The 57,671-nt window shown below is 42.1% G+C and carries 50 protein-coding genes, 1 tRNA gene and 1 riboswitch (1 of these 52 only partly in view); of the genes, 20 read left to right on the forward strand and 31 right to left on the reverse strand.

All coding sequences use genetic code 11. The features are described 5' to 3' along the window. The first annotated feature begins 34 nt into the window (after positions 1-34). The 3 genes from E2P86_RS16870 to pfkA all read left to right on the forward strand — a co-directional run bounded on the left by E2P86_RS16870 (position 35) and on the right by pfkA (position 3,277). Positions 35-487, forward strand: a complete 453-nt coding sequence (locus E2P86_RS16870; RefSeq protein ID WP_085473677.1) for a protein-disulfide reductase DsbD domain-containing protein — start codon at positions 35-37, stop codon at positions 485-487. Between the two features lie 77 nt (positions 488-564). Continuing rightward, the gene (locus E2P86_RS16875) at positions 565-2,277 is read left to right on the forward strand and encodes a protein-disulfide reductase DsbD family protein (protein WP_240775534.1); all 1,713 of its coding nucleotides are present in this window, start codon (positions 565-567) and stop codon (positions 2,275-2,277) included. A 25-nt stretch (positions 2,278-2,302) separates the two neighbouring features. Then, positions 2,303-3,277: a 6-phosphofructokinase gene (gene pfkA / locus E2P86_RS16880; protein ID WP_085473675.1), complete on the forward strand. Its 975-nt coding sequence runs from the start codon at positions 2,303-2,305 to the stop codon at positions 3,275-3,277. Between the two features lie 67 nt (positions 3,278-3,344). Here the strand turns inward: pfkA and E2P86_RS16885 are convergent, their stop codons facing one another. The 4 genes from E2P86_RS16885 to E2P86_RS16900 all read right to left on the reverse strand — a co-directional run bounded on the left by E2P86_RS16885 (position 3,345) and on the right by E2P86_RS16900 (position 6,596). After that, entirely contained in the window at positions 3,345-4,484 is a 1,140-nt protein-coding gene (locus tag E2P86_RS16885) for a TlpA disulfide reductase family protein (RefSeq protein WP_085473674.1), read from the reverse strand. Between the two features lie 60 nt (positions 4,485-4,544). Beyond that, positions 4,545-5,309 carry a TPM domain-containing protein gene (locus tag E2P86_RS16890; protein WP_166785215.1) on the reverse strand — a complete coding sequence of 255 codons (765 nt, stop codon included), beginning with the start codon at positions 5,307-5,309 and terminating at the stop codon, positions 4,545-4,547. Between the two features lie 71 nt (positions 5,310-5,380). Continuing rightward, complete coding sequence (locus E2P86_RS16895; protein ID WP_134433825.1) at positions 5,381-5,815, reverse strand: TPM domain-containing protein; 435 nt, start codon at positions 5,813-5,815, stop codon at positions 5,381-5,383. A 202-nt stretch (positions 5,816-6,017) separates the two neighbouring features. Further along, a complete protein-coding gene (locus E2P86_RS16900; protein WP_085473671.1) occupies positions 6,018-6,596 on the reverse strand; it encodes a LemA family protein in 579 nt (192 codons plus the stop codon). A gap of 208 nt (positions 6,597-6,804) precedes the next feature. Between E2P86_RS16900 and E2P86_RS16905 the strand changes: the two genes are divergently transcribed. From E2P86_RS16905 to E2P86_RS16915, 3 genes are all read left to right on the forward strand, one after another. Continuing rightward, complete coding sequence (locus tag E2P86_RS16905; RefSeq protein WP_085473670.1) at positions 6,805-8,346, forward strand: NAD(P)/FAD-dependent oxidoreductase; 1,542 nt, start codon at positions 6,805-6,807, stop codon at positions 8,344-8,346. 94 nt (positions 8,347-8,440) lie between these two features. After that, a tRNA-Gly gene (locus E2P86_RS16910) sits at positions 8,441-8,513 on the forward strand. A gap of 46 nt (positions 8,514-8,559) precedes the next feature. After that, a complete protein-coding gene (locus tag E2P86_RS16915) occupies positions 8,560-9,006 on the forward strand; it encodes a PH domain-containing protein (protein ID WP_134433826.1) in 447 nt (148 codons plus the stop codon). Positions 9,007-9,102: 96 nt separating this feature from the next. On the opposite strand, the gene sufD is transcribed toward E2P86_RS16915, so the two are convergent. The 3 genes from sufD to sufB are packed head-to-tail and all read right to left on the reverse strand — an operon-like array spanning position 9,103 to position 12,689. Continuing rightward, positions 9,103-10,407 carry a Fe-S cluster assembly protein SufD gene (gene sufD / locus E2P86_RS16920; protein ID WP_234991254.1) on the reverse strand — a complete coding sequence of 435 codons (1,305 nt, stop codon included), beginning with the start codon at positions 10,405-10,407 and terminating at the stop codon, positions 9,103-9,105. A 47-nt stretch (positions 10,408-10,454) separates the two neighbouring features. Further along, positions 10,455-11,213 (reverse strand): Fe-S cluster assembly ATPase SufC, encoded by a 759-nt coding sequence (sufC, locus tag E2P86_RS16925; protein WP_085473667.1) that lies wholly within the window; start codon positions 11,211-11,213, stop codon positions 10,455-10,457. Positions 11,214-11,237: 24 nt separating this feature from the next. Continuing rightward, the gene (gene sufB / locus E2P86_RS16930; protein WP_085473666.1) at positions 11,238-12,689 is read right to left on the reverse strand and encodes a Fe-S cluster assembly protein SufB; all 1,452 of its coding nucleotides are present in this window, start codon (positions 12,687-12,689) and stop codon (positions 11,238-11,240) included. 319 nt (positions 12,690-13,008) lie between these two features. Between sufB and E2P86_RS16935 the strand changes: the two genes are divergently transcribed. Next, positions 13,009-13,479, forward strand: a complete 471-nt coding sequence (locus E2P86_RS16935) for an Lrp/AsnC family transcriptional regulator (RefSeq protein WP_085473665.1) — start codon at positions 13,009-13,011, stop codon at positions 13,477-13,479. Positions 13,480-13,497: 18 nt separating this feature from the next. Continuing rightward, positions 13,498-14,577, forward strand: coding sequence for a DUF6695 family protein (locus tag E2P86_RS16940; protein ID WP_085473664.1), 1,080 nt, complete (start codon positions 13,498-13,500; stop codon positions 14,575-14,577). A 170-nt stretch (positions 14,578-14,747) separates the two neighbouring features. Here the strand turns inward: E2P86_RS16940 and ung are convergent, their stop codons facing one another. Beyond that, positions 14,748-15,428, reverse strand: a complete 681-nt coding sequence (ung, locus tag E2P86_RS16945; protein ID WP_134433827.1) for a uracil-DNA glycosylase — start codon at positions 15,426-15,428, stop codon at positions 14,748-14,750. 208 nt (positions 15,429-15,636) lie between these two features. On the opposite strand from ung, the gene E2P86_RS16950 reads away from it, so the two are divergent. Next, a complete protein-coding gene (locus E2P86_RS16950) occupies positions 15,637-16,176 on the forward strand; it encodes a tetratricopeptide repeat protein (RefSeq protein WP_085473662.1) in 540 nt (179 codons plus the stop codon). Between the two features lie 17 nt (positions 16,177-16,193). Here the strand turns inward: E2P86_RS16950 and E2P86_RS16955 are convergent, their stop codons facing one another. After that, positions 16,194-16,652 carry a hypothetical protein gene (locus tag E2P86_RS16955; protein WP_240775535.1) on the reverse strand — a complete coding sequence of 153 codons (459 nt, stop codon included), beginning with the start codon at positions 16,650-16,652 and terminating at the stop codon, positions 16,194-16,196. Positions 16,653-16,655: 3 nt separating this feature from the next. Further along, complete coding sequence (locus E2P86_RS16960) at positions 16,656-17,129, reverse strand: DUF4293 domain-containing protein (protein WP_085473660.1); 474 nt, start codon at positions 17,127-17,129, stop codon at positions 16,656-16,658. Between the two features lie 146 nt (positions 17,130-17,275). Between E2P86_RS16960 and truA the strand changes: the two genes are divergently transcribed. Further along, a complete protein-coding gene (gene truA, locus E2P86_RS16965) occupies positions 17,276-18,079 on the forward strand; it encodes a tRNA pseudouridine(38-40) synthase TruA (RefSeq protein WP_200811811.1) in 804 nt (267 codons plus the stop codon). Positions 18,080-18,129: 50 nt separating this feature from the next. After that, positions 18,130-19,839, forward strand: coding sequence for an ABC transporter ATP-binding protein (locus E2P86_RS16970; protein WP_206368033.1), 1,710 nt, complete (start codon positions 18,130-18,132; stop codon positions 19,837-19,839). A gap of 73 nt (positions 19,840-19,912) precedes the next feature. Here the strand turns inward: E2P86_RS16970 and E2P86_RS16975 are convergent, their stop codons facing one another. After that, positions 19,913-20,230, reverse strand: coding sequence for a hypothetical protein (locus E2P86_RS16975; RefSeq protein ID WP_085473658.1), 318 nt, complete (start codon positions 20,228-20,230; stop codon positions 19,913-19,915). A 103-nt stretch (positions 20,231-20,333) separates the two neighbouring features. Beyond that, positions 20,334-22,451 (reverse strand): M3 family metallopeptidase, encoded by a 2,118-nt coding sequence (locus E2P86_RS16980; RefSeq protein WP_134433829.1) that lies wholly within the window; start codon positions 22,449-22,451, stop codon positions 20,334-20,336. Between the two features lie 178 nt (positions 22,452-22,629). Between E2P86_RS16980 and E2P86_RS16985 the strand changes: the two genes are divergently transcribed. The 4 genes from E2P86_RS16985 (at position 22,630) to E2P86_RS17000 (ending at position 26,295) form a co-directional block, all read left to right on the forward strand. Continuing rightward, positions 22,630-23,856, forward strand: coding sequence for a DmpA family aminopeptidase (locus E2P86_RS16985; protein ID WP_240775536.1), 1,227 nt, complete (start codon positions 22,630-22,632; stop codon positions 23,854-23,856). Next, entirely contained in the window at positions 23,813-24,931 is a 1,119-nt protein-coding gene (locus tag E2P86_RS16990) for a serine hydrolase domain-containing protein (RefSeq protein WP_134433830.1), read from the forward strand. Before E2P86_RS16985 ends, E2P86_RS16990 begins: the two co-directional genes overlap by 44 nt. Positions 24,932-24,945: 14 nt before the next feature. Beyond that, a complete protein-coding gene (locus tag E2P86_RS16995) occupies positions 24,946-25,689 on the forward strand; it encodes an aspartate/glutamate racemase family protein (protein ID WP_200811810.1) in 744 nt (247 codons plus the stop codon). A gap of 96 nt (positions 25,690-25,785) precedes the next feature. Then, entirely contained in the window at positions 25,786-26,295 is a 510-nt protein-coding gene (locus E2P86_RS17000; RefSeq protein WP_085473713.1) for an ecotin, read from the forward strand. A 60-nt stretch (positions 26,296-26,355) separates the two neighbouring features. On the opposite strand, the gene typA is transcribed toward E2P86_RS17000, so the two are convergent. The 4 genes from typA to E2P86_RS17020 all read right to left on the reverse strand — a co-directional run bounded on the left by typA (position 26,356) and on the right by E2P86_RS17020 (position 31,385). Next, positions 26,356-28,161: a translational GTPase TypA gene (gene typA, locus E2P86_RS17005; protein WP_085473655.1), complete on the reverse strand. Its 1,806-nt coding sequence runs from the start codon at positions 28,159-28,161 to the stop codon at positions 26,356-26,358. A gap of 77 nt (positions 28,162-28,238) precedes the next feature. Then, positions 28,239-29,429 (reverse strand): glycine C-acetyltransferase, encoded by a 1,191-nt coding sequence (gene kbl, locus E2P86_RS17010; RefSeq protein ID WP_134433831.1) that lies wholly within the window; start codon positions 29,427-29,429, stop codon positions 28,239-28,241. A gap of 188 nt (positions 29,430-29,617) precedes the next feature. Further along, on the reverse strand, positions 29,618-30,865 hold the full coding sequence (locus E2P86_RS17015) for an ABC transporter permease (RefSeq protein WP_085473653.1): 1,248 nt from the start codon (positions 30,863-30,865) through the stop codon (positions 29,618-29,620). Between the two features lie 88 nt (positions 30,866-30,953). After that, on the reverse strand, positions 30,954-31,385 hold the full coding sequence (locus E2P86_RS17020) for a DUF2147 domain-containing protein (protein ID WP_085473652.1): 432 nt from the start codon (positions 31,383-31,385) through the stop codon (positions 30,954-30,956). 209 nt (positions 31,386-31,594) lie between these two features. Here E2P86_RS17020 and E2P86_RS17025 point away from each other — a divergent pair, with 209 nt between their 5' ends. Next, positions 31,595-31,942 (forward strand): phage holin family protein, encoded by a 348-nt coding sequence (locus E2P86_RS17025; protein ID WP_134433832.1) that lies wholly within the window; start codon positions 31,595-31,597, stop codon positions 31,940-31,942. A 48-nt stretch (positions 31,943-31,990) separates the two neighbouring features. On the opposite strand, the gene E2P86_RS17030 is transcribed toward E2P86_RS17025, so the two are convergent. The 5 genes from E2P86_RS17030 to E2P86_RS17050 form a co-directional block, all read right to left on the reverse strand. Continuing rightward, on the reverse strand, positions 31,991-33,571 hold the full coding sequence (locus E2P86_RS17030) for a sigma-70 RNA polymerase sigma factor region 4 domain-containing protein (RefSeq protein ID WP_134433833.1): 1,581 nt from the start codon (positions 33,569-33,571) through the stop codon (positions 31,991-31,993). Positions 33,572-33,791: 220 nt separating this feature from the next. Further along, complete coding sequence (locus E2P86_RS17035) at positions 33,792-34,649, reverse strand: MBL fold metallo-hydrolase (protein ID WP_134433834.1); 858 nt, start codon at positions 34,647-34,649, stop codon at positions 33,792-33,794. Between the two features lies 1 nt (position 34,650). Then, positions 34,651-36,078 carry an L-serine ammonia-lyase gene (locus E2P86_RS17040; RefSeq protein WP_085473648.1) on the reverse strand — a complete coding sequence of 476 codons (1,428 nt, stop codon included), beginning with the start codon at positions 36,076-36,078 and terminating at the stop codon, positions 34,651-34,653. A gap of 265 nt (positions 36,079-36,343) precedes the next feature. Further along, the gene (locus E2P86_RS17045; protein ID WP_134433835.1) at positions 36,344-38,047 is read right to left on the reverse strand and encodes a glycoside hydrolase family 3 protein; all 1,704 of its coding nucleotides are present in this window, start codon (positions 38,045-38,047) and stop codon (positions 36,344-36,346) included. Positions 38,048-38,140: 93 nt separating this feature from the next. Further along, positions 38,141-38,683, reverse strand: coding sequence for a TetR/AcrR family transcriptional regulator (locus E2P86_RS17050; RefSeq protein WP_134433836.1), 543 nt, complete (start codon positions 38,681-38,683; stop codon positions 38,141-38,143). Positions 38,684-38,840: 157 nt separating this feature from the next. Here E2P86_RS17050 and E2P86_RS17055 point away from each other — a divergent pair, with 157 nt between their 5' ends. Continuing rightward, positions 38,841-41,570, forward strand: coding sequence for an outer membrane beta-barrel protein (locus E2P86_RS17055; protein WP_240775537.1), 2,730 nt, complete (start codon positions 38,841-38,843; stop codon positions 41,568-41,570). A gap of 42 nt (positions 41,571-41,612) precedes the next feature. Here the strand turns inward: E2P86_RS17055 and E2P86_RS17060 are convergent, their stop codons facing one another. Next, positions 41,613-44,471 carry a PD-(D/E)XK nuclease family protein gene (locus tag E2P86_RS17060; RefSeq protein ID WP_166785216.1) on the reverse strand — a complete coding sequence of 953 codons (2,859 nt, stop codon included), beginning with the start codon at positions 44,469-44,471 and terminating at the stop codon, positions 41,613-41,615. Between the two features lie 11 nt (positions 44,472-44,482). Further along, on the reverse strand, positions 44,483-47,872 hold the full coding sequence (locus E2P86_RS17065) for a UvrD-helicase domain-containing protein (RefSeq protein ID WP_134433838.1): 3,390 nt from the start codon (positions 47,870-47,872) through the stop codon (positions 44,483-44,485). A gap of 273 nt (positions 47,873-48,145) precedes the next feature. On the opposite strand from E2P86_RS17065, the gene E2P86_RS17070 reads away from it, so the two are divergent. From E2P86_RS17070 to E2P86_RS17080, 3 genes are all read left to right on the forward strand, one after another. Further along, the gene (locus E2P86_RS17070) at positions 48,146-48,691 is read left to right on the forward strand and encodes a 30S ribosomal protein S16 (protein WP_134433839.1); all 546 of its coding nucleotides are present in this window, start codon (positions 48,146-48,148) and stop codon (positions 48,689-48,691) included. Between the two features lie 80 nt (positions 48,692-48,771). Next, a complete protein-coding gene (rimM, locus tag E2P86_RS17075) occupies positions 48,772-49,302 on the forward strand; it encodes a ribosome maturation factor RimM (protein ID WP_134433840.1) in 531 nt (176 codons plus the stop codon). Between the two features lie 47 nt (positions 49,303-49,349). Next, positions 49,350-49,453, forward strand: a riboswitch (SAM riboswitch). A 51-nt stretch (positions 49,454-49,504) separates the two neighbouring features. Beyond that, on the forward strand, positions 49,505-50,461 hold the full coding sequence (locus tag E2P86_RS17080) for a methylenetetrahydrofolate reductase (RefSeq protein ID WP_085473641.1): 957 nt from the start codon (positions 49,505-49,507) through the stop codon (positions 50,459-50,461). A gap of 44 nt (positions 50,462-50,505) precedes the next feature. Here the strand turns inward: E2P86_RS17080 and E2P86_RS17085 are convergent, their stop codons facing one another. The 8 genes in view from E2P86_RS17085 to E2P86_RS17120 are tightly spaced (at most 33 nt apart) and all read right to left on the reverse strand, a layout consistent with a single transcriptional unit that may run on beyond the window. Further along, complete coding sequence (locus E2P86_RS17085; protein WP_085473640.1) at positions 50,506-51,672, reverse strand: AGE family epimerase/isomerase; 1,167 nt, start codon at positions 51,670-51,672, stop codon at positions 50,506-50,508. A gap of 8 nt (positions 51,673-51,680) precedes the next feature. After that, positions 51,681-52,616 (reverse strand): DUF4434 domain-containing protein, encoded by a 936-nt coding sequence (locus E2P86_RS17090; protein ID WP_085473639.1) that lies wholly within the window; start codon positions 52,614-52,616, stop codon positions 51,681-51,683. Beyond that, on the reverse strand, positions 52,617-53,297 hold the full coding sequence (locus tag E2P86_RS17095) for a GDSL-type esterase/lipase family protein (RefSeq protein ID WP_134433841.1): 681 nt from the start codon (positions 53,295-53,297) through the stop codon (positions 52,617-52,619). Position 53,298: 1 nt separating this feature from the next. Then, positions 53,299-53,982 carry a GDSL-type esterase/lipase family protein gene (locus E2P86_RS17100; RefSeq protein ID WP_085473637.1) on the reverse strand — a complete coding sequence of 228 codons (684 nt, stop codon included), beginning with the start codon at positions 53,980-53,982 and terminating at the stop codon, positions 53,299-53,301. Positions 53,983-54,015: 33 nt separating this feature from the next. Further along, a complete protein-coding gene (locus E2P86_RS17105; protein ID WP_166785217.1) occupies positions 54,016-55,416 on the reverse strand; it encodes a DUF5009 domain-containing protein in 1,401 nt (466 codons plus the stop codon). A gap of 10 nt (positions 55,417-55,426) precedes the next feature. After that, positions 55,427-56,308 carry a hypothetical protein gene (locus tag E2P86_RS17110; protein ID WP_206367979.1) on the reverse strand — a complete coding sequence of 294 codons (882 nt, stop codon included), beginning with the start codon at positions 56,306-56,308 and terminating at the stop codon, positions 55,427-55,429. A 4-nt stretch (positions 56,309-56,312) separates the two neighbouring features. Continuing rightward, positions 56,313-57,509: a copper amine oxidase gene (locus E2P86_RS17115; protein ID WP_134433843.1), complete on the reverse strand. Its 1,197-nt coding sequence runs from the start codon at positions 57,507-57,509 to the stop codon at positions 56,313-56,315. Between the two features lies 1 nt (position 57,510). Beyond that, positions 57,511-57,671: the 3' end of a DUF5017 domain-containing protein gene (locus E2P86_RS17120; RefSeq protein ID WP_159451853.1), read on the reverse strand. The gene runs 769 nt beyond the window's last position; only the last 161 of its 930 coding nucleotides appear in the window; its start codon lies off the right edge, out of view; it ends in the stop codon at positions 57,511-57,513.

Genomic DNA, 57,671 nt, shown 5'->3' on the forward strand with positions numbered 1-57,671 from the left:
TACAGAGTCTTTAATTTAAACAACAGTATATAGCATGAAGAAGTTAGGCTTATTAGTGGCGGTTGTGTTATTCACGATAACAGGCGTTGTCGCACAGATCCACAACCCAGTAAAATGGACAGTAGCAGCAAAAAAATTAAACAGTAAAGAAGGCGTTGTTTTCATCAAAGCAACAATTCAGGATGGTTGGCACATCTATGGCTTAAACGTGCCTGACGGTGGACCAATATCGACATCTTTTACGTTCTCGCCTTCGAAAGAATTCTCGTTGAACGGTAAAGTAGCGGCATCACCTGCTCCAAAATCAAAATTCGAGAAGGACTTCAACATGAACGTACCTTACTACCCGAATGAAGTTGTTTTTCAACAAAAAGTAAAACTTACTGGAAAACAAGCAACAGTAAAAGGTGTTGTTGAGTTTATGGCTTGTGATAAAACACAATGTCTTCCTCCAGACGAATACACTTTCAACGTCACAATTAAGTAGTATTTGTTATTATAAAGCATGAAAAAGGCAGTAGTTTACTGCCTTTTTTCTATTTTAGCGTATTAGCAAAATTAGTTATGCGCAAATTCATTCAGTATTTTCTCTTTATACAAATTATAGCGATGCCTTTCTTTGGGATCGCCGCTTCCACACAAGATAGTTTGATATCCACCGAGGGGATTGAGTTCTCGGAAAGCACCTCCCCGGAAGGCAGTGAAGAAGAACTTATCGCCGTACCCGAAGACTTAGTTTTCTCGGATAGTGAGCCGATAGATTCTGTTTCGCAAGACAGCAGCGCCACGGCGCCAATTGCTGAAGCAACAACGGCCGATGCAGGAAAACAATCCCTATGGGGTATCTTTATAGCCGGGCTGTTAGGCGGCTTCGCAGCCTTCATCATGCCTTGTATCTTCCCGATGGTACCGCTAACGGTAAGCTTCTTTACCAAAAAAGCCGGTTCACGTGCTAAAGCCGTATCCCAAGCACTACTTTACGGCTTGTTCATTATCGTAATCTATGTTGCACTGGGCATGTTAATTACCATCACCTTTGGTTCAGACGCGCTGAATGCACTCTCCACGAATGGGGTATTCAACTTTATATTCTTCTTGATTTTGGTTCTTTTCGCAGCTTCTTTCTTAGGCGCTTTCGAGATTACTTTACCCAGCTCTTTTGTAAACAAAATTGACGCCAAGTCCGATAAAGGAGGCTTACTAGGCTTATTCTTCATGGCATTCAGCCTCGCGTTGGTATCCTTCTCGTGTACCGGTCCCATTATTGGAACGTTACTCGTAGAAGCTGCCTCCAAGGGGGAACGCTTAGGCCCCGCCGTCGGAATGCTCGGTTTTTCCATAGCACTCGCTATTCCTTTCGTTATTTTCGCGATGTTCCCATCCATGCTAAAAGCCATGCCAAAATCAGGCGGATGGTTAAACAGCGTAAAAGTGGTTTTAGGATTCTTAGAGTTGGCTTTAGCCTTAAAATTCCTTTCCAATGTGGATTTGGCTTACCATTGGAACTGGCTCGATCGGGAGGTCTTCTTAGCGCTCTGGATTGCGATCTTCAGTTTAATGGGACTGTACCTGATCGGAAAGATCAGCTTTGCACACGATAGTCCCTTAGCGTATCTGTCGGTACCACGGACCATCTTTGCCATTGTTACCTTCTCCTTTGTTATCTACATGGTGCCTGGGATGTGGGGGGCGCCATTGAAATCGATCTCGGCTTTTCTTCCACCATCGGCAACGCAGGATTTTGACCTCTCCGTCATGAATTTCGGTACTCCACCGACATCAACCGGAACGCCAAAAACGAAGAAATATTACGAAATATTCCATGCACGAGGCACCCCCAAAGGCTTTGACCCATACTACGATTACAAAGAAGGGTTAGCTGCCGCTAAGGATCTGAATAAGCCAGTGCTTATTGACTTTACAGGATGGAACTGTGTAAACTGTAGACAAATGGAAGCCAATGTTTGGACCGATCCAAAAGTTGCAGCATTATTAAGAAATGAATTTGTGATGATCGAACTTTTTGTGGACGATAAAACGACCCTACAGCCCGAGGAGCAATATGTATCCACCTACTCCGGCAAGAAAATCACCACTATTGGTAAAATGAACAGTGATTTCCAAGCGGCAACGTTCAACAGCAACTCACAACCACTCTATGTGATTGTGGATACGGATGGCAATGTGCTGGTGCCACAAAGTGGCGCCAATTACAACATCGATAGCTATATCGCGTTTCTACAAAGTGGCATTGATGCTTTTAAAGCAAAAAAATAAAAAATAATCAACCAATCTAACAGGAATGAAAACAATAAAAAATATTGCTGTACTTACCTCTGGTGGTGATGCACCCGGAATGAATGCCGGTATTCGCGCTGTGGTTCGTGCGGGTATCTACAACGGATTAAATGTCTTTGGTGTGAAACGTGGCTATGATGGTCTGGTAAATGGAGAGATTGTGCCAATGGATGCTAAATCTGTTGCAAACATTATCCAACGTGGAGGTACCATTCTTAAAACGGCACGTAGCGATGAATTCCGCACCTACGAAGGTCGTAAAAAGGCTTTTGAAAATATACAGAAACTAGAAATCGATGCCCTGGTGGTAATTGGTGGCGATGGAACGTTCACAGGAGCATCTAAGTTTATCGAAGAGTTTGATATTCCAATTATCGGGATGCCGGGCACCATCGATAACGATCTGGCCGGAACAGATTTTACCATCGGATACGACACCGCGATTAATACGGTAGTAGACGCGGTGGATAAAATCCGTGATACCGCAGAATCGCACGATCGTCTCTTCGTTGTCGAAGTGATGGGGCGCGACTCTGGATTAATTGCTTTACGCTCGGGAATTAGTACGGGTGCTGAAGCGGTATTGATTCCGGAGATTAAAGTGGACTATGATGCTATCATGAAGCGCCTGGATAAAACCCGGAAGAACAAAGCTTCCCGGATTATTATTGTTGCTGAAGGGGATAAAGAAGGAGGGATTGTCGTTGCGGATAAGATCAAGGAAAATTTCCCGCACTATGATGTACGCCTATCAATCTTAGGCCATATTCAGCGCGGTGGACGTCCAACTTGCATGGATCGTGTTCTTGCGAGCCGCTTAGGCGTAGCATCTGTAGAAGGATTAATCGCCGGTCGCAGAGGTGAGATGGCTGGATTAATCTGTGGAGAAGTACAATTCACACCGTTCAAGAAAGCGATCAAACACTTGGACGACATCAACGAGAATCTAACGCGGATCGTAGAGATACTATCTTTATAATCTGTCTTATACTGCATAAAAAAACGCGCTTTGAGAAAAGCGCGTTTTTTTATGTATTCTATCTTCTTTAGTTCAATACTTCTGCAAGTTTCTTCTCCAGATTATCTCCACGAAGGTTCGAGCCAATGATCTTACCAGCTGGATCTAACAGGTAGTTCTGCGGAATACCACGAATAGAGTACAACTCTACCACTGGTGATTGCCAGAATTGCAAATCAGATACATGCGGCCATTGACCTAATTGATCTTTTTCGATCGCTTTCATCCAATCATCTTTCTTACCAGGTCTGTCCAATGACACGCCTAGTACGGTGAAGTTCTTATCTTTAAACTTATTGAATGCAGCAACAACATGTGGATTTTCTTGTCTACAAGGACCACACCAGCTTGCCCAAAAGTCTACCAAAACATATTTTCCACGTAAAGAGGAAAGTGCTAAGTTGTTACCCGCAGTATCTGGTAATGTAAAATCTGGAGCGACTGCACCTACCGCAAGTTTTTCCATGTTTGTAATTTTCGCACCAAGAGCCTTACCTAACGCCGTGGATTTTAAATTTGCCGCTAATGCATTGTACGCAGGCTTTACAAAGTCCGTTAGATTTTCTGGTGACGCTAATTCATTCAAGATAGTTAAGGAAACATAACTACTCGGATTAGCTTTCACGAAGTTCTCATTCACTTCATTTTGCTTATCATAGATTAAGGATGCTTTCTCACGCAAACCATTAATAAATGCTTCATCTTTCTTTTTCTCATCCGGAGCAGCTTGGTACTCCGCATCGATGGCAGCCATTCCCTCATTCACAACTTTAAGTTCATTTTTGTACTTCGTAAAGTCGTTGTTGATACTGTTTCCACTAACGGTAGCCGATCCAAAATCCGCGCCTTCCAACGTGATTACACCTTTAGAAAGGTACACAGTATTCATCTCTGGACGCACACCTGCAGCACGTAGATCTTTCATCGACTTACCGTCTGCCGAAAGCGTTAACGAAGCCTGAGTAGGCTCTGCAACCGTTCCTTGATATTTAAAAACACCATTCGTTATCTTAGCAGAATCCAAGACGGATTGCCCATTTTCGCGATATTGGATAAAAACCTTGGCCTCGGGGTTTGTCTTGCCCACTTTGCCATTTAGAGTAAACGCTTCTTGCGCAAATAACATGCTAGGAAGCACACCTAAACCGAATAATACTAATCTTTTCATAGGACAAAAATAATCTAAATTTAATCTTAAATGCGTATATAAACTATCATAACAAACATATTACCAACGCCCACTGGCACCACCACCGCCGAAACCACCGCCACCGAAACCACCAAAGCCTCCGCCTCCACCGCCGAAACCGCCGCCAAAGCCACCACCAAAACCATCATCGTCCCGAGAGCTACCTCCACGTCCCATATTGTTCAGCAATGTCCACCAGAATAAATCAGAAGCTCCTCTTCCAGTCATCACACGGCCACCACCTTTACCACCGCCACCACCGCGTGAAAAAAGGGAGATTAAGATTACGACCACAATAATAAAGATCAGGATAGAAAAGCCACTACCCTCTCCTTCACCCTTCGCTTTTGGATCTGCTTTATACTCCCCTTTCGTATAGGAGATAATTGCATCAGTAGCCTTATCCAAACCAGCATAATACGCTTGCTGTCCAAAATATGGCTTAATTTCATTTTGAATAATTCGATATGCAATGACATCAGGAAGTGCCCCTTCCATACCGTATCCTGTCTGTATCGTTACAGCACGATCATCGATGGCTGCCAATAAAACGATACCGTTGTTGTATTTTTTCCCTCCGACACCCCATTTTTTAGCTAATCGAACCGCATAGTCGGCCACATCATACCCATCGGTGGTTTTCACCAGTACCACAGCAATCTGATTGGAGGTGCTATCTTCAAATGCCAATAGTTTATTTTCCAATGCAGTTACCTCGGCCTGGTTTAGTGTACCTGTATAATCCGAGACCAAACGATTTGGTGCATCGGGTATGTTCTGTGCAGAAACAAGTGAAAAGGTCATAAGCAAAGCGCAAAACGCCAAACCGAACCGTCCCACTTTACACCCTAGTTTTTTTATTTTCCGCTTAATCATTAGTTTTCTCCATAATATATGTCATCTGGAAGCTCATTAATATCATCCGCCTTACGTGGAAAAAAATACTGCAATTGTTCACCGACCTGTTGAATCCCTGCAATTAATCCATCAACCAACATATCTTGTCTAAAAAACGAAACCATTTCCTCCTGCGTCGCCCCCCAGAAATCTTCTCCTACCCGATCATGAATAGCCGTATCTCCTATAATCGCAAACTCATGGTCGTCGACAGCTATATAGATCAAAACGCCATTTTTTAGGATCGTCTTGTGCATATCGAGCTTTCGGAAATATTTCACCGCCGCCTCAATCGCTGCCTTATGCTTTAATTTACGCTCCACCACAAGCCTGATCTCTCCCGAAGTCTTTCCTTCCGCAACACTGATCGCCTGCACAATTCTATCTTGCTCCGCTATTGAAAAAATATCCATTTTTTAAAAAATAAAATGCGTTGAAAAACATGTCTCTGCATCGAGGAAGTACATCCTTAAAAATGCACCTAATAACCGGACCTGTTGTTGTCTAACTTAGGTAATGTAATGGGGCGTAGCCCCTGCTATAGTAGCAAAAAAGATGAATGCATCCGCAATAAAGGGACCAGCATTCATCTTTAATTACTATAATATCATCCTTCTAGAACGTTACCGTTGGTGCCTTATCTGCACCTTCAGCCGCCTTGAATGTTCCTTTAGCCTTAAAGCCAAAAATGCCGGCCATTATATTATTCGGGAAGCTACGTACCGTCGTATTGTAATCCTGAACGGCGTCGTTATATGCTTTCCGTTCCACAGAAATACGATTTTCCGTCCCCTCTAACTGTGCTTGTAGCTCCTGGAAATTAGAATTCGCTTTCAAATCAGGATATGCCTCTACGCTTACTAACAACCGTCCGATTGATTGCGACAATGCATCTTGCGTCTGCTGATAGTTCGCTATTGCTTCTTCCGTTAAGTTCGAAGGATCAACTGTAACCGATGTTGCTTTAGCACGTGCTTCAACAACAGCTGTCAACGTATTTTCCTCATGTTGCGCAGCTCCCTTTACTGTCGAAACTAAGTTCGGTATTAAATCTGCGCGACGCTGGTATGCGTTTTCCACTTGCGCCCATTTGCCCTTTACGTTTTCATCTTTCGAAACCATCGTGTTGTATCCACAAGAACTGAACGATAAAGCGGTAAACAAACCGACAACAGCAATTAATAATCTTTTCATATAAATGATTTAAAATTTATTTTCTTTATTATTTCTATAAACTTATAAAAAAATGCTTTTATATGCAAGAAGGTCAAATTTCATGGCATAAAAAAAGCGACGTCTATATAGCCTTATCAAACGACATACCAATCCTGCATGATATCGTCATTTATTACTATTTATGTACCTTTGTGCTGTTTTGGGATAAAAACCCAGCCACAACATTATGCAGAAAGAAATTGAAATAGCCGTATCTCCTGATTTTATACAGGATGAAAAATATATACGCTCCCTCACGGCAAAGCAGCTTAAGGTTGCTGAAAACCGAATCACAGGTCTATACGTTCGTAAACGTTCTATCGATGCGCGAAGCAGACAGGTGGTATATCGCATGCGGGTGGTTGCTTTTATCGATGAACCCTATATAGCGCCAAGCTACCATGCAGATGTGCAACAGGTGCACGATGCTAAACCGGTGATTATTATCGGTGCCGGTCCAGCGGGTTTATTTGCAGCCTACCGATGCTTGGAGCGTGGATTAAAGCCTATTGTAATTGAACGAGGTAAAGCCGTTCGGGATCGCCGCCGCGATCTAGCTCGTATCAATAAGGAGGGTTTTGTGAATCCAGAGTCCAATTATTGCTTCGGGGAAGGCGGAGCCGGAACGTATTCCGATGGAAAGCTATACACGCGCTCTGACAAACGAGGAAACGTACAAAAAGTATTACAAATTTTTGTACAACACGGCGCAACCGAGGATATTCTGGTAGATGCACGTCCACATATTGGAACAAATAAATTACCGCATATCATTGAAGATATGCGTAACACAATATTGAACTGCGGCGGAGAAATCCATTTTGATTGCCGCGTGGATGATATCTTGGTTCAATTTGGTAAAGTCGAGGGGGTAAAAACATCAACCGGCGAAACCATCAAGGGAGACCATATTATCCTAGCAACAGGTCACTCTGCGCGGGATATTTTTCACTTATTCAAGAACAAAGGCTGGCTTATCGAAGCGAAACCTTTTGCATTAGGTGTACGTATTGAACATCCACAAGAAATTATTGATCAGGCACAATACCATTGCAGTACACGCCATGAAAATCTACCACCAGCCTATTACAGCCTTGTGGAACAGGTGGACGGCCGTGGGGTGTTTTCTTTCTGTATGTGTCCGGGTGGAATTATAGCCCCTTGTGCAACGGATCACGAGGAGATTGTGGTGAACGGTTGGTCTCCTTCCAAGCGGAATAACCCGCACGCCAACTCTGGCACGGTGATTCAGATCAATATGGAAGATGTACCGAACGCAGCAACGGATCCTTTTGCTTTACTAGCTTTTCAACAGGCTATCGAACAGAAAGCCTTTATCATGGGCGGCGGTCAGCTAGTCGCTCCGGCGCAACGGATGGTGGACTTTGTGGAACGACGCGTTTCTAATTCGCTTCCCGAAAATTCGTACAAACCAGGAACACGCAGTGTAGACCTCGGTGAAGTACTACCTGATTTTGTCCATCGGGCTCTACGCGGAGCGCTGCCCATTTTCGGGAAGAAGATGAAAGGATATTACACGAATGAAGCTATTTTGGTGGGCGTAGAATCTCGCACCTCCTCTCCTGTACGCATTCCTAGAGATAAGGATACATTACAGCATCCGGATATTGAAGGCTTATATCCTTGTGGCGAAGGAGCTGGATATGCGGGTGGGATTGTATCGGCCGCTATTGATGGCATAAACTGCATTGATGCGATAAAAATATAAAGGTGAGCACCAAAGGGATGCGTGGATCTGGTTGATTTTTTTCAGAAACTAGTTGACAAATATCAGTTGATTTGCTACCTTTGTTGCACAATCAGCGAAAGTAGCTCAGTTGGTAGAGCACAACCTTGCCAAGGTTGGGGTCGCGAGTTCGAATCTCGTCTTTCGCTCAAAAGAAGCTCTTGGAATTCCAAGGGCTTTTTTCTATTTTGGGGAATGTCCAAGCTTTTCAAGCCTAAAAAAGATTTCACACCTTGGTACCTTACCACTGGTTTAGTCCTTGCTCTGTTAATCGGGATTCAGTACATCAGTGCCGTTCCGGACGCAGGTTTTTGGATCGCCATTGGTGGTATTTTTCTATTCTTTAATGTGCTCTTCTTCCTGACGTTTACAACCACTTCTTATAAAATAACGGGAACGGATTTCAAGTACCGCTGCTTGTTTCTCTTTGGGACTATCGATATCAATAAGATTCACAAACTGGAAATTGGCCGCGCGCTGTGGGTCGGCACGAAACCAGCTACAGGCCGAAATGGAGTTATAATCTACTATAATAAGTACGATGAGATTTATATCAGCCCGGAGAACAATGATGATTTTGTCCGTTCGATACAGGAAATAAACCCAGCGATAGAACTTATCTATCATAAACCGAGCTCATAAGATAACAAATAAGTGATTCGAATATAGGGAACAAGGTACAAAAAAACGTCTGAGAAATCCCAGACGCCTTTTCTATATAAAATGGAAAACTAATGCTTATTTATCAAGGCCCTTTTCGACCAAAGCTTCAACGTAGCTGCGCACGAGCTCATTCGAGAAGCGAGATGTTACATCAAAAGCAAAGGCATGTACCAAAAGGACGCGAGCAGACTCCTCGCCGATACCGCGCGCGCGCAAGTAAAACAAAGCGTCATCATCAAATTGCCCCATTGTACAACCGTGTGAACATTTCACATCATCTGCGAAAATCTCCAACTGCGGCTTTGTGTAAACCGTAGACTTTTCACCGATCAACATATTGTTGTTCTGTTGGAATGCATTTGTCTTCTGCGCGTCTTCACGTACAAAGATCTTTCCGTTGAACACGGCAATAGATTCGTCCTGCGGAATGTTTTTATACCATTCATAAGACTCACAGTGAGGCTTCATATGATCCACGACAGTATGATTGTCTACGAACTGTGAACCAGCGGTTAAATTGATTCCGTACAGGTGTGACTCTACATTCTCGGCATCCAGGCGTACGTTAATGTTGTTACGCACAAAAGAAGCTCCCGGCAGGTTACAGTTATAGTTATTATATAAACTCTGTTTCTCCTGATATACTTCTGTATGCTGAATATAACTACTTGCCGCATCTGCTACTTGCAAGTAATAGTGTTGCATCTTAGCCTCTTCTTCAACAACGATCTCTGAGACTTTATTGTTGAGATTTTGGGCAGCGCCATCTGCGGTAATAAACGATTCGATAAGCTCTAACTCTGCATGCGGCTCAAGAACAATCAAATTTCGTGTCTGCACGAAAAATGGCTCCTGACCAATCGACAAGTGTATGAGATGAATCGGCTTAGAAACGACTTTATTCTTGCCTACACTAATATAAACACCAGCCGTTTGTAATGCGGTATTCAACTGTACCAATACATTATCCGATTTATCGGCATGCTGTGCATAATACTTTTGAAAGTTCGGTTCGTCATGCGCCTCTTCAATAGGCTTTACTGTCAAACCTATTTCATCCTCCAAGGAAGAAAAAGCCAATACATACTGACCATTAACCAAAACAATGCGATGTGCATCCAATCCTGCGATATCCGCTTTACGTACATCCACATGATCCACCTCTACATCACTATTCAATACATAAGGCTTATTGACCAGCGTATGTAGATTGGTATATTTCCATTCTTCATTCTTCACCGTTGGAAAACCTTCTTGCTGAAAACGCTCAAAAGCAGTGTGACGAAGCGCCTTTAGCGCCGCCGGCTCTTGTACTGTTTCCAATTCCTGGAAAGTAGAAACCAACTGTTGGTATAATGAATCTGCAACTATTGTACTCATATTATTTTTTATCAATCCGTCATTCAATTTATCCATCGATAAATTCATTAAACGGTTTGCGTATCATATTCTTTTAACCAATCATATCCTTTTTCCTCTAACTCGAGTGCCAACTCTTTTGGTCCCGTTTTCACGATACGACCATTGTAAAGTACGTGCACAAAATCAGGCACGATATAATCCAATAAACGTTGGTAGTGCGTAATCACAACAAAAGCATTGTCTTTAGAGCGCAATTGGTTCACACCATTCGCCACAATACGCAAGGCATCAATATCTAAACCTGAATCCGTTTCGTCCAAAATCGATAATTTAGGATTCAACATCGCCAACTGAAAGATCTCGTTACGCTTTTTCTCTCCACCGGAGAAACCTTCGTTCAATGAACGATTCGCAAGGCTCGCTGAGAATTCAACTAACTTCTGCTTATCTTTCACCATTTGCAAAAACTCTTTCGCCTCCATCGGTGGCAAACCTTTATATTCACGAATATCGTTTACTGCCGTCTTCAGGAAGTTAATATTAGAAACACCTGGAATTTCTACTGGGTATTGGAATGCTAAAAACAAACCCTCACGTGCGCGGTCTTCCGGAGAAAGATCCAATAGATCCACACCATCCAATAGCGCTTGTCCGTCGTTTACCTCATAGGAATCACGACCAGCCAATACATTACCTAGCGTACTTTTTCCAGCACCATTAGGTCCCATGATGGCATGAACCTCTCCAGCCTTAACCTCTAGGTTTAATCCCTTTAATATTTGTTTGTCTTCAACAGACGCATGTAAATTCTTAATACTTAACATATACTTTTCAATATTCAAATAAAATTACCCTACCGATCCTTCTAAGGAAATCGCTAATAACTTCTGTGCTTCAACAGCAAACTCCATTGGCAATTGGTTCAACACTTCTTTCGCGTAACCATTCACAATTAGCCCTACCGCCTTCTCCGAATCGATACCTCGTTGGTTCAAATAGAAAACTTGATCTTCACCAATCTTAGATGTCGTTGCTTCATGCTCCAACATCGCCGTCCGGTTCTTACTTTCAATATAAGGGAACGTATGTGCGCCACAACGATCACCGATCAATAGCGAGTCACACTGTGTAAAGTTCCGTGCTTTATCCGCATTCGGGCCGATCTTCACCAAGCCTCTATAGCTGTTATGGCTAAAGCCGGCCGAGATTCCTTTTGATACGATCTTCGAACGGGTATTCTTACCCAAGTGAATCATCTTCGTTCCAGTATCAGCAACCTGTCTGTTACGCGTCAATGCCACAGAATAAAACTCCCCTACAGAATGGTCTCCTTTCAGGATCACACCTGGATATTTCCATGTAATGGCCGAGCCGGTCTCCACTTGTGTCCACGAAATCTTAGCACGGTCTCCTTTACAGATACCTCTTTTCGTTACAAAGTTATAAATACCACCCTTACCATCTTTATCGCCCGGATACCAGTTTTGAACCGTAGAATACTTGATTTCAGCATCTGTCTCTGCAATCAACTCTACCACCGCCGCATGCAACTGATTCTCATCACGCATCGGCGCCGTACAACCTTCCAGATACGAAACATAAGAGCCTTCATCTGCTACAATCAATGTACGTTCGAATTGCCCTGTATTTTCGGCATTGATACGGAAATAAGTAGAAAGTTCCATAGGACATTTCACCCCTTTCGGAATGTAAACAAAAGAACCATCCGAGAAAACTGCCGAATTTAATGCGGCATAAATATTATCTGTTTGCGGAACGACCGTTCCTAGGTATTTCTTGATTAATTCAGGATATTCTTGTACAGCCTCTCCAAAAGAACAAAAAATTACACCTTGCTCTTTCAACTTCTCGCGGAAAGTCGTTTTTACGGAAACCGAGTCAAAAACAGCATCTACGGCCACTACACCAGCCAAGATCTTCTGTTCATCCAATGGGATTCCAAGTTTAGCAAACGTAGCCAACAGCTCTGGATCCACCTCATCCATACTCTCCAACTGTTTTTTTGGCTTCGGTGCTGCGTAATAGGAGATATCTTGAAAATCAACCTCTGGATTTTCAAAATTTTGCCAAGTAGGCATTTTCATCGTCAAGAAATGACGAAATGCTTTCAATCTCCACTCCAATAGCCACTCCGGTTCATTTTTCTTTGCAGAAATTAAACGAACCGTATCTTCACTAAGCCCTTTTGGGGCAATATCCATCTCAATGTCGGTTGTAAAACCGTACTTATATTCTTCGAGCTCTAGCTCCTTTAGTAATTCGTCGTCTTTGGTACTCATTTCTCTTCCCCTTAAATTTATCGGCGATTCCTACCTTTAATTTGGACAACAAAGATACGACATAAAGCCCAATAAAACGGCAAATCTTTAATGATTTAGCATGACTTTACTAAAAAAATGTGACAGAGGTCACTTATTTGAAAACAGAGCGGTTTCCGGAAAAATATTATGACAATAACATGATTGCTATAAAAACAATCAATAAGTGAATCCGTTATACATAAACAAAAACTATAGATTAAGATAATATTATCTTAATTGTGTTCGCCAAATATTATTTTGTATATTTACGTCTTTTAAAATAAAATCTTTAGAAACAATGCCGTATCAACCTGACAAAACCGACTTAAAAATTCTGAAGCTTTTGCAAGAAAACGGGCGTATTACGAACCTGCAACTAGCTTCCAACATTGGGCTTTCACCTGCTCCTACTTTAGAGCGCGTGCGGAAGCTTGAAAATTCTGGCTTTATCAAGAGCTATCATGCTTTTGTAGACGAAGAAAAATTAGGACTAGGGATCAAATCCTTTATCCAGATATCACTTGATTTTCACACACACAACGCTATACCGGAGTTCGTGGAAGCTGTAAAAGCGATCCCAGAGGTTACGGAATGTCACCACGTGACTGGAAACTGTGACTTTATGTTGAAAGTATACGTTAAAGATATTAAAGCTTACGAAGCGGTAATCATGGAAAAAATCGCCAAGATTCCATTCGTAAAAACATTCCAGACCATGATGATCATGTCGACAAGTAAAAAGGAACCGATCGTACCGTTGGAATACTAATGAAAACCAGGGCACTGCATGAAAGAAAACCAACTACTATATGATGATTTGGCCATTATACTGACCTGGCCCGACGCAACAATAAGAGGCGATGAGAAATGGATGATGTTTTTCAAAAAGATTGGCATTGTCAAAAATCTAAATTTCAAAGTTGGGCATACCGGTATTGTGATTATAAAAAAACAAACGGGAGAGATGCTCTTTTATGACTTCGGTCGCTACATTACGCCAAGAGGTTATGGACGCGCCCGCTCTAAATACTCTGACCCTCGGTTAGATATTTTAATGAAGGCCTGCATCCAGAAAGGCAAAATAAACAACCTCCCCGAAATTATCACGCACTTTGAAGACCTCAAAGAAGCCATGTATGGGGAAGGGATACTCTATTTCTCGGTCGCAAATAACATTAATTTCGAGCTCGCAAAAGCCTATGGGGATGACTGCGTATACCAAGGCACTTTTCCCTATGGCGCTGTAGCTCGAAACAATAACAATTGCTCTCGTTTTATTACGCGTATGTTAATGCGCGCTTCACAAAAGTACACCTGGCGTCATAGCATCAATCTGCCAGAAACCATAAAGGCAAGCCCTATCAGTAATGTAGTGAACGCTGTCTCTGACCGCATGGTCTTTTCTTATAGTCCCGAGCAAGGACTAAAACACTTCCGTATGGATCGTTGGCAATCATTTATGTTCCTGGTTAAGAAATTGGGGGATAATGTATGGTCGAAAAAAGCATGTTTGCTACCCGAAGATCTTTCGATTGGCTGCATGAGCTTTGGCTCGAAACCAATAACGGTGCCCAAAGAAGCACACTACTTAGGGGGCGTCGGTGACGGCGCTTGGTTTTGTATTTCTCCGGCTGAAAACAACCAACTACTTATTAAACGTTTTACGACAAAAGGACAGTTGGAATATGTTACCCTTGGTGAACCGATTGAACCGATCGATCTGAATCAAAAATATGAAATAGCCTATGATAGTCATCTCTTGTTTACCCACATCCGACAAAATGGTCGTAAAATTAGGGTCAATCACGTAAGTCGACTACCAATTACAGATCACCAATACAAAGACTTAAAGGAACTTTATGCGTAGCATGTAGTTGGTAGTTTGTAGTTCATAGTTTGTAGTTCATAGTTTTTGGTTACTGGTTTATAGATTGTCATTTTTGAACAGATTTCAGGGCGCAGATCTTGAAAGTCTAATTTCCTAAAAACTATTTTCTACCAACTCCTTTCTAAAAACAACTCCCTACTAACTACGATCTAGCCCACTACCCTTGACCAATCAATTGCTTCACGTCCATTTTCTTCAAGATAAGCATTGCTTTGCGAAAAAGGCTTACTTCCATAAAACCCGCGGTAAACCGACAGCGGAGAAGGATGAACGGACTTCAAAATCAGATGCTTCTTTTGATCAATGAGTACACTTTTTCTCTGCGCATAGCTGCCCCAAAGAACAAAAACAACATGCTCTAACGTATTGGAGATCGCTTGGATCACGTGGTCCGTAAATCTTTCCCATCCCTGGCCTTGGTGTGATCCGGCTTCATGCGCACGTACTGTCAATGCCGCATTCAATAAAAGTACACCCTGTGTCGCCCAGCTGCTGAGATCGCCTGAAGAGGGATACCCCATTCCTTCCATGTCGGTCGTCAACTCACTATAGATGTTCTTAAGTGATGGAGGCAAACCTATGCCAGGTGGAACAGAAAAGGATAATCCATGCGCCTGCCCATCATTATGGTAAGGATCCTGACCTAAGATAACAACCTTTACATCAGGCAAAGGCGTCAACCGAAAAGCATTAAAGACCAGATCTTCGGGAGGAAACACAAGATGCGACTGTCGTTCTTTTTGTACAAAAGCAGACAATTGTTTCATATAATCCTGCTGCATAAGCGGGCGAAGGATAGGTTCCCAACTCGGGTCATATTTGTTTACCATGATACAAAGCTACGATTTTTCTCCGTGGACGCAGGTCTTCGCTGATCCATAAAAACGCGTTCTCTGAACCACAAAACTAGAGTTCGCTTGTCTAGTAAAGAATTATCTCACTGACCAGAAACTAATTGTTTTGCATCTGAAAGCAAATTTCGCTAATTTTGCAACGTGTGTGAAGACAAGTTGCAGTACAAGTTAGAAAATAAAATTTATGTCAAATATTGTTCGAATAGTTTTAAGTAGTTTACTGTTAATAGGTACAGTGCTTTTGTTTTGGTTTGGTCATTGGGGTTGGGGAATCCTTGGGATTCTAATTACTATTCTAGCATGGGTAACCGTATTTTTTAATGAAAACATGCTGTTGGCCCAATGGTTTCTTCGCAAAGAGAACATGGCGAAAGCAGAACAGTGGCTAAAACGTATCACGAACTATGAAACGCAGTTAATTTCTGCGCAACATGGCTACTACCACATGCTTTTAGGGATTATGGAGTCACAAAGAGCTCCTTTACAGTCAGAAAAATTCTTTAAGAAAGCATTGGCTTTGGGCTTGCACATGGATCATAATGTTGCCATGGCCAAACTCAGCCTAGCCGGCGTCGCAATGGCAAAACGTAATAAGCGGGAAGCAGAGAAACTTCTAGCTGAAGCAAAGAAAGCAGATAAAAACAAATTGCTAGCCGATCAAATCAAGATGATGAAAGATCAAATGTCTATGATGGACAAACAGCAGTTTAGATATTCAAGATAAAACAAAAAGAGGTTAATTTATAAATTAACCTCTTTTTGTATAAAATGACCTTCTTCTGCACTATCTTCAAATACCAACAACACCTTCGCTGCTTTTCGTTTTCCCCAGTTCCCAATCTTTATTGTTAGCGGCACTGGTGTATCCTCTTCCAGCAGGTAGTGTATATAATTCTGCCTATCTGCTAAACGAACCACGACCCGCCCCATCTTCATCACACTGTACATCGTAGCTTTCCCTTGGCTATCGATCACTTGACTGGCATACGTATTAAGTTTGAATTCACGTGGTTGCCTCTGGTAGGAGATCAAGAAAAGATCCACCGTGAGGGTATCACTTTTAGCATCCCAAACAGTCCCCTTTATATCTATCTGCAAATCATCGGTCAACTCTGCACCTGTATTTTCTTGCGCCCGCAATGTAAACATAGCCCCGCTCAACGTTAATAGCAAGAAAAAATAACGATAAAACCTCTTCATATACTAGCGCAGTCTATCCGCAGATTTAATCAGCTTCGAATCGTGTCTAATGCCACGTATAGCAAACGACAACAGGATAACAGCAACAGGGAGCAAGAAGAACCCAACTCCTATATTATTAGCCTGCAACCCTTGCGAAATACCCGACAATACACTATTTGCATTGCTATACATCCAAATGGCTAAAACGGCGATCAAAACAATCTCTGCATATATGCATAACAGCTGAAGCTTTCTATTTTTAAATAAAAAAATAATGAACACAGGAAAAAGAGCAACAAAAGCTGCAAAAATCGTCAACAATAAACTACTACTTTCCTGTACGCTCGCATTATTAACCGACGAATAAACCCCTGTTACAGATACTTTTTTACCCAAGCCTACAAGATCGATAAAATTGAGGTATGGGAAAATAAATAAGCCCAAGAGCACCACTGCGGCAGCTAAAAGCCAAATAGTCTGAATCCTTTGAATCATAAGTACAATTTAAAATGTATATCACAAACTTAATTAAATATAGCCGCAGATGCAAACAAATGGACCTTCGGTCTTTTCTACATACCACCACCTGCCATAGTGGCGGCAATAAAAATTGAATAGCCGACGACGAAATCGACAATTTTATGGCTATCTTCAAAACACAAATTACTTACCTTTGTTCGGTGGAAGACAAACAGCAACGTTATTTCTTAGAAATTGCTTACGACGGCACAGCCTATCATGGCTGGCAGGTACAGAACAATGCCGTTTCGGTACAACAAAAGCTCAATGAAGCTTTACATAAAATACTCCGTTCTCCTATAGAAACCATTGGTGCGGGCAGGACAGACACGGGTGTACATGCAAAGCAGCTCTTTGTCCATTTTGACTATCCGGCAGACCATATCCCTACCGTCTCGAAATTTTTACATTCTCTGAATGCTTTACTACCACACGACATCAGTGCTTTAGATTTACAGGCTGTGGAGCCCGATGCGCATGCTCGTTTCGACGCTACGCAACGGTCCTATGAGTATCATATCCATTTTCGTAAAGACCCATTTCTAATAAACAAGTCTTGGCAACTGCGAGACGTACCCGATGTTACATTGATGAATAGGGCGGCTCAATTTTTGTTAGGTAAACAAGATTTTGGTGCTTTTTCTAAAGCACATACGCAGGTGTTCACCAATATATGCACCGTAGTGCGCGCTGAATGGGTTTTACAGAACGATAGGTTAGTCTTTCATATCACAGCAGATCGTTTTTTACGAAATATGGTACGTGCAATTGTTGGCACCTTATTGGACATCGGTTTAAAAAACAAAAACGCAGCATCTATCGTTGATGTTATTAACAGTCAGGACAGAGCACAAGCTGGCACATCGGTACCAGCACATGGATTGTATTTAACAGAGGTTATTTATCCCTATATTAAAAGAAGTTGAGCGAACAAAAGGTAACTGGTAAAACATACGACAGTAAACTACTCAAAAGAATGGCCTTGTATATGCGTCCATATCAAGGCGTATTCTGGGCATCTGTAATACTGACGATTCTTTTGGCAGCGGTAGCTCCTGCCCTCCCAATGTTAATCGAGTACACCCTCGATAAGTATATCCTGAAGTCGGATTCCTCTGGACTTACATGGATGCTTATTGCTATGGTCACACTACTCATCGGACAAACCATTATTCGTTATTATCACACCTTAACGACTAACGTTTTGGGGCAAAATGTTATTCGCGATATTCGTATTCAGGTTTTTAATCATATCATTAATCTACGGTTAAAGTATTTTGATAATACCGCCTTAGGAAAGCTCATTACACGCACGATATCCGACTTAGAAACGATTTCAAACATCTTCTCCCAAGGACTGATACAAATTATAGGCGACCTCTTACAGCTCGTGGTTATCTTAGGTGTTATGCTTTATACCGACTGGAAGCTCACCTTGATCGTTTTAATCCCAATGCCACTGATGTTGTGGGCTACGTATATCTTCAAAGAAGCCATGAAATCTGCTTTTGTCGAGGTACGTACCTGGGTATCCAACCTCAACACGTTTTTACAAGAACATATCAGTGGGATGGCCATTATTCAGTATTTCTCGCGCGAGGACCAGGAGATGTCAAAGTTTGATGTTATCAATAAAAAACATAGAGACGCAAATATTCGTGCAAACTGGTATTTTTCTATTTTCTTCCCCGTCTTAGAGATTATTCTTGCAATTTCCACCGGTCTTCTGGTTTGGTATGGGTCGAAGCAGATCCTTGCGAACTCTATTTCACCGGGCGTTGTGGTAGCCTTCCTGATGTACATCAATATGATTTTCCGTCCGATTCGAGAGCTTATCGATAAATTTAATACCCTACAAATGGGGATGGTTTCCGCCGAGCGAATATTCGATGTATTGGATACCGATGAGTTCACACCAAACCATGGAACATATGCTCCAGAAACAATTGCCGGAAAGATTGATTTTGAAAAGGTTTGGTTTGCCTACAATGAAGAAAAATGGGTGCTCAAAGACGTAAACTTCACCGTCAATCCAGGCGAGACCCTAGCCCTCGTTGGCGCAACGGGTGCCGGGAAGTCATCAACCATCCATATCTTGACACGTTTTTATGAGATTCAAAAAGGTAAAATTTCACTTGATGGTGTCGATATTCGTGATTACGAATTAACAGCCCTTCGTCACCACATTGGAGTGGTACTGCAAGATGTTTTTCTATTTGCTGATAGCATCTTAAACAATATTACGCTAAATAATCCTGCGATCACTTTTGATCAGGTCGTGGAGGCCGCCAAGCGTGTAGGTGCATACGATTTTATCATGAGGTTACCAGGTGGTTTCGACTTTCAGGTCCAGGAACGCGGTGCCACATTGTCCTCGGGACAAGCGCAACTAATTTCTTTTATTCGCGCTTTGGTGCACAACCCAAGTATCTTGATTTTAGACGAGGCCACATCTTCTATTGATACAGAAACAGAACTTCTAATCCAACAAGCGATCGAAAATATTATGGCAGACCGTACTTCAATTGTTATTGCACACCGTTTGTCAACCATTCAAAAAGCGGACAAAATTATAGTGTTCGATAAAGGCGAGATTAAAGAAATGGGAACCCATGCGGAATTGCTTTCTTTTGACGGGTACTATAAAAAACTGTATGATTTACAGTTCAATTCCGTGGGAATTTAAGTGAAATTTGTGCCTAGCCGACCTATTTTCAAGGGGGAAGAAAATAAGTCGCTAGGGCTTAATATGATGTTAACTAGTTTAATAGTTGATAAACTTCTTGCATATAGGAGGCTTCCTGCAACGTTCTACAGAAATCTTGCCATTCCAATTGTGTAAAAGTGAACAATAGTTCGTCCATAGGCGTCTTTAAAACCGTCCGCCATTCCCCGTCGGGAAACACATAATAATCTTCCTTACCCACACGATCATTGACTCGGGACTTAAAGCGATTGTATTGCTCCAGGCTGAATGTTAATAAGTATGTGTTCTGCCACACATAGTGCGTGCGGCAAGTTTTGCAGTAAGACACTGTCGTCGCACCATTTGTACTTAATATAATCGCTTTACACATGTTCTTATTTTTATTTAGAACAAATCTAAATAAATGATTTAAGAAACAAAAATAAAAGGCAAACTTTTCAGCTTGCCTTTTAGATATTATTTAAAAATCAGGATTAGTTCAATCCTCTTTTCTTCATTAAGTGTACAGGATTAGGATCTGCACCACGGAATTTGCGATACATTTCCGCTGGGTTACCCGTTCCGCCACGTTCCAGGATATTCTTACGGAATGACGTTGCTGTACCTTCATCGTATAACGATTTCTCTTTAAATGCAGCAAACGCATCTGAATCTAACACTTCAGCCCAAATGTAACTGTAGTATCCTGCAGAATATCCACCCGAGAAGATGTGTTGGAAGTATGTACTTCTGTAACGTGGGATAATCGCATCAATCAAACCGATTTTTTTCAATGAAGCAGCTTCAAATGTATTAACATCCTCAGTGATTGGCGTTGTACGCGCGTGATAATCCAAATCAAGCAATGAAGCCGATACATACTCAACCGTTGCAAAACCTTGGTCAAAAGTACCCGCTTTTTCTAATTTAGCGATCAATGAATCAGGAATTGCCTCTTTCGTTTGAAAATGTCTAGCGTAGGTTTTCAATACCTCAGAATCACCAGCCCAGTTTTCCATAATTTGAGAAGGTAGCTCAACGAAGTCACGTGGAACAGACGTTCCCGCTAAACTTTTATAGCGAACATTCGAAAGCAAACCGTGCAAAGCATGACCAAACTCATGGAATAAAGTCGTTGCTTCATCAAAAGTTAGAAGAGCAGGTTGGTCACCTACTGGTTTGGTGAAATTACATACGATCGAGATAACCGGAGCAACACGCTTGCCATCTTTCGTTCCTTGCGAACGGTATGACGTCATCCAAGCACCTCCTCTTTTCGAAGCGCGTGGGAAAAAGTCAGCATACAATAATCCCAAGTGTGATCCGTCTTTATCTTTTACTTCGTACACTTCAACCTCTTCATGGTAAGTCGGCACATTATTTAAGGCGATAAAGGTTAAACCGTATAATTTTGTTGCTGTCGCAAAAGCTCCTTCACGTACCGCAGCTAAGCTGAAGTAAGGTTTAATCTCCTCTTCGTTTAAGGCATACTTTGCTTTGCGGATTTTCTCTTGGTAGTAGCGCCAATCATATGGAGCAACGGTAAAGTCTCCCTTTTCTGCAGCAATTTCCTTTTGGATATCCGCCGCTTCTGTTTTAGCTTTTGCTAGAGCAGGCGTCCAAATTTTATTTAGTAACGCGTATACATTCGTTGGGTTTGCTGCCATTGATTCTTCCAAAACATAAGCGGCATGAGATGTATAGCCTAGCAACTTTGCTTTCTCCAAACGTAGGTTTGCAATTTTCTTTAATGGTTCTTTATTATCAAAGTCATTCCCGTTATTGCCACGCATTTGATAAGCATTCCAAATTTGCTTACGCAACTCACGGTTATCAGCATATTGCAAGAAAGGCATAACCGAAGGATTTTGTAATGTAAAAACCCATTTTCCTTCTTTACCCTTGGCTTTTGCCTCATCCGCAGCAGCTTTCTTCAACCCATCAGGTAAACCTGCTAGATCAGCTTCTTTATCAACAACTAATTCATATGCATTGGTCTCTGCCAATAGATTTTGTCCAAACTGTGTTGTTAGAACAGAAAGTTCAGAATTGATTTTTTTCAATTTCTCTTTGTCCGCATCGGATAGGTTTGCTCCAGAACGAACAAAGCCCTTATATGTCTCTTCCAACAATTTTGCATCTTCCGCATCCAGACTCAATTCCGCTTTCTTCGCGTACACAGCTTTAACTTTATCAAAAAGTTGTTTGTTTAATGATATTTCATCGCTATGCGCAGAAAGGATTGGAGCTAAGTCTTTGGCAATAGCTTGGATTGAATCACTTGTATTGGCGGAATTAATGTTAAAAAACACCGAAGAAACGTTACTTAACAAACTACCTGCATTTTCTAAAGCAACAATGGTGTTAGAAAAACTAGGTTCTTCGCTATTGGCCACAATCGAGTCTATCTCCAGATTATGCTGCTTTAACGCCTCGTCAAAAGCCGGACGGTAGTGCGTTAACTTAATCTTATCGAAAGGTGGAACTTGAAAAGGCGTCTCATACGCCATTAGCAATGGGTTGTCTGTTGTTTGTGTTTTATTTTGGCTTTGGCAGCCTACCACCACAGCTGCAACAACCAAACAAAATGGTAAGAATCTTCTTTTATTCATTACTGCTTTTAGATTTGTTATTCTTGGCAAAGATAGGAATTAATGACCAAAACACAGGAACAAAGGGGAGAATCGCCCTGTAGCATAGGTTAGTCCGCATTTATGCGGCAGATTACATAATCAATCGAAAAATCATTATTATTGCTTTATCGAAAATCGACCTTAAAAACACAAATATATGTATGTTACAGATTCTACTTTTTTTAAAGTAATCCCCTACTATAAGCAAGGTATGAGAACCTTAAAAGCAACAGTCTTCTGCACGCTGTTGATCACGAGCTTTGCGTATGGACAAGAGAAACGTGGCCGCGCGCGCGACTTTGGTGTAACGATAGGCATTCTGCCGACCGGGACGAACAATGCTATAACGGATGTCGCCGGTGTAAAAGTAGGTCATACCACCATAAACGAAGGCCAAAACATTCGAACTGGTGTTACCGCCATCTTTCCACATGCGGGCAATCTCTTTCAAGAAAAAGTTCCCGCGGCAGTCTATGTCGGTAACGGGTTTGGCAAAATGATGGGAATCTCACAGATTGAAGAACTCGGCAATATAGAAACACCCATCCTTTTAACGAACACGCTGAACGCCCCAAAGGTTGCTGACGCACTTATTGATTACATGCTCGCTTTACCCGGAAATGAGCAAGTACGGTCGGTGAACTCCGTTGTTGGTGAGACGAATGACGGCGGTTTAAATGATATTCGCGGGCGACATGTGCACGCCGAGCATGTACAACAGGCACTCGCCACTGCGGCTCCCGGCCCTGTTACCGAAGGAAATGTGGGCGCAGGAACGGGAACAGAGTGCCTGGGTTACAAAGGAGGTATCGGCACCGCATCGCGTAAATTGCCGGCCAACAAAGGAGGATACACTGTAGGTGTCTTGGTTCAAACCAATTTTGGTGGCGTACTTGACATCAACGGAGCCCCCGTTGGGCGGGAGTTGCAAAACTTTTATATGAAGGACCCAAAAGGAAACTACAAAGCGGATGGCTCTTGTATGATTATCATTGCGACCGACGCTCCTTTGTCTGCTCGTAACTTAAAGCGGTTGGCGAAACGTTCTTACATTGCTTTTGGAAATGTAGGTTCCTTCTCTTCGAACGGCAGTGGCGACTACTCTATTGCTTTCTCTACTACACCTCAGAATCGAATTCCGCACAACAGCAACACGATAGTACGTGTCACCGAAGAATTAACGAACGACGCCATGTCACCTCTTTTTATGGCAGTTTGGGAAGCGACAGAAGAAGCAATTTTAAACTCCATGTTTATGGCACAGGATAGCCAGGGTGTTGCCGGCAACACGTTGAAAGCTCTTCCTATTCAGAAAACAATAGAAATATTAAAGAAATATAATGCATTACATCATGATCGCTTACCTAAAGCAGAACAGCAATAAGACAATTATTCTCCTGTTTCTTCTCTTTTGCTCCTTCGCTGTACAAGGCCAACGAGATATGTATGCAAAACTACAGGCATTGTCTACTAAAGTAGGCATTCCGGGAATGCAGGTTACCTTTGTCGATAAGGGAATAACCACACACTACGCCTTGGGGGTTAAACGCATGGGAGCTCACGAAACTATTTCCCGACAGACAGCTTTTCAAGCGGCCTCTTTGACAAAAGTCGTCACTGCTTATGTATTCCTTCGCCTTCTAGACCAAGGACTGATTTCTCTCGATAAACCACTTTGGGATTATTATCCCTACGATCGGTTAAGCCAAACACCCGGTAAGGAAAGGATTACAGCGCGTATGGTACTTACGCATCGCAGCGGTCTCCATAACTGGGAGGGAGATGTACCCTCGCCTGCCTGGCGTGCAACACCACTAACATTACTCTTTACACCAGGAACACAATATGCTTATTCCGGTGAAGGCTTCTACTTCTTACAGGAGACGATGGAACATATCACCAAGAAAAGCTTTCAACAACTCGTGGAAGAAGAAGTTCTTACACCGCTAGCGATGACGCACTCCGAAATTATTTGGAAGGATAGACTCCTACAGGATGCGGCCTTCGGCCATCTTACAGGGCAAAAAACTAGATCGTTGGGACAGTATCGAAAAGCAAATGCAGCATATACACTCTATACGACGTCCGAAGATTATACGAAATTTGTACAACGGGCTTTACTCGGGGGCGAGGGACTGAAAAAAGAAACACACCAGCTTCTGCTAACGAAACAAGGTGAAGCACAGGTTGGCAATACGCAAACAACACGTGATACATACGTGCCGTGTGCACTGGGGCTCCGTCTACAGCTCAATGAGGTCGGTACCGCACTTTGGCACACAGGCTCCAATCCAGGTTTTCGCTGTTTCTTTATAGCCTACCCGGAGCGCAAGCAAAGTTTAGCTGTCTTTATGAATACGGAAGATGGCTTTCAAGCAATGGGGGATTTGTTGGCTTTATTTTTGAATGATGAACAAACGTTCTGGGCGTATGAATGGCGTCAGGGCGAATTGGATTAATTAGGATTATAGATATGATCGGAATTATTGGAGGTGTAGGTCCGCTTGCCGGACTAGACATCGTAACTAAAATTATTGAAGAAACCATAGCCACGACAGATCAAGAGCACTTGCCGGTATTACTTTCTTCGCAACCACATAGAATTGCAGACCGCACGGCATATCTCTTAGGACAAGAAAGTGAAAACCCGGCCTATGCCATTGCAGAAATTATTCAAGAGCTTGAAAAAACAGGTGCTACCGTGGTCGCTATACCTTGTAATACGGCGCATGCTCCACGTATCTTTGATGTCATTAAAGAAGAGTTAGCACACGCAGGAAGTCGAGTCAAACTCTTGCATTTGGTGGAAGAGACGGCTTCGTTTATACAGCAGAACTTTGGAGGTATTGATGTGGGGGTACTCAGTACCACTGGAACTAAAAACACAGGCTTGTATAAAAACATTCTATCCCAAAATGGATTGGAAACAGTGGAACCCGATGATGCGCTCCAAGAAAAAATTCATGCAAGTATTTATGACAAAACATACGGCATAAAGGCTATTTCTTCACCAGTCAGCAATCGTGCACGACAGGAAATTATTGCCTCGATCATGGAACTTAAGAAATTGGGAGCTAAAGCAATTGTTTTAGGGTGCACTGAATTGCCTTTGGCAATTCCAGAAAAAGAAAACTCAGGCCTACCGGTCATTGATCCAAATCGGATCTTGGCTCGTGCGCTGATTCGGGAGATCGATCCAAGCAAGTTGCACGATTAAAATTAAACCCAACCCGAGAACTGCAGTCTTACATAAAAACGGGCTGATTGTAGCGATTACATATCGAGTTTCGATTAATAAGAAAAATATATGCACATGAAAAAGAAAATAGTGAAAGGTTTAGGTGTAGGATTATTACTTGCCTTTATTGGTTTTAACAACGTTACTATGGCGCAAAGCACAATTATCAAACAAGATCCATCTATTTTCCCTAAGCCTGAAGCAGGTTATAAGCAAATGGTTATTGAAGTTCCACATTCGGATAATGACAATAACAAGAAAATTGAATTTACGATTGGTAAAATGATGGAAGTAGACAAGTGCAACACGCACCGTTTACAAGGTTCTTTGGAAGAGAAACCATTAGAGGGTTGGGGGTATAACTACTATGTTTTCAAGTCCAACGGTGGAGCAGCAAGCACATTAATGGCGTGTCCCGATAATGAGCGGGTACTCAAATTTGTTTCTGCAGGTCCAACCGTGACGAACTACAATGGACGGTTACCGATCGTTATTTATGTACCTGAGGGATACGACGTACAGTTCAGAATTTTCAAAGCCGAAGACGATATCTACCGGGCTGCAGAAGTAAGACAAAAGAAATAAAAATAACAGCAATAAAAAAAGCCTTCGAAATTTCGAAGGCTTTTTTTATTGCTTATGCTATTATTGGAATTTTTTCGCGTTTACTTTACGCTCATTTTCCGTTAAATAGATTTTACGTAGACGCATAGATTGTGGTGTTACCTCAATGTACTCATCAGCTTGGATGTATTCCATACACTCCTCTAAAGAGAACTTGATTGCAGGAGCAATACGTGTATTGTCATCAGAACCTGATGCACGCATATTTGTCAACTGCTTACCTTTTGTTACGTTGATTGTTAAATCGTTATCACGGATGTGTTCACCCAAGATTTGTCCTTCATAAACCTCTACTCCTGGATCAACGAAGAAACGACCACGATCTTGTAATTTATCGATAGAGTATGCTGTAGTCGAACCTGTATCCAATGAGATCAATACACCCGCCAAACGACCAGGGATTGTTCCTTTCCAAGGCTCATATCCTTTCAAACGGTGTGCCATTACAGCCTCTCCAGCTGTAGCTGTCAATACGTTGTTACGCAAACCGATGATACCACGGGAAGGGATAGAGAATTCCAAGTGTTGCATATCACCTTTAGCTTCCATAATCAACAACTCACCTTTACGCTGTGTTACCAATTCGATTACTTTACCAGCTACATCACCCGGTACGTCAACTACAAGCTCTTCAATAGGCTCACATTTAACACCGTCAATTTCTTTTACAATTACCTGAGGTTGTCCTACTTGCAATTCGTAACCTTCGCGACGCATCGTCTCGATAAGAACAGACAAGTGAAGAATACCCCGACCGTATACCAACCAAGCGTCCGGAGACTCTGTAGGCACAACGCGTAATGCTAAGTTTTTCTCTAATTCTTTCTGTAAACGGTCATAGATGTTACGTGAAGTAACCAATTTACCTTCTTTACCAAAGAATGGAGAGTTATTGATCGTGAAAAGCATGTTCATTGTAGGTTCATCAATGCTGATTACCTCCAATTGCTCTGGATTTTCAAAGTCAGCAATTGTATCACCAATATCGAAACCTTCGATACCGACAACAGCACAGATATCACCGGCATGAACTTCAGGAACTTTAATACGTCCCAATCCTTCAAAAACCTGTAATTCTTTTACACGAGACTTCACTATTTTACCATCGCGTTTCACTAAAGAAACGGGTTGGTTTTCTTTGATCGTTCCACGGGCAACACGGCCAATCGCGATACGACCTACGAAAGTAGAATAATCAAGGGAAGTGATTTGCATTTGTAATGTACCTTCAGACACTTTAGGAGCAGGGATATGCTCGATGATAGCATCTAGGAGTTCCGTGAAGTCCTCTGTTGGTTTTTTCCAGTCTTTAGACATCCATCCTTGTTTCGATGAACCGTACAATACTGGGAAATCCAATTGATCTTCGTTCGCACCTAAGTTGAAGAACAAGTCAAATACATTTTCGTAAACCTCTTCTGGACGACAGTTTTCTTTGTCCACTTTGTTTACTACGACGATAGGCTTGATACCAAGACCTAAAGCCTTTCCTGTAACAAAACGTGTTTGTGGCATTGGCCCTTCGAAGGCATCCACCAACAAAACAACACCATCAGCCATTTTCAAAACACGCTCTACCTCACCACCGAAATCGGCGTGACCAGGGGTGTCGATAATATTGATTTTAACGTCTTTATACTTTACAGCAACGTTTTTAGATACAATAGTGATACCACGCTCTCTTTCCAGGTCGTTATTATCCAAAATTAACTCACCAGCATTTTCATTTTCTCTAAACTGATTAGTGAAGTATAAGATTTTGTCGACAAGAGTTGTCTTACCGTGGTCAACGTGTGCGATAATCGCGATATTTCTGATGTTTTGCATTGAGCGATAATGTATTATAAAAAATAAGAGGTGCAAAGATAATAATTTTGCACCTCTTATTTTTATTTTTTATATTATTATTTTATTACCTCTAATTCTCGACCCACTTTCGTAAACGCCTGAATAGCTTTATCTAAGTGTTCCACATCGTGGCCAGCAGAGATCTGAACGCGAATACGTGCTTTTCCTTGCGGTACAACAGGATAATAAAACCCAATTACATATATTCCTTCTTCGAGCATACGCGCCGCAAACTCTTGTGCCAACTTAGCATCATACAACATCACAGGGACGATCGGATGAAAACCTGGCTTGATATCGAAACCTGCCGCTGTCATCTTTTCACGGAAATAGAGCGTGTTACTTTCTAACTTATCGCGTAATTCTGTCGTCTCGCTCAACATATCCAATACGGCAACCGAAGCGCCAGCGATAGCAGGAGCAAGCGTGTTTGAAAATAAATATGGACGTGAACGCTGACGTAGCATATCGATAATTTCTTTCTTTCCCGAAGTAAAACCACCAGAGGCACCGCCTAAAGCCTTACCTAATGTACCCGTGATAATATCCACACGTTCGATAACATCAAACAACTCATGCGTACCACGACCTGTCTTACCAATGAATCCAGAACAGTGTGATTCATCGATCATCACCAACGCTTCATACTTATCTGCTAAGTCACAAATTTTGTCCAAAGGAGCAACCGACCCATCCATAGAGAAAGCGCCGTCTGTAACAATTATTTTGTGACGTGCACCAGAAGCAGCAATCAATTGTGCTTCCAAATCCGCCATATCACAGTTTTTATAGCGGAAGCGTTGGGCTTTACATAAGCGCACCCCATCAATGATTGAAGCATGGTTCAGCTCATCCGAGATAATGGCATCCTCCGCGCCGAAAAGGGGCTCAAATACACCACCATTAGCGTCGAATGCCGCCGCATATAGGATCGTATCTTCCGTTCCTAAGAAAGTCGATAGCTTTGCTTCTAACGTTTTGTGAATATCTTGTGTACCACAAATAAAACGTACGGAGGACATACCATAACCATGGGTATCGATCGCCTTTTTTGCGGCTTCAATAACTTTTGGATTGGAGGAAAGGCCTAAATAGTTATTCGCACAAAAATTAACCACTTCTTGGCCTGTGCTAACTTTAATATCAGCACCTTGCGGCGTGATGATAATACGTTCTTCTTTATACAAGCCAGCCTCTTTAATTGCTGCTAGTTCTTTCTCTAATGCGGGTTTTAATGTTTTGTACATATCCTTTATTCTAAAAAATGCCTACTTCCAGACATCGTGAAATAGTTAACTCGTAAAATCGTGTAGCAGTGAGGTCGCTCTGTCTTAACAGATCACGCTAGACGGCCACAATACAACACTCCTACACAAAGGTACAATTTCGCGTTGCAATAGCTTCGCTTCCTGACAAGAAATCGATTGTTTAAATTTTATTCGTAGCGTAACGCTTCTACAGGGTCTAATTTTGAAGCTTTGGACGCTGGATAATAGCCTGAAAGCATTCCTACACCAATACAAACCGTCAGTCCAAGCATCATCCATTTCCATGGAATAATAAAATCGGCACCCAAAGCCAAGGCCAATACATTACCAATTAGGATACCCAACACAATGCCTGCAATCCCACCCAAAACACAGATGACAACAGCCTCCATTAGGAATTGCTTGCGAATCACGCTTGGCGTGGCGCCAATCGCTTTTCGCACACCAATCTCCCGAGTACGCTCCGTTACCGAGACCAACATGATGTTCATTAATCCAATTGAGGCACCAACCAGCGTAATAAATGCGATAACAATTGCACCCATGGTCACATATGTTAAATTCTGCATTAACATCTGCGCAACGGCATCGGATTTTATTATTTCGAAATCATTGCTTTGTTTCGCATTTAAAGCTCTAATTTTTCGGAACGTCGCTATCGCCTCACCTTCCGCGCCATCCATCTTAAAGGGATCGCTCGTCATGACTGTAATCACAAATGAAGGATTGGCATTGGATATCATTGCTCTCCCCCGTGATATCGGAATAAAACAGGCTTTATCAGATCCAAATCCGGCACTTGACCCTTTACTTTCCAGCACACCAATCACCGTAAAGCGAGCCCCTCCAATCGTGATGTACTCCCCCACTGCCTTTTTGTTATTCTTAAATAGCTTGGTTTTGACCTCCTGCCCAATGATCACAACGGGATTTGCATTCTCGATATCCTGGGCCGTAAAGTTTCGTCCATCCTCAAGCTTATAACCGGATGTCTCCAGGTAGTTCTCATCAGAACCTAAGACACCGATATTGGGGTTTGTTTTTTCGGCCATATATTTTGCCGTCGCCCCCCAAGTTACATTTACATTTAAAGAAACGAGCGCCCCATAATCAAAATTATCTTTGAATGCTAAAGCTTCTTGATAGGTAATTGACCGGAAAACTTTTGCTTTATTACCAGACCCACCAATTTGTACATTGACGCCTCTGTTTCGAATATTGAATGAATTAGAGCCCATCGATGAAAACGAATTCGTCAACGAGCTTTGTATCGCGTCAATAGAGGTCAACACACCTATGAGCGCCATTATACCAATAGCAATAATTAAAGCAGTTAAGAATGTACGAAGCTTATTGCTCACAATAGATTGCAACGCAAGCTTCACATTCTCTGTATAGGACATGTTTACCGACATCGATTAATTCTTATTACCAAACTTAGAAAAAATTCAAAACTTTTAATAGAGTAAATTAATCGAAATATTATTAAAAAGCAAATCGTCCCTACTTCACCAGATGCCACGTTTGTGTTCTTCCGATAAGCGAAAAACCAACATAACCGCGTACATTCAGCTTATCTCCGTCTCGGGTTACCGTACATTTATATGTTTTTCCATTTTTTGGATCCACAATACTGCCCCCCGTATACTCACTCTTACTTTTTGATAATCCGCGAATAACCTCCATACCGATCAATGGTTTATCTTTACGATCGTCTTTGCAGTTCACACATTTATCATTTTCTGGCTTCAAGAGTAGCTGCGAAATTTTTCCGTAATACTTACCGTCCGATTTTTTAAATATCTCCACGATGGACTTCGCCTGACCGCTTTCATCATCTATAGTTTTCCATTTACCAACAATCGCATCATTGGTTTGTGCAAAAAGACAAACCGTTGCCAAAAGCCCAAAAAAGGTCAATAAAATCTTTTTCATATCATTCGTTGTTTATAACCGTTTCTTAAAGTTACTATTTATTTCTATGTCAGCATAATAAAATAAAGGATTTCTATTTCGGTTATCAAAATTGCTCCCCGAATAGGTTTGGCATTTTTTTTGACCTTTATCGTTTAGGCGCAAAAGGAGAACCGGAGCGCAACGTAGCAATGCTACTTAAACGTCTACAGAATTAAAAAGATATCACTATGAAATTTATTATCAGCGTATTTATCACAGGTATCGTCATCGCTCTCGCGGCATATATTGTACCTGGAGCACATGTCACAAGTTTTTGGTGGGCTATAGCGACCGGATTAATGATTGGTGTTGTGAACAGCATCTTTGGAAGTATCCTTCGCCTATTTACATTCCCCTTAAACTGGCTTACTTTTGGTCTCGTTTCTTTTATCATCACCGTATTGATGATTATGTTAACGGACAAAATAATGGGGTCTAAATTTGAGGTAGATGGTTTTTGGACGACGGCACTTTTTGCAATTGCAGTTGCTGTTATCGAAATGATCATGAATCAATTAACAGGTCGAAGTAAATAGACCGAAAGAAGGTTTGCGAAGCGAGTCAAAGGGCCGGAAGGGTAAAATCTACTGTTCTGGCCCCTCAATAAATGTCAAAAATTGGCTATACTTTTCTTCGCCCATCTTTTTACGCAACCGCTGTTTCGACTTTTTCACCGCATCGGCACTCACCCCAAGCAAAGAGCCGATCTCCTTGGTTGTCAGGTTCAATCGCCACAGTAAGACTATTCGTAAATTACTTTCGGAAAGCTCTGGAAAATCACGACGTAAAGACTGATAGCTATTTGGATATTTCAATGCGAAACCATGCTTAAACTGGTTCCATTTTTCCTCCGTTAAGAGGTGTGAATTCAATATACTTTCTGACAGCAATGTCGCCGAATCAACCCCACCAACCACTTCCGTAGAAATGGGCTCTCCACTCTCGTCATCCACATGATCGTTTTGATTCAAAAAAGACAGCTGACTAAGAGGTGCTTCTTTTTTACGCTTTTTGGAAAGATAATAAACCGCGATCAACAAGGCCACGACACCAACCCCAGCTGCCCCAAGAAAACTTATGTATTTCTTTTTCTCAACACTATAAGCGGTGTTTGTCAAACGCAATCGCTCATTTATCAATTCTTTATCTGCAAGCCACATCGCTTGTTTGGTCACATTCTCTCCATCAAACAAATCCAGCGTATCCTGCATCTTTGCGAGTAAACGTCGTAATCTAATTTCGGTATTTTCATCCTTCTGTCCCACCGCAATAGCAAGAAGATGCTCATTCAGCTTATGTCGGCGGACAATTAAGTTTTCATGTTTATCTGCGAAGCCCTTCACTTTTAAGAGGTCGTTCTTGGCCTCCTCGAATCGGCCCTGTGTGATCAAAATATCTGCCAATATATTCGTGGCATATAAGGTATTAAGCTGCGCATTATGTTTATTGGAGATACGAATATCCGCTTGTAGTAATTCAACAGCTTTAGTTTCGTTTTTTTCATGTAACTCTACCAAAGCTTGATTTCCCATAATCTTGGCTTGTCGAACCTCATCTTTCTCCTTCACCGCCTGTGCCCAAGCTTTATCAAAGTATTCACGCGCGGCCGACATATTACCCTGCTGCACACTGTAATAACCCAGGTTATCAAACAACCCCGCCAATTCTTTCCCATCGGTCGTATACTTCATGGATTTTAACAAGTAATTTATACCGGTTTGAAAATCACCTATCGTTCCCATAAAAAAACCGATCTCTTTGTAAACTTCTTCGGCAAAAGGAGGATGTAGCTTCTTGTCACGTTCCAATAAAAACATAGCCTCCAAAAAATCAGGCATAGCCAAAGTAATTTTACGATTACGATAGAAATGATAGCCCCGCTGCACCAATGAAAAAACAAGAAGTCCGTTATCATTTAACGTTCTGGTCGTTACAATCGCCTCGTCCAGCAAATCACTACTTAACAACGTTGTCTCCCCATCATTATTTACGTAATACTTCGCCAGATTAATCTGATTCGCAATAAAGAGCAACTTTTCTTCTTGGGAATTCCCACCCGCCGGTAGTCGCGAAATTTCAAAATGCCCCGCACGTACCCGCTCATAGCTTTTTTTGAAAATAGGAATAAAGGTTTCTTGCAGCGGTGAACTTTCGGAATTAGCCATAACAATGCTATTCACCCCGAATGTGAAAAATAAGACTTTTAAAACGATCAAGATAGATCGGTTAATCGTAGGGTTAATCGTAAACATTTAAGTAGATGTCTGTAGTGGCTTGTCGCCGATTAGCGACAAAACTAACTAAAAGTTTTCCATACAGCAAATGAAGTTATTGTAAATTAAATTCTATAACACAAAGTTACGACCTTCCCCATAAAAACAGGGATTAAGAAGATAGGTCTGTCGTTATAAAAGAAAAGGAAAAAACGGTCTCCAGCACAACAATCTCTGTTTCTATTGTTACGCTGGAAGTCTCGTCTACAGCACCTTCGGTATCAAATAACGGGGTCTCTTGGTATCTCGTTGCAACAGAAAGTTGAATATCTTCACAATATGGTGCAAAAGTCTCACGCACCAATTCGACCTCATTGTTTTCCCCGGAAAGATGCGTAAGCATCAGGTGCCGTAACCTTGGGCTCCGACTAGCCATGAAAGCTTCCAATGCTTCTGTATTAGAAATATGGCCCCAACCACTTTTAATTCGGTTTTTTAAATAATAGGAATAACGACCATAATTCAACATATTCTCATCATAATTGGCTTCAAGCAATAAGATATCCGAATGCTGAATAACTTGTTTTACATTGTCGCAAGCACGACCAATATCGGTAAGAACACCAATATTCAGGACACTATTAGAGATTAGAAAACTACACGGCTCCTTCGCGTCGTGGTATTTAGGCACACCATAAACGGTTAGTTTTCCAATCACGACTTGAGCATTAGGCGCTATAATATGTACAAGGTCTTCCGGCAGGTGCAATCGGCTCCCTTTATAAGAACCGGCCGTGATATAGACCGGAATTGCATAGCGCTTACAGAAAACAGAAAGACCACGGATATGATCCGTGTGCTCGTGCGTAATAAAAATTGCTTTAACAGATGCCGGATCAACGCCGATTGCTGCCATACGCAAGAGCACATGTTTCGTATTGATACCCACATCGACCAAGATTGTATCGTCCCCATCCGCTATATAATAACAGTTCCCATTACTTCCCGAGGCCAGCGCACAATACTTCATCTTAACACTCAGGTAAGCTTAATGGAACTTTAATAGCTAAACCACCGTCAGCCGTTTCTTTATACTTTACATTCATATCTTGGGCCGTCTCCCACATCGTGCTCACAACAGCATCCAAACTTACTTTCGCTTTATCTGGATTTGAAGTCAACGCTAATTGTGCCGCCGTAATTGCCTTGATTGCGCCCATGGTATTCCGCTCAATACATGGAATCTGCACTAATCCGCCAATCGGGTCACAGGTTAAGCCCAAATGGTGCTCCATCGCAATCTCTGCGGCCATCAATACCTGACGCTGAGAACCACCCAGACATTCGGTTAAAGCGCCGGCTGCCATCGCCGAAGAAACACCAATCTCTGCTTGACACCCGCCCATGGCAGCCGATATCGTTGCTCCTTTTTTGAAAATAGATCCAATCTCTGATGCAGTCGCTATAAATTGAAGAATCTTATCCTCTTTATAACAATCGTGAAATGTTATATAGTATTGTAAAACCGCTGGAATCACACCTGAGGCTCCATTCGTCGGAGCGGTAACAACACGTCCAAAGGAAGCATTCTCCTCATTTACCGACAAAGCAAAACAACTGACCCAATCCAGGATATAACCAAAGTCTTTACCTCCCCCGCGGATAGCCTCTACCCAACTATCAAAATCATTATATTCTCGTCCTTTAAGAAGACGCTTATTCATTTTTGCAGCTCGTCTTTCGACATTCAAGCCACCCGGCAATACACCGGCGGTGTGGCAACCCTTATAAATACAATCTTTAATGGTGTGGAAAATCTGCATCACACCCCGACGAGTTTCCTCCTCCGGACGCCACGCCAATTCATTTTCCATCACGAGCTCAGAGATTTTCAACCCAGTCTTCATACACCACACCATCAGTTCTTGTGCATTTTCAACAGGAAAAGACATATCAACCTCACTTAAAAAACCCTCTGCATCATTTTCTTGCACTACAAAACCACCACCAATAGAATAGTAGGTCTCACTGATAGCAGTCCCATCTTCCAGGAACGCTTGAAAAGTTACTGCATTCGGATGATAGGGCAGACTCTCGGCAAATAGAAACAATAAATCCTCGGTATAACTAAAGGTAACCTCTTTCTCCGCACCTAGAATAATCTTGTGCGAGGTTTTTATGTGATCTACTTTAGGCATAACCTGATATACATCAAAAGTTACGGGATCATCGCCACTTAATCCCAATAGAACCGCAATATCGGTTCCGTGCCCCACACCTGTTTTCGCTAGTGATCCATAAAGTAAGATCTTGATCTCTTTGACCTTATCTAACACCTGTCGATTCCGCAACACATCGACAAAACGTTGTGCCGCACGCCAAGGTCCTAAGGTATGTGAACTAGAGGGTCCAATACCTATCTTAAACATGTCAAATATAGAGATTTGTTCTTTTGCCATTTACTCAAAATTTAAGCCGAACAAAAATATCGTTTAAAGTGTAATTTACTTCATTTTATATGCTAATTTTTAAAGAATAAACTTAGCAATATGATAAGCTTTGAGGCTATTAATTAGGAAAATCACATTTCCTCTGGAAATGCTATTGGTTTACAACCGTATACCTAAACAAAGGTAGGTAATTAAAAGAGGAAGGGCGAGCAACAAACAAAAAAGCACGGGGTTGTCGTCCCGTGCTTTTAGTACCTCGATGGAAGCAGATTTCTTATAATCCGCTTCCCGTTTTAAAATCTTTATTAATTGTGACAGATAGTTTTCCTTGCGATTTGATTTGTCCCAAAAGCACCTTTAACACAGCTTTTTGCATGAACGCATCATTTTGATATCCCACAATAATGCTGTTACTACGACCAACAGGTAGGTTATCGATTGCGTATGGATTGGTAAACATTGCTGTTACCGTTCTTCTACCAGCCAGCTTATCAATAAAATCCTTAGTCACCGCATTTAAATCAGATTCGCTTCTTGGACGCGATCTATTGTCATGGATTGCCAAGATAATCTGACGGTTTTTACGAATATCCTTCAGCAAGTCTTTCAACTGCTCTTCTGTTTCTTGACCTGTAATCACGTATTCTTTTTTGTTATTTAACTGAACAGCCAATCCTTTTTCGAAATCTTGAGGCTCTTTGATCCCTACAGAAACAATAGCTGTTTGTGTATTTTTATTAAATGATTTGATTCCCTTATCTGATTTAAGGACAGTCACCGCAGCATCTGCCAAACGTTGCACAAGAGACTGCGCAGAAGGGCTATTCAAGTCATTCACTAAATTAGCCACGTTTACAGGACGGTATTTATTAAGACCTACCCAGTATTTCGATGCCAAAACACGCTTCACACGCTCATCTAATTCAGCCTGTTTAATACGTCCACTTTTCACCGCTTTTTCGACTAAGTCAATCGCACGTGCGCTATTCTCTGAAACTTCCAATAAATCATGACCAGCCTCGATTGCCATCACATCTGCTTCACCATTCGGGAAGTGCTTTTTCACCCCTTTCATATCCATAGCATCCGTCACGGTAAGCCCTCTAAAACCAAGCTCCTTACGTAATAAATCGGTCACTACCTTACGAGAGATCGAAGATGGAATATTAGGTGTAGCATCTAATGCCGGAATATTCATGTGTGCGACCATAATGGCAGGCGCACCCGCTTTGATTAGCTCGCGGAAAGGAAAAATTTCCAATGTATCCAGACGACCTTTCGAGAATGTTAATTGTGGTAAATCATAATGCGAATCTACATCCGTATCACCGTGTCCAGGGAAATGCTTTAAAGACGCGATAATCCCGCCATCAACCATCCCATCCATATAGGCTTTTGCTTTACGCGTCACATTTTGCTTGTTATCACCAAAAGAACGGAAATTGATCACCGGATTTTTAGGGTTATTATTAATATCTACAACCGGTGCAAAGTTAAACTGCATACCAATGCGTAAGAAGTCCTTGGCCACTTGGCGCCCCATTTCATAAATGAGTTTATCATTCTGAATAGCACCCAAAGTCATCTGATATGGGAAAGAAATAGTGGAATCTGGCAACCGCATCCCTAATCCCCACTCCCCATCAAAAGTTATCAATAGTGGAACTTTTGTTAACTTCTGATATCTATTGAACATTTCGGCATGACGAACTGGCCCACCTTGAAAAACAACAAGACCACCCAACTGCTCTTTCTGAACAACCTGAGCAACAGAATCAATATACTTTTGACCTAAATTGGTATGTGCACGAACCAAGAATAGTTGTGCGATACGCTCCTTCGGTGTCAAAGAATTAAATACCGAATCGACCCATGTGTTTTTTGTATTAATAAAATTAACAAAATCTGGCCTTTTCTGTGCTTGTGCACTTCCAATCGCAGCACATAGCCCGAATAAGACGAACAGTTTTTTTATCATATTTAGTTTGTTATGCATCTTCGAAATAAGCGAAAAAAACAATATCATCAAAATTTTATGCGTCTTTTAAAACAAAACATGCACAAAATCGCACTACAGAAGATTGTATTTTTGCTCCAACAAGCCGGCAAGTTCTAAGCCATTGGTCACATCACCACTAGCTTCTCTTTTCCAGAGCATATCGATTATCAATAATAAATATTGCGTCTCCAATTCCGGTTCTTTATAGCCCAATTCCGAGAATGCCTTCTGCAAAATAGGCTGTACAGGTTTCATGAACTGCTCATGCTGTTGTTTGGAGAACGTATTGTGCCACAACCGTTCTTGTAACTTCCAAAACAAAGGTTCTTCTGCGACGAGTTGGCTCGGGAGAAATATCATATTTTTTAAAAACTCCTTTGGGTCTTTATAGGTCATCATACCACGATGATGTGATAAAACCCGACGATAGCCTGCCTTAATAATATGTGCCAATAAAGCATCCTTATTCCCAAAATGCTTAAAAATCAAGGCTTCGGACACCCCTGCTTCGATCGAGATTTCCTTTGTGGATGTATCAATATACCCATTCGTTGCAAACAACGATAGGGCTACCCGCATGATTTTCTCTTTTCGACTTAACGTACTGTCTCTCATTCCAAACAAATTTCACAAAGATATTTATTTTTTTTGAGCCCACTGTCCTCTTACGTCACCCACTTGTTATCATCTGATTAAGTCCTGTAATTTTTTTAACACATTAACAGTAATTTACATTGGCGACATTATCTTTGGTTTTGATTAAACTACAACCATGAATCGCTTTTTCCGTCGTCGTATCGGTCTTTTTTTTCTGATGATCCTTTTCTCCTTCGTTGCCTTCGGCCAACAATCGATTACGGGAAAGATTCTGGATAAGATATCATCAGCACCAGTCGGTGGGGCTACACTAAAACTGCTGAATGAAAAGGACAGTGTAATAAAAAGCACCTCAAGTGATAAACAAGGATCTTTTGCCTTCCAGGTATCTGCTGGCAAATACCTCATCAAACTTTCAAATATAGGGCACCAACCGGTAGACAAACAGGTCACGATTACCGACAAGAACGTGCAGACTATCTTTCTGCTAGATCCATCCGAGGTAGTTCTGGAAGAGATTGAAATTACGGCCGGTGCAGCTGTCGCACTAAAGGGGGACACCATGGAATTTGATGCCAAGAAATTTTCTACCCGAGAGTTTGCAGATGCCGATGAACTGATCGCACAGATTCCAGGTGTAGAATTGGATGAGGAAGGAAATGTAAAAGCACATGGCGAGAATGTAACGAAGATTATCGTGGATGGAAAAGAGTTTTTCAGTACAGATCCACGGATTGCATTAAAAACCCTACCCGCAGAAATTATAGACAAAGTTCAGATTATTGATGAAAAATCTGAACAAGCAAAATTTTCGGGATTTGATGACGGGCAGCGGCGCAAGGTAATCAATATCGTCACCAAACCAGACAAAAAACGGGGGCTCTTCGGGAAAGCAGCATCTGGGTATGGTGACCATAACAAATTCCAGCTGAACTCCTCCATTAATCGTTTTCAAGACGATCAAAAAATTGCCGTCAATCTGATGGGAAATAATGTCAATGAAACAAATTTTGCAGAACAAGGGCGTGGTGGATCCCGACGAGGAAACAACAACACCGAGCGAGGTTTATCAGACACCTATGCTGCGGCAATAAACTACAACAATTTATTCCTGAATAAGAAAATGGATGTCAGTGGCGACTATAACTTCCGATCCTCAGCAACTGACATTATCTCTAATTCGGAGACCGAATATATCTTGGGAACACGCGCCAATCAATTGCAGCAGGCAGCACAAACTAATAGCAATAAGGATATTGAACACCGCGCCAACGCACGAATTCGTTGGACATTGGACTCCGCACAGCGTATCGACTTTTCCCCGAACCTAAGCTACACCAGCCAGGGACGCTCTGGGCAAAGCGCAAGTTCAAGCTTCAGAAAGGTGAATGACTTGATCAACCAGTCTAACCGCAGCAATAATAACGACAACTCTAACTTTAATTTTGGCGGTGACCTGACCTACATGTATCGTTTTCGGAAATCGGGACGAACGGTTTCGGTCAATGTTTCTGGAAATAAAAGTACAAATGATGCATTGGGAAAGAATTTAGCATTAACACAATATTATAAAGAGGGGCTTGTAAGCCGCATCGACACGAACAACAACCAGAGTGTAACCAATGGCTACGGTTCAGGGTTTAGTAGCCGCTTGGCATTAACGGAAAATCTTTCCCAACGGACGCGCCTACAGCTGAACTACAGCTTCCGAAACACAACCAATTACTCGGATCGACAGACCTTTGAGTTTCTCGCGGAAACAGGTCAGCTGGGGGAACTGAATGAACGGCTGTCCAATGAGTTTCGCAATGATTACAACTACCATAAAGGAGGTCTCTCGCTTTCTTATAACAAAAAAGATTCGCTCCGCATACAGGTGGGATTGAGCTACCAACACGGTATCCGAAATAATGATCGGACATTCCCAATCAACTTGGTCACAAAGGCTGATTTTGGAAGCTTCCATCCAGAACTATCGGTAACGTATAATTTCAATAAAGAAAGACGCCTGGAATTTAATTACAACACCAACACCAATACGCCAACGATTAATCAACTTCAGGATTATGTGAACAACCAAAACGAGCTTCGTATCAGCAATGGCAATCCGAACTTGGAGCAGGAATACAACCACAGCGTGAAAGTGCAATACAAAGATGTAAAACGCACTACCGGACAGAGCTTTAACAGCAGCTTGGATTTCAATTACACCAATGATAAAATTGTAAATTCGGTTCTGATGACAGATACAGCTATGGTTTTATTTGACGACGTCGTACTGGGTGCTGGGGGGCAGTATACAGTACCGGTTAATGTAGATGGAGCCTACAGTGTGCGTCTGACCAACAGCTTTGGGGTACCGATCAAAAAGTGGAAGCTGAACCTAAACCTGAACAACAGCATGTACTACAACAGTAACTTTGCCGTGTTGAATGGCGACTTCTTAAATGGTTATAGTTACGGATTGCAACAGCGCGTTGGACTAAGCACGAATATCAACAAGCGCTTTGTCTCAGGAGTCAACTATCGGATAAACTTAACATTTACCAATAACCCGATTGCGACAACGCCAACCTACAAAGTTTATTCGCACACATTGAACCATACGTTAAACTATGAGTTCTTGAAATCTATTGTCTTCAACTCGAGCTTGCTCTATATTTACAACAGTGGGGTGTTGAATGCTCCAGGCACCAAAACATTGTTATGGAATGCATCCTTGGGTAAAAAGCTCTTCAAGCGCCAAAATGCCGAGATCGCACTCAAAGCTTTTGATATTTTCAATAATGCGCAGAATATTAATCGCCGCGTTACGGATATCGCCGTTACCAATGTCATGTCGAATACGTTAGCCCGCTATTTTATGTTGTCGCTGAATTATAACTTGCGGAATTTTGGGAAGTAACAAGATGGGTAAGGCACGAGCTACAAGCTCTCTTCAAACCTATTACCGATAAAACAACGTATACGGATCCGACGGATAGACAACAGCATCTGGATTATGTTGAAACGGCACTTCCGGATCAAAAATCTCCTCGAGCGTTTGCTGCAAGAACGAAACAAACATAGTCTTCACCTCCGCTAGATAGGCATCCGTTAACACCATCCCTTTACCATTAAACAATGTTCCTTCCTCCCGCATTTTACGCGCCACATACAAGTGAGGCTCCAAGCCTTTACGGCCTGTCTTTTCCTCGAATACATACGCATAAAACAACGTTTGCACCAATGCCTTATTCTCCGTGTTCGCCGCAAACACCTTTTCCAAATCTTTAAAAGAAACTGTATCGCCTCCCGTTTTATAATCCACAACCCGTGTAATCACCTCGCCATCGGCCGTCAATACCTCATCCACACGGTCAATAATACCATACAGCTTCACCCGCTCTTCTTTCCCATTAACCTGAATCGGAAACTCCAACGTATAATCTGTATCATTTTCCAGCTCCACAATTCGAAAGGCCTGATATTTATCCATATCATATTGCAGATACATCCTCACATATGCTGTAGCAATTTTATACATCAAGTGCTGCATACTATTGAGGTCAGTTAAAGCCGTAAATTCCGTTTGATAAAGCGCTGAAATCTCACGTATCACCAAAGCATCTACCTCCGGAAGCTTACTCGAAAGGATCGTGGTAGATACAAACTTGTCGGCTCCCTTATATGGCGTAAAGATTGTTTCCATCACATTATGGATAACAGTCCCCAGCTTGTTCATCTCAAACTCTTGCGTTAGTGTTGGTGGTTCTTTTATCTCCGCAACATGCTTTAGAAAAAACTGCAAAGGTGATTGCAAATAAGTGGTCAACGCCGTTGCCGATATGCTTTTCTTCTTTGTGATAAGAGCATCATATAGCTGCATCCAAACAGCTCCTTCCTTTGGAATAACGAGCGGCTCGTTCGGTTCCTGAAAACCAATCGGTTGTTGCTGTCGAAAGATGTCAAACTGCAGCTGACTTTCAAACATCAACTGTTTAACAAAACGACTCTCCTCCCCGGAACTACTTTCGTTGACTAAGCCATTATAAAAAATATGGATATCTTCACTAAACTGGAAATGACGATAAAAAAGATAGGCGGATAATGCGTCTTGATTTTCCAAGATCGGTAGATCGTATGCTCGCCTTAAATTATTGGGTAAAAACGTCGCTGCATTAGATGTCTTTGGTAACACCCCTTCATTGGCCCCGAGGATATACACCTTATCAAAATTTAGACATCGACTTTCCAAAAGCCCCATAATTTGTAAACCTTGCAAAGGATCTCCCTCAATGGCCGAATTAACGGGGGCAATCGCTTTGCGGATTAACCCAATTTGAAAACTGATCGACGTTGCTGCAATTTTATCTAACCCAAGCCGTAACTGGTTAAGCACTTTCTTGGTTTCGACCAACAGATTACTATCGATTTGGCTCATTCGGTCCTGCGCTGCAATAGCCACCAATAATGTATCCAAAACGTGTACCAAAGCCGGCAATAACTCCACCGCACTCCTTACCGGTTTAAAAAAGTTCGGCAGCACGCTGCTTTTAATCGTAATATGCTCCAAGCTCACTTCAAAAAGCTGCTTATCCGTTAGATCCTTAAACAATCCGGCTCGCTCTTCGGGATCTAACCGTGTCAAAGGGTGGCTGATAAACGTCTCCACATACTGAAAAGGAACCTTTGTCCTTTTCAGATGCGCAATATCTTGTTGCACATCGAGCCATAAATCGATTAGACCAAAGATAGGGGATTGCGTTAACGGGTATCCGGTTGTAATGTTCGGAACGACAGCCGGCAAACTTTGCAACAACGGCACCAATAGACTTTCATCAGCAAGCAGAATAGCGGAGGTTTTATCCTCTTTTTCACAATCCTGAAGAACATCGTGCAACAACTTTGTTTGACTAATGTTTCCGGAAGTGGCATACACAGCAATTGTATCTTTACGCTTTCCAATAGTATCCGAAAACTCACCAAGCGCATGTTGTAAGCCAATTCCCTGTACATTTCTTCGAATAAAAAGACCGGCTTCCTGCTGCGTATCCGTCATATAATAGGCGTCCGCATCAAAATAAAAAAGTGCTCGGCCTTCCTCTTGCCACTGCTTAAATAATCGCGCTTCCGCTTTACTCAAGGCATTGAAGCCTACAAAAACAAGTTTTTTATATCGCTCGACAAAACGCCCATTCTCTGCTTTCCCCTCTGCGAGATTACGGTATAAGGTTGGGTAATTACGCTGCCCCAACTCTTTTAGTTTCTCCTTCAACGCACGATATAGAAGCGGCATCCGTCGCCATAGTTTTAAGAACCGCTCCTGGATACCGGTATGTCCTCCTATACTAAATGACTGCCAAAACTGACGAATGAACACCTGTTGCTGTTCCGTCAAATGCTGAAATGCAATATCGATCTTTGTGGTATCATACAGCTCCATATAGATCTGATCAATGTCCACCAGTTCATAATCTAGTTGACCAAAATCGGCCAGAATAATTTCCGCAATCGGATAAAACTCCTCTAAGGTTTCAGGCTCCGCCCCTTCTTTTACGAGCAGCTCATTATGCAGTTCATACAAGTAAAAAAACTGACTCAAGGCCGATGCATCAGCTGAGGAAGAAGATTGTCCGACAAATTCTTGGATTGTAAAAAATTGTGGAGACCATATTGCTTTACCATACACCTCAGAGAGATGCTTTTTCAAGTATGTAATAGGTCGTTTATTATTAAAGACAATAGCGATGTCCGCTAGGTCATTTCCAAATCGTGCCTGTATATCTTCGGCTACCTGACGTAAAAACGGTTTCCTTTCTTCCATTGTTCCCATACTTAAATGACCTCCACCAACTGATTGCTCTTTGCGTAGTACAAAAATCCCTTCACATTCATATAACCGAGATTCTTTAACGCCTTCATATAATTATCGACCTGCCATTTGTGTTCCGCATAATCGCCCTGAGTAAATTTAAAATCGAGGACAATAGTCTCTCTCGCCGATGTAAAAACCTTATCCGGACGTATAGTCTCCCCATTCTCCAAAATAATACTGGCCTCGTTCCATATCTTATAATCTCCACCTAGCCAATTACTCACAACAGGATGTTCCCAGATCTGCTGGATCTCATGCAATATAAAAGGACGATCCTCTAGCGCCAGCACCCCTTCCTCAATATAGCGATCAACCAAACCAAGGACCTCTTCCTGTCTACTCACCTCCGACATAATCTCATGCGCCAGTATACCATACTGCGCCGCTTTTTCTAATTGCAGAATATTATTGATCGTACGCTTCGTTGATTTATCAAAAGCCTTTTGTAACTCCACCGAAATCGGATAATCCTTTAAACTAACCGGGTAGTGATGGATACGGGATTCTCCTGTTTCGGCCTGTTCATCCAACTTTACATCCTTTTCTTGGGGGACAACCTCTTCCAAGAGCAACTGTCCCTCCGACAAACTAAACTCTCCCTGCCCATTATTATCTAGCACCTGGTACAACAGGTCGCTTATATAATCGTTCTTGATATCATAGCCTGATACTATACCGGTTTTCTTATCGACAGTTTCCTTAAATAGTGGCGCCGTGATATATAGGTGTGCTACAGCACGTGTCATCGCAACATAAAATGTATTTAATGCATCCATGTAATTAAACAACATCTCTTCAAAATACTGCTTATAAAAGATAGACTGTCCGACGCTTCCTGTATACTTTAACGGTATTTTCCCCAACTGCTCAAAGGGGCTCCCTTGCACATCGATCCAAAAGTCACCATTTATCATTCCATCCAGATCCCAGGCACAAAAAGGAATCATCACCACCTCGTATGCCAATCCTTTAGATTTATGGATCGTCGTCACCTCTATCGCATTGACTTTGCCATCTGCAGGAAGGCTCACATGCACACCATCCTCTTCCCAAAAGGTCAAAAACTGAGATATCCCACGTTCACCACTTTGGGAGAAAGTGCTCACCATATCTTTAAAAGCCAAAATATAAGGCAAATGCAAATTCCCCTCGCCGATCAACCCGTAAGCCTCAATCAGCTGCTCTACCAAATGGATCAACGGTAGCTTTTGCAACACAGACCATTGAGCTAACAATCCTGCTGGCAAGAGAGACGCTACATCTTGGAGGTTGTTCGTTTTAAATTCCAACCAAAAGGAGGTATCAAATGTATGCCCCGATTGAATGAGTTGATAGAGATAGACCATTCGGGCACGGTGAATAATGTGTTTATCCGACTGGTAAACTAGCGCCTTAAGCGTCTCAATCAGCAATAAAACAGCATCATTACCAACCAGAGACAACGCATCGCCCGAAATCACCTCAAAAGCTATCCCACTCTCATTTTTGTAAGCCATCAGCTGTTGGATCACTTGTTTCGCTTGTGTATTACTGCGAACTAATATCCCAATTTGCCGCGGCTCATAGCGCCCCGTAGATATCCACTCGCCTACTTTTTCGGACATCAAACGTAAGGATTCTTCCATCACCTGGTTACGACGATATCGGCCATCTTCAACTGGTAAATATTGAATTTCAATCGCACCTTTCGGGTGATCAGCGCCTTGTTTATGCGCTGGCACTTCCTGCTGACTATTTTCATATGCTTTGATTAGCATCCGATCGTTACCCGATGTTTCCCACCAATCCCATTCCTCCGGGGGAAGACTCTCCCGAACTTTTTCATTCAGCACCTCTTGAAGACGTTGCGGCATGGCGCTAAACAAATAATTATTCAGTGCAATAATTCGAGGCAGACTTCTGTAATTGGTCTCCAGCGTGCCATTTTCGATGAAAGTACTCCGATTCGTTTCATTCAGATGAAAAGCATCCGAAACCTGTTGTTCTACTTGCTGCAGGAGGATGCGCCAATCACCATTCCGCCACCGGTAAATACTTTGCTTTACATCGCCTACGATAAGGTGTTCGTGGAACTCCTGACGTGCATTACCGAGGGCATTGATGAGCAACGGACTGTAATTTTTCCACTGGATTCGTGAGGTGTCCTGAAACTCATCAAACAGGAAATAGTTGTATCGGTTGCCGATCTTTTCCCAGATAAAGGTGGGGTCGTTATTTTCATCGAGTCCCAGCTTACTCAGTAACATCTGCGCATCTGAAATCAGTTGCGCCCCATTTTCTCTACGCCACTGCGTGAGGAGGTCGCTCATCTCCTTCAGCAAACGGAAGTAATAGAGGTTTCCTTGTACAGACTGATAAGCAATAAAGGTTGGAAAGAACTGATACAGTTCTTCAAATTGCCGCAACACGGGCGCTAGCAGCTGCTGTAGATCATACCGCACACTTTTATCCGCTCCAGTAAAGGCATCCTCGTCATCGGATAACTTTAAGTATTTATCAAATATTTTTGCCAGTTCAGTCGCCGATAGTTTGCTCACCTCTGGATCGGTCTTGCTTGCCGAAAACAGCTTGTTGCGCGATTTACCTTTCAAATCATCCGCCACAACACCTGAAGTTTTGATCGTCGCCGAAAACAGGAGAATGGCTGACCGCAGAGCTTCTAGAAAGGTTTGTGTTTTCTCGTGCACCTCCGTATTAAGCAGATTGAACACCTGTCGGGCATCGGCCGTACTCAAATGTGCATTGAACTCCTGGAAATTTTCGGTAAATATTAATCCCGCTAGACTGAGTAGTTGTTGACGATAATTCCAATTTTCATTGCTATCAATTTTCTTCTCCGCATAAGCGATAATCCACTCCAACAGATCAGGGCGCTCATCCAGTAACTGGTTCAACATAACAGTAAGATCCTGTTTTACCTTATTACTGTTCATCTCAATCTTATACCCCGCATCAAGATTCAGCTCGTACGTAAAGCTACGGATCACCTTCTGGGAGAAGCCATCGATGGTACTAATCGTAAAATGCCCGTAATCATGTATGATTTTTCGAAACACCCGATAGGCCTTTTCTTGTATTAACTGTAGAGTCCACGTGGGTTGTTGCTCCAGCAGAAGCATCCGAAAGGCATCCACCTTACGACGCTGGTCACCTGTAGCCAACCCTTGTAACACCGATAGCACGCGCTCCTTCATCTCGGCTGTCGCCTTATTCGTAAAGGTTACCGCTAAAATCTCTCTGTAGCTATTTTCCTGCATCAATAACAACGTGATATAATGCAGGGTCAGACTAAAGGTTTTCCCGGAGCCTGCCGAAGCTTTTAATATTTTGAGTGGAGCAACAGCGTTCATGTGATGAAAGTAAAGATTAAAAAGGAAAAAGTAGAAAGGAAAACGTACAAAGTAGCGAGTAACGAGTAGAATGAGGACCAGATTACATGGATGGGGCAAAATTAAAAATATAGAAAAGAGAAGGTCGTTCGTAGAAAGCGAGGCAGGAAAGTATCAGGGTATCAAGATGAAAGTAAAAATTAAAAAAGGAAAAGGAAAAAAATATTCTTATCTTTGCGTCCCCTCTTGCAATAAAGCACGGGGGATATGTTGAATACATAAATTAAATAAAACATGGCAACTAAAATCAGATTGCAAAGACACGGTAAAAAAGGAAAACCTTTTTACCACGTAGTAGTAGCAGATTCACGTGCACCACGTGATGGTAAGTTTATCGAGCGTATCGGTTCTTACAACCCAAACACAAACCCAGCGACAATTATCTTGGATTTCGAGAAAGCTTTGAACTGGTTAAACACAGGTGCACAGCCAACTGACACAGCACGTACGCTCCTTTCTGAGGAAGGTGTTCTTTACAAGAAACACTTACAAGGTGGTGTGAAAAAAGGTGCTTTTGACGAAGCTAAAGCAGAAGAATTATTCGCTGCTTGGGTAGAAGGCAAAAACGCACAAGTAGCTGGTAAAAAAGCTGGTTTAGCATCTTCTAAAGAAGAAACTAAGAAAGCTGCTTTAGCTGCTGAAGCAAAGAAAAAAGCGGACAGAGCTGCGGCAATCGCTGCTAAAAACGCACCTGTTGCTGAAGAAGTAGCAGAAGAAGAAGTTGTAGAAGCTCCTGAGGCAACTGAAGGTGCTGAAAACACAGAAGAAACTGAAGGATAATTCACTATTCATACAGATTCAAGAAGGCCGAATCCGCAAGGAATCGGCTTTTTTTTATTTTATCTACGTACCTTTGCATTATGACAATTGAACAGAGTTTTTATATCGGCTATATCACGAAAACCCGTGGATTAAAGGGTGAAGTACAACTTTTTTTTGAATTTGAAGATTACATGGATTTGGAGTTTGATGTACTTTTCGTAGAAGTCAATAAAAAATTGGTTCCTTATTTTGTCGACACCATCAAACTACAAAAAAATAGTACCGCATACCTAAACCTTGAGGATGTAGACCATATTGATAAGGCGCAGGTCATTGTCAAAAAGAAAGTATACCTCCCAAACGACAAGATGCCAGAGCGTGACCCGGATGATTTCCGCTATACCGACTTGATCGGGTATCTTGTCATTGACGAAAATGAAGGAGAACTTGGTGAAATCACACAGGTACAAGAGCTTCCTCAACAGTTTATGGCCTCTGTAGATTTCAACGGACAGGAATTGCTTTTTCCATTGAATGACGATCTAATCTTAGGTATCGATGCCGAAGAGCAAGTTCTGGAAGTAGAATTACCGGAAGGGCTAGTCGATTTATATCGCGGGGAAGAATAACGGTCTTTTTATTTTTAGTTCTCACTTCTATTACCGATATTAGCAACCGCTTATAGAGAAAGGCAGAGGGAATAGACCCGCTGAAGCCTTAGCAACCTGACACTGGTCAAGGTGCTACATTCTACTCGGTTTAGCCCGGGAAAGATAAGCTGAAGAAACACAATATCCCTGTGCGTTTTCTCCTAAGCCTAAATCGATTACTATGAAGATTGTTGATCATATCAAGAACGCCAAGGGCAAGACATCCTTTTCTTTTGAGCTATTGCCTCCCGCAAAAGGGCAGGGAATACAAAGCATTTTTAAGACGATGGATGAACTTATGGAATTCAAACCTCCTTTTATTGATGTTACCTACCATCGGGAAGATTACCTGTACAAACAACATGACAGTGGCCTTCTGGAGCGTGTAGCCTACAGAAAGCGACCAGGAACGGTGGCTATTTGCGCGGCTATTATGAGTAAGTATAAGGTAGATGCTGTGCCGCACTTAATCTGCGGAGGATTTACCAAAGAAGAAACTGAAAATGCCCTGATCGACCTCAACTTTTTGGGGATAGACAATGTATTGGTCCTACGTGGTGACGCCCGCAAAGGGGATGCCGATTTTATTCCAACCCCGGGTGGACATGCCTTTGCTACGGACCTCCTACAGCAGGTTGTCGATATGAACGAAGGAAAATATTTACACGAAGATATCGAAAGCTCTGCGAAAACAGACTTTTGTATTGGCGTTGCCGGCTATCCGGAGAAACACTTTGAAGCGCCGAACTTCAATACCGATTTCAAATGGCTGAAGAAGAAAGTAGAGATGGGTGCAGAGTTCATCGTAACCCAAATGTTCTACAACGTAGATAAATACAAAGAGTTTGTGACGAAATGTCGTGATAATGATATTCATGTACCCATCATTCCGGGACTAAAACCACTCACCACAAAAAAACAATTGATTGCTTTACCGAAAATCTTTCACTTGGATATCCCAGAAGAACTGAGTGAAGCGGTGGAAAGCTGCAAAACAAACGCTGATGTTCGTCAAGTAGGTGAGGACTGGTTGGTACAACAGTGTAAAGAATTGATTGAATTTGGCGCACCGGTATTGCACTTTTATACCATGAGTAATCCCGGACCAACGAAAAAAATTGTAGAGCGCTTAGCGTAATACAAATAAAAAACTCCCGATGTTCATCGGGAGTTTTTTATTTGCTATTTATAAACCGGGATCGTTTCCATTGTTTTATAAACCTTCAGCAAAGCACGTGGTACATGGAAGCATCCCTTCCACTTACCACCTTTAAGTGTCAACAAAGGTTCTCCTTGACGGTTCAAGTATCCATACCATTCTCCAAACTCTGGATCAGCGAAGTGCTGGAAGCTATAGCTATCCAACTTCTCAAACCATTCTTTGCAACGGGGGTCGCCCGTATATGCCCATCCTTTTGCCATACAGACTAAAGCCTCCAAATGAACCCACCATAGTTTCTGATCCCACTCCAACTGTAATAAGGGTTTGTTTAAGATATCTTTAAAATAGAAGATACCGCCATATTGCTCATCCCAACCATACTCCAGTGCACGCAATGCAATATCGACGCATTTCGTCATCAATGCCTTATCCGATCTTCTTTCAGCCAAATCCATCATAAACCACATGGCTTCAATCGTGTGCCCCGGGTTCACCAAGCGTCCGTCAAACGTATCAGAAAAAGATCCATCAAGGTTTACGCTTTCCATAATCAAACCGGTTTCTGGTTGGTAAAATACCTCCATTACTTCATGAATAACCTCGTCGATTAGCGTTTCTACCGTGGCGCTACCTACAATATGCTCCAATTCTAACGAAAGGTTGCTCAGGATCATCGGCAAAGCGAAACCTTTCAGATTTCTTGTGCCAGGGTAAGCTTTGCTATATTTTCCTTTCGGATTATGCTGCCGCTCCAAAATGCGGTTAAATGTATCTTCCGCAACCTTGCCATACTCCTCTTTACCTGTCGCTTTATACAACGCAGCAAGCCCCATACTGGCAAAGCAATCCGAAAAAATGTTATACGGTTGCACCAAAGGATTTCCCGCCCTATCTAAGGAGAAATACCAATCTCCTTCTGCATCACGACCGTTCTTTAGGATAAATTTAGCCCCCTGCTCAGCCATATCACGCCATACAGGATTCTCCTCCACTTGGTTATATAGCGTCGACAATGTCCATATCTGACGCCCCTGTAACCACATAAATTTATCGGTATCAAATACAGTTCCATCACGGTCTAGGCATGAGAAAAAACCACCAAATTGGTGGTCAACCGAATTCTTCTCCCAAAAGGGCATCACGTTAAGCAACAGCTCATTTCTGTATTTATCAACAAATTCCGTCATCTTCAATTTTAAATCAACGTTTCTAAATATTCTTTATATCGATTATATAAATGGCCTGCTTGTAAGTAGGCCGACTGTGGGCTCATGAAATGCGAAAATTCAAATGTAATCGCTTTATCATATCCTGCTTTTCGTGCCGCTTCTAGCTTCAGCCTTAATTTTTCAAATTTTATCGGAAGGAACTTAATCGGCATATCCCGATCAAAAGACTCTGCGTTGGTCCAACATTGCAGCCCATAAGTATCCGCAAGCTTCTTATTGACGGTAAAGAAATCTTCTAATTCATGGTAATCAATATGCCCATCTTGAAAGGCTACCGCATCAATGGCATGATGAATCTCGTGGAAAATCTCATTCCACTCACGCTCATGTTCCTGTATAGAAACGACATCCGTTTTTGTCAGGCTCGCATTGGCTGCCATCACGGCTTTCTTACCATCGATCCATGGGGAAATAAAAGTAGGCAAGTTGTTGCTCACCGCCTTACATTGCTCACCTAAGATCCGAAAAGCACTAGCCGCACCTTTGGTTTGTCGGCTAATTTCCATACTCAAGTACCACCCCCCAAAGCTGCTGTATTTACCATACTTCTGCCATACCTCATCAATCACATAACGATTGGCATCAATCTCGTGTTGCATATCACCGGTATCCCAATACTTCCCGCTATCATATAGGCCGAAGAAGAACTTCATGCCATGCTTCTCAGCCAATTGCAAAAACATCTCCACCAAGTCTGCCGGTGGCTCGTAACAGCCTAAATTATCCTGTAACCACGGCGAAGGATATGTAATAAAGCGGCGATATCCACTCCGGATAAGAATCACGGTATCAATACCAACAGCCTTCATATACCCAAAATCACGATCCCATTCCGCACGTCCCCAGTTTTGATGTGGGATATCGTGACTTATCTCATCCAAAAAAGTTCCCGTAATCTTCATTTATAAATATTTTTTGTCTTTTAGATATTTAACCCAAACCAAGTATCCATCTGTATTGATATGAATACCATCCATCGTATAGTCTGCTTTTAGCACATGGTCGTCGGCCAACACTTCTTTTACGTCCACATATGTTAACTTATAGCGTTGTGCTAATTTCAAAACACCATCATTCAAGGCGCGTACCATTGCTTCCTTATGGAACAGGTAGTCATATTTCAATACCTTCTCGTTTAAGGGCAACGTACTCTGCACATATATTTTTGTCCGAGGGCTAATCTGTTGAATCGTTTGGATCACGTCCTCATAATTTTTTAAACTCCACGCCGTAGGTAAACCGCGGCCGACATCGTTAATCCCCATCATTAAGAATATCTTTTTGGGTTTTAATTTCGCAACATCAGCGATCCGCGCTTTCATACCAAATGTATTATCCCCACCGATACCGCGGTTTCCAACCTTATATTTTCGACCGATCAATTCTTGCCACGGCCCACGTTCGGTAATACTGTTACCAAAAAACACCACATCATAGCTTCTGTCTTTTAATCCTTGATACAACTTCTCTCGCGATTCATAATACCAATTATGGTAACCACTATCTGCCGACAACTTCAATTTATCTTGTGCCCTTGTTCCAATAAAGGATAATAAAGCACATAAAACCAACAGCTTTCTCATCTTACAACGCTTTTACTTTTTTTAGATAATCCACCAACTCCACATAAGCAGCAACTTCCAGATGTATCCCATCTGGTGTAATCTCCGCCCTTAGATTGCCGTCCTTATCTGCCACGACCTCATGCAGATCGACAAAATGAATCCACTTATTTTCCCCCGCCATTGCTCTTAGAGCAACATTCAAAGTGGCTATATCCGCATTGGTTACCGCTTTAAATGACTCGATAAGCTTATTCGGATTTATTGGCATAATACTATTCAAATAGAGCTTCGTCTTTGGCGATTGCTGATGGATCCTTGCTGCTATCCGTTGATAATTCTTAGCAATCACTGCCGTTGGCACCCCACGTTTCAAGTCATTCACGCCGATCATCAGGAATATTTTTTTCGGCTGATGACGCAAAACTTCATCCAGTCTTGCTAAAACACCAAAAGAGATGTCGCCACTAATACCTCGATTTAAAACAGGTTGATTGGGGATAATATCATTCCACCGCCCTGCATCTGTCAAGCTGTTTCCCAAGAACACGACGGCGCCTTTCAAAACGGGCATCTTATTAAAAAGCTCCATCTTCTCGGTATAACCGGAGAAGATGTAATTACTATCCACCACACTCGTTTGCTGTGCTTTGGTATGCCCAAAAGCAAAGGAGATCAGCGCTAAAACAACATATTTAATTCTCATTTATTTGCTTAATTAATTAACAGAATCCGGTCATTAGGAGCGCCAAAACCACCGTTTGGTTGTAGCGTAATTCGTAATAATAATCATCAGGAGCATATACACCACGGTACGCACTAAACCGAGCGCAGGGTCTATTCCTGATAAATAATCAAACACAGGAAGAATATGCAATAAACCTAAGATTGGTGTGATGCAAAAAGCAGATACACAATACGCAATCATCGGATTCTGACCATTCTTCACGATACTAGACACAAGTAAATTATTAGGAAAGACCTTCGTTAGGTAATCGCATACGATATAAAAAACAAAAGCCAAACCACTTGTCAAGAACCAGTAACTGAACGACGAAGGATCCTTTTTAATACCTCCATCCAGTGGTTCAAAGAACAAAGCAATAGTAGCCAAAGTATAGCCCCAAGCGATCAACAGTTTATAGAAGCCAAATTGCCCTTTATCATTATTTCTAAAAAACAAAAAGAACAAAACACCGAACAGGGTATGACCAATAAGATTAACCTCTAAAAGTCGCATATAGAGCGTCACCACATGAAAGCACACGAATGCCAGACCCATTAACGCTAAGAGCCTGACTCGTGGCCTTTCTTCATCGGTAAATGCATTATTGGTTACACTGCGATGCGTAATAAGAAGATCGCCTAGGATAGACCCGGGCAACACAATACATAAGTATTTTAGAAAGGCAAAATTATAGAACCATTTTATTTCGGGATGAAAGTTCCATAAGGCTCCCGTCCAACTACCTGCTATATCTTTCGTAAACCAAATTCCAATAAAGGCGACAATGATACCTGTTCGCAACAAAAAATTATTTGCAGTGAGCAACCAACAAATAGAACCGAAAACAGCCATATTCGCCAAAACAAGAATGATGATGTTATTCTTCGCTTTATCAAACGTATGACCAAGAACTTCGCTGTGATAGTATCCGAGAAGGATAATCAATATGAATCCCAGCGCCTGAAGACCGTAACGTCTAAGCGGTGTGCCCTCAAAGCGTAAAAAAATCAAAAAATAGCTCGCAAAAACAGCAAGCGCTGTCATATAATTAACAAGCGGATTTGCTTTTAGATTATCTGGCGTAAAATATGCTAACGTAATCGCAAAAAACACCAACAACAGCCCCCGTCTCAATAAGCCCGTCACCATTACTTTGTACTGCTTGCTTTCCAACTTATTGCGAAGCGCTAACGGAAATGCAGCTCCCATTGCAAAAAGGAAGAAAGGAAATACCAAGTCGACCCAAGTAATTCCTGGATTATTGGGATTGAATTTAAAATCAGGCGGCCCTACCTGTGCATGGTACATCCAGCCCGGCCAGTCGGCCAACCAGGGCACCACAGCGGCAAGTACCATCCCAATAATAGCCAATCCGCGAAGCAAATCTATACTGTAGTTTCTTTTGATAACCATCGTTGTTTCTTTAGTAACCAGCTCCATTGATATTGATTGTTTCGGCACCTTTAAGTTTCTCTTTCGCAGCCGCCTCTATAGCGAAAAACTGTGGCTGCGGACAGCTCATCGGTGTATAACGTCCTTCATGGAAAGGCGCCTTAACCACCTGTCCGTCCTGAACACGTAGTAAGTCTGTATGTAACCACTTTCCTTTTGATACCACAGTCTTAGTCGCTTGTACAGGCTTCCCCTCATTCCCCATCTGGTCAATAGCGTTGACACGCTTAAACTCCCCTTTATTTTTTAGAGAATAACCCGCACATTCGAAGGTTGTTTCAAAGCGCTTGCCTGCACCTTTAATCACAAACTTCACCAGACCATCTCCGATTGTTTCGAGCTGCATAAATACCTCTTCTCCCGGATACCAGTAGTAATCTGCCGTCGCCGGACCATTGACAAAAACAGCTTGCTGACCCGACTTATGTCCCGTACGGCGCAAAAAAGGACGAAATGCAACCCTAGATTCGGAAACTTTTCCATCCTTATCCTTGATCACTTCCCAGCTTAAACCGATATCCGTCTCCTGACCGTCCATTAGTCCGCCTAAGTAAACAGAAGGGTTATCCAGATATTGCTTCGTATTCTTCGGGTTCTTCCGGGATTCATCAAATGTTATCTGTGGTAAAACCACTGTCCCACTGATGCCAACCCAGTTATCGACACTCGAAACAAGCTTCCTATAGTACGCCCCCGCAAAGCATGGCTTACTGGCTACCGGACGAACTTCATTCGGAAAGAAGTCGCCAATCACTTCCACTTTGGTCTCTTTTTGCGACACATTATGTTGCTTCGCACAACCCAATATTCCCAACAGCGGGAAAGCAAGACAATAGAAATAGGTTAACTTCATGTTCTTATTTCAAGTCTACTGGAACAAGAATCAATGGTGTCGGCAAACAGGATGCTCCCGGAGGCGAATAAGTGAAATCAATCTCCTGTACAGCTTTGGTTGGATCCGGTTTATAGATTTCAACAAGAATTGCTTCTGGCGCAGCCTTAGTGATCAAGGCATTATTCGGCAATTGGCGAACGACTTTATTACCTTTATTATCAAAAAGCTCCATCGTTAAGCCCATACCGCCACACCATTGGTTATCCGCAGAACGTGAGTTCCACGTAATCAAAGCCAATCCTTTACCATCCGTGCTTTTCCATTTTATCTTCGTGTTATATAGCACGCCGTAGTTTCCTGCATTACGTGCATATGCCTTATCGGCGCCGATTGTTCCAGTGATCCAAGGATCATCGTTACCATCTGCAATAATTAGCTGTGAAATTCCATTCTTGGTATCCAATGTATCTTTTGATGCCACCGCATAATTGGACACACCAAACAAGCCTCTGCCTGCATTTCCATGGCTATGTGGAATAATATTTTTGATGTTCGCAAATGCTTTCGGCCCACTGTTTTCCGGAGCTGTTTGCAATACCGAAATCTGTGCAGGTTGATCTACAACAAATTCGTAAAAACCATGTACCAACTCGTCGTATCCTACAACATTCTTTTCTAGCTGCTCATCGATAGCGATAACTTCTCCCGGTTGCACTTTACGCACATCATTTTGTACAATCGAAGAAAAATAATCCTCTAATCCTTTCTTTCCGATTTCAAAATAATTAGTACTTGGCTTCTGTGAAGAATATTTCAACATACGAATGCTCATTACCTCTTTCCCCGTGTTCTTAATAACAGCGGTAATCTTACGCGTAATTTTTTGTGGCTCCTTCACTCCGTTCACGTTGTACACATACAAGCGAACAGCACCGGGAACAACATCCTCTTGCAAAGCAATAGCTTCAGGTACTCGGATATACTCCGGATCATCCGAAATAATAAATTGTGGCCCAGGCATCACGCGTTGCGTAAAGCCGATCTTAGGAAAATCAGTCCGTAAGAAGCCGTCCAATTTAATAATGCTTCCTATCTTTCCTTGCTTAATAATCTGTTGTATCTGCGTGTTTGCGTAATTAGCGACAGATTGCGCCATCGACTCTTGGGTGTATCCCATTACAGCACACAACAGTGCTGCCTTTATAACGTTCTTTATCATCTTATTCTACGGTTACTTGTATGGTCTTAACTGTTTCTTTTACATCCTTATAGTTTCCATTCACGAAAACGAAAGTGACTTCATATACTCCCGGTTTAGAAAAGGCATAAGCATAACTTTTCATGCGGTTATCGGGATACTTCTTAATAGACTGGCCGTTAT

The organism is Sphingobacterium psychroaquaticum, assembly GCF_004421025.1.
GTDB lineage: Bacteria > Bacteroidota > Bacteroidia > Sphingobacteriales > Sphingobacteriaceae > Sphingobacterium > Sphingobacterium psychroaquaticum.

Bases quoted from the DNA above. Each gene is read 5' to 3' on its own strand.
- E2P86_RS16870 (WP_085473677.1), top strand. From the start codon at position 35: ATGAAGAAGTTAGGCTTATTAGTGGCGGTTGTGTTATTCACGATAACA.
- E2P86_RS16875 (WP_240775534.1), top strand. From the start codon at position 565: ATGCGCAAATTCATTCAGTATTTTCTCTTTATACAAATTATAGCGATG.
- pfkA (WP_085473675.1), top strand. From the start codon at position 2,303: ATGAAAACAATAAAAAATATTGCTGTACTTACCTCTGGTGGTGATGCA.
- E2P86_RS16885 (WP_085473674.1), bottom strand. From the start codon at position 4,484: ATGAAAAGATTAGTATTATTCGGTTTAGGTGTGCTTCCTAGCATGTTA.
- E2P86_RS16890 (WP_166785215.1), bottom strand. From the start codon at position 5,309: ATGACCTTTTCACTTGTTTCTGCACAGAACATACCCGATGCACCAAAT.
- E2P86_RS16895 (WP_134433825.1), bottom strand. From the start codon at position 5,815: ATGGATATTTTTTCAATAGCGGAGCAAGATAGAATTGTGCAGGCGATC.
- E2P86_RS16900 (WP_085473671.1), bottom strand. From the start codon at position 6,596: ATGAAAAGATTATTAATTGCTGTTGTCGGTTTGTTTACCGCTTTATCG.
- E2P86_RS16905 (WP_085473670.1), top strand. From the start codon at position 6,805: ATGCAGAAAGAAATTGAAATAGCCGTATCTCCTGATTTTATACAGGAT.
- E2P86_RS16915 (WP_134433826.1), top strand. From the start codon at position 8,560: ATGTCCAAGCTTTTCAAGCCTAAAAAAGATTTCACACCTTGGTACCTT.
- sufD (WP_234991254.1), bottom strand. From the start codon at position 10,407: ATGAGTACAATAGTTGCAGATTCATTATACCAACAGTTGGTTTCTACT.
- sufC (WP_085473667.1), bottom strand. From the start codon at position 11,213: ATGTTAAGTATTAAGAATTTACATGCGTCTGTTGAAGACAAACAAATA.
- sufB (WP_085473666.1), bottom strand. From the start codon at position 12,689: ATGAGTACCAAAGACGACGAATTACTAAAGGAGCTAGAGCTCGAAGAA.
- E2P86_RS16935 (WP_085473665.1), top strand. From the start codon at position 13,009: ATGCCGTATCAACCTGACAAAACCGACTTAAAAATTCTGAAGCTTTTG.
- E2P86_RS16940 (WP_085473664.1), top strand. From the start codon at position 13,498: ATGAAAGAAAACCAACTACTATATGATGATTTGGCCATTATACTGACC.
- ung (WP_134433827.1), bottom strand. From the start codon at position 15,428: ATGGTAAACAAATATGACCCGAGTTGGGAACCTATCCTTCGCCCGCTT.
- E2P86_RS16950 (WP_085473662.1), top strand. From the start codon at position 15,637: ATGTCAAATATTGTTCGAATAGTTTTAAGTAGTTTACTGTTAATAGGT.
- E2P86_RS16955 (WP_240775535.1), bottom strand. From the start codon at position 16,652: ATGAAGAGGTTTTATCGTTATTTTTTCTTGCTATTAACGTTGAGCGGG.
- E2P86_RS16960 (WP_085473660.1), bottom strand. From the start codon at position 17,129: ATGATTCAAAGGATTCAGACTATTTGGCTTTTAGCTGCCGCAGTGGTG.
- truA (WP_200811811.1), top strand. From the start codon at position 17,276: ATGGCTATCTTCAAAACACAAATTACTTACCTTTGTTCGGTGGAAGAC.
- E2P86_RS16970 (WP_206368033.1), top strand. From the start codon at position 18,130: ATGGCCTTGTATATGCGTCCATATCAAGGCGTATTCTGGGCATCTGTA.
- E2P86_RS16975 (WP_085473658.1), bottom strand. From the start codon at position 20,230: ATGTGTAAAGCGATTATATTAAGTACAAATGGTGCGACGACAGTGTCT.
- E2P86_RS16980 (WP_134433829.1), bottom strand. From the start codon at position 22,451: ATGAATAAAAGAAGATTCTTACCATTTTGTTTGGTTGTTGCAGCTGTG.
- E2P86_RS16985 (WP_240775536.1), top strand. From the start codon at position 22,630: ATGTATGTTACAGATTCTACTTTTTTTAAAGTAATCCCCTACTATAAG.
- E2P86_RS16990 (WP_134433830.1), top strand. From the start codon at position 23,813: ATGCATTACATCATGATCGCTTACCTAAAGCAGAACAGCAATAAGACA.
- E2P86_RS16995 (WP_200811810.1), top strand. From the start codon at position 24,946: ATGATCGGAATTATTGGAGGTGTAGGTCCGCTTGCCGGACTAGACATC.
- E2P86_RS17000 (WP_085473713.1), top strand. From the start codon at position 25,786: ATGAAAAAGAAAATAGTGAAAGGTTTAGGTGTAGGATTATTACTTGCC.
- typA (WP_085473655.1), bottom strand. From the start codon at position 28,161: ATGCAAAACATCAGAAATATCGCGATTATCGCACACGTTGACCACGGT.
- kbl (WP_134433831.1), bottom strand. From the start codon at position 29,429: ATGTACAAAACATTAAAACCCGCATTAGAGAAAGAACTAGCAGCAATT.
- E2P86_RS17015 (WP_085473653.1), bottom strand. From the start codon at position 30,865: ATGTCGGTAAACATGTCCTATACAGAGAATGTGAAGCTTGCGTTGCAA.
- E2P86_RS17020 (WP_085473652.1), bottom strand. From the start codon at position 31,385: ATGAAAAAGATTTTATTGACCTTTTTTGGGCTTTTGGCAACGGTTTGT.
- E2P86_RS17025 (WP_134433832.1), top strand. From the start codon at position 31,595: ATGAAATTTATTATCAGCGTATTTATCACAGGTATCGTCATCGCTCTC.
- E2P86_RS17030 (WP_134433833.1), bottom strand. From the start codon at position 33,571: ATGGCTAATTCCGAAAGTTCACCGCTGCAAGAAACCTTTATTCCTATT.
- E2P86_RS17035 (WP_134433834.1), bottom strand. From the start codon at position 34,649: ATGAAGTATTGTGCGCTGGCCTCGGGAAGTAATGGGAACTGTTATTAT.
- E2P86_RS17040 (WP_085473648.1), bottom strand. From the start codon at position 36,078: ATGGCAAAAGAACAAATCTCTATATTTGACATGTTTAAGATAGGTATT.
- E2P86_RS17045 (WP_134433835.1), bottom strand. From the start codon at position 38,047: ATGATAAAAAAACTGTTCGTCTTATTCGGGCTATGTGCTGCGATTGGA.
- E2P86_RS17050 (WP_134433836.1), bottom strand. From the start codon at position 38,683: ATGAGAGACAGTACGTTAAGTCGAAAAGAGAAAATCATGCGGGTAGCC.
- E2P86_RS17055 (WP_240775537.1), top strand. From the start codon at position 38,841: ATGAATCGCTTTTTCCGTCGTCGTATCGGTCTTTTTTTTCTGATGATC.
- E2P86_RS17060 (WP_166785216.1), bottom strand. From the start codon at position 44,471: ATGGAAGAAAGGAAACCGTTTTTACGTCAGGTAGCCGAAGATATACAG.
- E2P86_RS17065 (WP_134433838.1), bottom strand. From the start codon at position 47,872: ATGAACGCTGTTGCTCCACTCAAAATATTAAAAGCTTCGGCAGGCTCC.
- E2P86_RS17070 (WP_134433839.1), top strand. From the start codon at position 48,146: ATGGCAACTAAAATCAGATTGCAAAGACACGGTAAAAAAGGAAAACCT.
- rimM (WP_134433840.1), top strand. From the start codon at position 48,772: ATGACAATTGAACAGAGTTTTTATATCGGCTATATCACGAAAACCCGT.
- E2P86_RS17080 (WP_085473641.1), top strand. From the start codon at position 49,505: ATGAAGATTGTTGATCATATCAAGAACGCCAAGGGCAAGACATCCTTT.
- E2P86_RS17085 (WP_085473640.1), bottom strand. From the start codon at position 51,672: ATGACGGAATTTGTTGATAAATACAGAAATGAGCTGTTGCTTAACGTG.
- E2P86_RS17090 (WP_085473639.1), bottom strand. From the start codon at position 52,616: ATGAAGATTACGGGAACTTTTTTGGATGAGATAAGTCACGATATCCCA.
- E2P86_RS17095 (WP_134433841.1), bottom strand. From the start codon at position 53,297: ATGAGAAAGCTGTTGGTTTTATGTGCTTTATTATCCTTTATTGGAACA.
- E2P86_RS17100 (WP_085473637.1), bottom strand. From the start codon at position 53,982: ATGAGAATTAAATATGTTGTTTTAGCGCTGATCTCCTTTGCTTTTGGG.
- E2P86_RS17105 (WP_166785217.1), bottom strand. From the start codon at position 55,416: ATGGTTATCAAAAGAAACTACAGTATAGATTTGCTTCGCGGATTGGCT.
- E2P86_RS17110 (WP_206367979.1), bottom strand. From the start codon at position 56,308: ATGAAGTTAACCTATTTCTATTGTCTTGCTTTCCCGCTGTTGGGAATA.
- E2P86_RS17115 (WP_134433843.1), bottom strand. From the start codon at position 57,509: ATGATAAAGAACGTTATAAAGGCAGCACTGTTGTGTGCTGTAATGGGA.